Below are 55,870 nucleotides of genomic sequence, written 5' to 3'. Positions count from 1 at the left end.
GGTGGTTTTCTTTGGCGGGGTCTTCGGGCGCGGCAGCGCGGCACGCAGCCCGCCGACGATGAAGTTCACGAGCATTGGCGCGGCCGCCGGATCGCTGCGAACGTTCTCGCCGTGCGACAGCCGTTCGATGCGGCTGTCGTTCAGGTGATGCAACAAGGCGCCCAGCGCAAACTGGTAGGCCCACGCCACCTGCCCGCGCGTGGCGTGCGGCATGGCGAGGTGCAGTGCGTCGATGTACGCCTCGGCCAGGGGATCGAAGTAGCCGCGCAGCACGCGGTCGGCTTCTTCGGTGGCGTGGTAGAGCTCGCGCGCCACCAGCAGCGCGTAGTACTCGCCCTCGGCGCTGGCGCGCAGCGCAAGCACGGGGCCGGTAAAGGCCTCGATGATGCGCGGCAGCGTGCGCAGGTCGGCCGGGTCGATGTGCACCGCCTTGAGGCCCGCCAGCCGCTCATCGATGCTGTGGCTCCAGTGCTCGAAGATCGCGTGGAAGAGCTCGTGCTTCGGGCCGTAGTAGTAGCCCACCAGGGCCAGCGGCACGCCCGCCTCTTCGGCAATCTGGCGGATCGTGACCGCGTGGTAGCCGTGTTGCGCAAAAAGCTTTTCAGCCGCGAGCAGGATGGCCTGCCGCCGGTCGGGCCGGGTGGCTTCGGCCACAGGGGCCGCAGCCCGGTGGGCGCTTCGTTTGGCAGGCGGGGTCCGGGTGTTCATCGGGCGTATTGAACGTCTGTACAAAACTATTGAACACACGTACAAACCCTGAGGTCAACCCCGATTGAGCGGGGTGGATTGCAGCATTACGCTCAATGCCATGCTCGCTCCCAACATTCCCCAGATCCGCCTCTACCAGGACTGGCTGCGCGACCAGCGCGGCCTCTCGTTCGACACCTACGACGCGCTGTGGCGCTGGTCAGTGACTGACCTGGACGCCTTCTGGCAGAGCATCTGGGACTACATGGGCATGCGGTCGCCCACGCCGCACACCGCGGTGCTGGCTGAAGCGCGCATGCCCGGCGCCACGTGGTTCCCGGGCGCGCAGGTCAACTACGCGCGCGAGGTGCTGCGCCATGCCGATGCGGCGCACGCGGCCGGCATGCCCGCCATCGTGAGCGACAACGAGCTCGGCCAGGTGCGCGAGATGTCGTGGCCCGAGCTGCGCCGCCAGGTGGCTTCGGTTGCGCTCACGCTGCGCTCGCTTGGCGTGCGACGCGGAGACCGCGTGGCCGCCTACATGCCCAACGTGCCCGAAACCATGGTGGCATTTCTCGCGTGCTCGAGCATCGGTGCGGTGTGGAGCGTGTGCGCGCCCGACATGGGCACGGCCGCCGTGGTCGACCGCTTCCGGCAGATCGAACCCACGCTGCTGATTGCCGCCGACGGCGTGCACTACGGCGCCAAGCCCATCGATCGCAGCGCCGTGGTGCAAGAGCTGCGCGGCGCACTGCCCAGCGTGCAGAAGCTGCTGCTGCTCCGAACGCCGTATGCCGCGCAACAGCTTGATGTCGATGCCGGCTGGCAAGACGCCATTGCGCGCAACGACGCCGAGGTGGCCGCCTTCGAGCCCGAGTGGCTGCCCTTCGATCATCCGATATGGATCGTCTATTCGAGCGGCACCACCGGCCTGCCCAAGCCCATCGTGCACGGGCAGGGCGGCATCATCATGACCATGTATGCCTGCGGGCTGCACAACGACGTGGGCGCGAGCTACGGTGCCAACAACTTCGGCGAGCGCTTCCACTGGTACAGCTCCACCGGTTGGGTCATGTGGAACTGCCAGCTCGGCGGGCTGGCGTTCGGCTCGACCATCGTCATCTACGACGGCCACCCGGCCGGCAGCAAGGAGAAGCCCGACTGGGCCGTGCTGTGGCGCTTTGTCGCCAAGCACCGCATCAGCTTCTTCGGTGCCGGCGCGGCCTACTTCACCAATTGCATGAAGGCCGGCGTGGTGGCGGCCGAATGCGGAGACCTTACCCGCGTGCGCGCGCTCGGCAGCACCGGCTCGCCGCTGTCGGAAGAAGTGCAGCGCTGGGGCACGGAGCAGCTGCTGGCCGCGGGCGCCCACAGCGTGTGGTGGTGCAACATTTCGGGCGGCACCGACTTCTGCGGCGCGTTCGTCGGTGGCAACCGCGAACTGCCCGAAGTGCCCGGCCAGATGCAGTGCCGGCAGCTCGGCCACGCGGTCGAGGCTTGGAACGAAGATGGCCAGCCCGTCATCGGCGAAGTGGGCGAGCTGGTCTGCACCAAGGCGATTCCATCGATGCCGCTGTACTTCTGGGGCGACGAAGGCAATGCGCGCTACCTGTCGAGCTACTTCGACACCTACCCCGGCATCTGGCGCCACGGCGACTGGATCAAGATCGGCGAAGACGGCGGCTGCATCATCTACGGCCGCAGCGACGCCACCATCAACCGCCAGGGCCTGCGCATGGGCACCAGCGAGATCTACAGCGCCGTGGAAGGCCTGCCCGAAGTGCTCGATTCGATGGTGGTCGACCTCGAATACCTCGGCCGTGAAAGCTACATGCCGCTGTTCGTGGTACTGCGCCCCGGCGTACCGCTGGACAACGCCATGCGCGCGAAGATCAACGACGCCATCAAGACATCGCTCTCGCCGCGCTTTGCGCCCAACGACATCTTCCAGGTCGACGAAATCCCGCGCACGCTTTCGGGCAAGAAGCAGGAGCTGCCGATCAAGAAGCTGCTGCTCGGCCAGCCGATCGAGAAAGTGGTCAACCGCGAGGCCATGGCCAACCCTGGCAGCCTCGACTGGTTCGTGGCGTTTGCAGCGCGGCGCGCGGCTCAGGCCAGCAGTTCGTAGAGCACCATGCGCGTGCGGCGCCCGCGAATTTCCGCATCTTCCTCGATGCGGCGCGTGCGCAGCCGCCCGCGCAGCGCCTCATAGGTGGCCTCCGACACCAGCGTTTGCGTGCCCAGCTGCTTGTTGATGCCCTCGATGCGGCTCGCCACGTTGATCACGTCGCCAAAGGCGGTGTAGGCCAGGCGGTCGTTCGACCCGAGCACGCCGGCAATCACCACGCCCGTGTGAATGCCGATGCGCGTGCGGAATTCGGGCAGCCCTTCGGCGCGCCACTTGCGGTTGAGCTCGCCCATTTCGGCATGCAGCTGAAGCGCCGCCGTGCAGGCCTGGTACTCCGCGTCGCGCAGGTCCGCGGGTGCGCCCCACAGCACCATGATGCCGTCGCCGATGAACTTGTCGATCACGCCGCCGTGCTGCGCGAACACGCGCGCCGCAAGATTGAAGTACTCGGTCAGCATGCCCACCAGCACATCGGGTTCGAGCGATTCCGAGATGCGGGTAAAGCCCTCGACATCGGTGAACATCACGGCAATGCGGCGCGGCGATCCGCTGGGCGCCAGCGTGTGGCCTTCGGCAATGAGCCGGTTGATCACGTCGACCGGCACGAACTTGCTGAACGCCTTGAGGCTTCGCGCCGATTCGTCCAAGGCCTGGTCCAGGTGCTGGATTTCGAGCACCCGGCTCGGTTCGCGCGGCAGGTTGTCCAGCTCCAGCAAGCCGATGCGCCGCGCGATGCGCGACAGGTTCTCGACCGGCGCCGTGACCAGCTTGGAGAGCCGCAGCGACAGCAGGAGCGTCGCCGCCAGGAAAATCACGGCCAGCAGCAGCCCCCACAGCACGGCGCGCTGCAGGCCGCCCAGCAGCATGTCTTCGGGCACCCAGCTCACCAGCTGCCAGCCGGTGGACGGAATGCGCGAGTGCTGCACCAGATAGCGCTTGCCATCGAACGCGATCGAAAAGCTGGTGTCGTGCGGTCCGGCCGCAAGGCCGTCGGCAACCATGTGCTCGTGCAGCGCGCCGAGAATGCCGCCCTTGGCCGGTGCCAGTTCGCGGACCACGCCCGGCACGTCGCTGCGGGCGAGCACTTGATAGTCGGCGCTCAGCAATGCGCTGTTGCCTTGCCCGCTGCCGCTGCTGAAAAGGCGCACGAATTCGGACAACCGCCCCAGCGACACGTCGCCCGCCACGATCATGGCGCCGTCGCTGCCTTCGTCCGGGCCGCGCCTGCTTGGCAGCGCATAGGTCACGCCCAGCTCCTGCGCGGCGGCAAAAACGTAGGGCTGGGTCCAGATCGGGCCCTTGGCCTGGCGGGCCTGCAGGTACCAGCTGCGCTGCGTCGGGTCGTAGCTGCTGCGGTAAGCCTCGATGCGCGTCGTGCCGTAGCGTTGCCGCACGTCGCCCGGCGCATCGGAGGCGGGCTTGTACTGCCATGTTTCCGTGGTGAAAGCCGGCCCGCGCGAAATCTGCCGCACCGCCAGCGCCGGATAGCGCAACACCATCAGCATCTGCCCGTCGTTGTTGGCGACGTAGGTGCTGTCGAGCTCGGGCGATTGCTGCAGCAGCGTCCACAGCAGTTCGGCGGTCTGGCCGGAGTTGTCACCCGCGGGGCGCAGGTTGGGCGAGTCGCTGATTGCGCCCACCACCGATTCGGTCTTGGCCAGGAAGGCGAGCACCTTGTCTTCGGTGCGGTCGTGGTTTGCCTTGTGGGCCGATTGGCCGATGCTGGAGACCAAACGCTGCGAGCCCCAGTACCCCAGCGCCACCAGCAGCAGCGACTGGCTCAGGGCAACGGCGCTGACGACGGTGCCCACGTCCACTCTGAAGCGGCGCGGCTTGCGATAGGGGCCCGTGGCCCTTGGCGGTGTTGGTGTTGTCTCCACAGAAGCAAAAGACGGCTGCGGCGTCGAGGAATGCAGCGGTCATTTTGCGTTGAGTGCGCTAACAGGTGTCAGCGTAAGTGTGCAGTGCGCTACTAACGCACTTAAGTTTTCATTGGAGGTGTGCAGGATTTCGCGGCTGCCGCAACACTTCCGCGCCGCACGGGAACTATTTGGGTCAGCGCGCGTCGTGAAAAATAATTCCGAGTGTGTGGCGCCGCCCGGAGCGCACGCGGCTCACGCCGTGCCGCATCGTCACGCGGTAGGTGCCGCGCGTGCCCGCCACCGGCCGCTGGTTCACCGCGAAGATCACCGCCTCGCCCTGCGCGAGCGACACCACCTCGGCGCGCGACTGCATGCGTGGCCGCTGCTCGGTCAGCACGAATTCGCCGCCCGTGAAGTCTTCCCCCGGCCGGCTCAGCAGCACCGTGAGTTGCAGCGGAAACTGCAGGTCGCCATACAGGTCCTGGTGCAGGCAGTTGTAGTCGCCCTCCTCGTAGCGAAGCAGCAGCGGCGTGGGGCGCAACTGGCCCGCCGCATGGCAGCGCGCGAGGTAGGAGGCGTGGTCCGCCGGGTAGGCGGCCGGCTGGCCCATGGCCGCGGCCCACGCGTTGGCAAGAGGTGCCAGCCGCTCGTAGAGGGCGCTGCGCCACCCGGCGAGCAAGGGTGGCAGCGGGTTGGCGAAATACTGATACTCGCCCTGGCCGAAGCCGTGGCGCTGCATTACCACGCGGCTGCGGAAATGACCGGGCTCGTCGTAGAGCGCAGTAAGTGCGGCGCATTCCTTGGGGCTGAACAGCACACCCGTCGTGGCGCAGCCGCGCGTGGCGAGTTCGGTTTCGATGCGCGGCCAGTCGAGGGCCGCGACAGATTGTTCGGTAGAGATCGGCATGCGGCCAGTGTGCTGCCGGCGTGGCTGCGACGCTCGCTGTTTCCGGACATGGGTTCCGGCCGCAGTGGCGCACGCGAACGATGTCAGAACGAAAGGGCCACAGGCGCCAGTTCGCCGATTTCCACGCGCACGGCCGTGCCCGCCGAGGCGAACAGCATGCCGGTGCACGAGCCGCTGGTGACGATCTGCCCTGCCTTGAGCCCGCCGTCGCGCGCGGCGCAATGGTTGGCAAGCCACACCAGCAGCGCGCCCGCGTTGGGGCTCGGATGCCCGCCCACGGTGCGCGCGACGGTCTGCCCGTCGAAATGCACGGCGGCCTCTGCGCGCCGCAGGTCGAACCAGGCCGGTGCGAACGGCTGGCGGCGGCCCAGCACCAGCGCGCCATGGCTCAGCAGGTCGGCCAGCAGGGCGTTGGCATCGGCGCCGAACCAGTCGGCCAGCCGGGTCTCGACGATCTCGATCACCGGCAGCACCGATTCGACGGCGCCTGCCACATCGGCCAGCGTGTAGGGCGTGGGGCGCGGCGGCAGGTCGGTGCCGAGCTGGAAGCCGATCTCGGCCTCGATGCCGCGCAGCCGCCATGCCGGGCCCTGCAGTCGCACGCCATCGGGCAGCAGCCCCTCGGCCGGCAGCGGTGCGCAGGTGGGCTCGTGGCCGGGTGCCCGGGCGCCGACCTTCCAGCCGCCGGCCGGGCCGATTGCCGCCAGCGTGGCGTCCTGGATGGCATAGGCCTCGGCGCGGCTGGCCGGCTGCAGCAGCGTGGAGGGTACGCGCCGCCCCTCGCGCCGCGCGAGGCACAGGGCGTGCGCGGCGCTGGCCGGCGCAAGGCCGCCGGCCGTCGCGCTCACAGGGCGGGAAAGCGCTGCCACGGATGCGCGCGTTCGAATTCGCGGGACAGCGCCAGCAGCGCGTTGTCGCCGCCTTCGCGCGCGACCAGCTGCAGCCCCACCGGCAGGCCCTCGGCAAAGCCGCAGGGCAACGCGATCGCGGGCAGGCCCACGGCATTGACGAAGCCGGCGAACACCGCGTGGCCGCGCGGGCCGACCTCGCGGCCGTCGATGCGCGGCGGATGGGTGTCGGCCGCGGGCCAGGGCAGCGCCGCGGTTGCGGGGGTCAGCAGGAAGTCGTGCTGCTCGAACAGGCCGGCGAGTTCGCCGCGCAGGCGCTCGGCCTCGAACAGCAGCTCGAACAACTCGCGCGCCGAGGCGGCGCGGCCGGTTTCGGTGTTGGCCTGCATTGCGGGGCCGAACAGCGCGGGATCGAAGGGGCGGGCCGAGAGTTCGCGCGGATGGTCCACCAGCCAGGCCAGACCCACCTGCGCGAGTAGCGGCCAACGCTGGTTCACCGCCTCGGCCAACTCGAAGCGCGGCAGCGTCGTGACCTGGTGGCCGAGCGCGGCCAGGTTGTCGGCCGCGGCATCCACCAGCCGCGCGATGCGTGGGTCCACCGGGTGGTCCGCGAAGCGCGGCAGGTAGAGGATGCGTGCGGGCCTGGCTTCATGCGGTGCATCGGCCTCGGCGCGCGGCGCAATCGCCCGCATCACCGCGGCCACGTCGTCTACGCAGCGCGCCATCGGCCCCACCACCTCGAAGTCCAGAAAGATCGGCGGCAGGCCGTTGCCGCGCCGCACGCGACCGCGCGAGGGCTTGAGCCCGACCAGGTTGGTGTGCGAGGCGGGCCTGCGTATGGAACCGCCGCCATCGGTGCCCAGCGCGATCGGGCAGCCCCCCGCGGCCACCAGCGCCACCGCGCCGCCCGAGGAGCCGCCGGGCGTGAGCGCCGGGTTCCACGGATTGCCGGTGGGCCCGAACACCGGGTTGCCGGTGTAGCCCTGCATCGTGAACTCGGGCACGTTGGTCTTGCCGAAGATCACCGCGCCGGCCTCGCGCAGCCGCGCCACCGGGAGCTCGTCGCGCTCGGCGACGAAGCCCGCCAGCGCGCGGCTGCCCCAGTGCGTGGGCAGGCCGCGCACCTGCAGGTTGTCCTTGATGGTGGCCGGCACGCCGTCGAGCGCGCCGAGCGCACGGCCCGAGCGCCAGCGCGCGGTGCTTTGCGCGGCGGCCTCGGCCGCGCCTTCGGCGTCGAGCGCGACCAGCGCATTGAGCCGCGGGTTCACTTCGGCGCTGCGTGCCAGGCAAGCTGCGAGCGCCTGGTCCGGCGTGAAGGCGCCGGCGCCAAAACCTTCGGCGAGCTGGGCCGCCGTGAGTTGCCAGAGTGCTTTCATCGTGCGCTTACCGGAGGCCCACCACCGGCGCGACAACCTGCTTCCAGATGGCCGAGCACTTGTCGTAGGACTTGTCGCAAACCTCCGCCCACAGCGGCAGCGAAACTGCGCCGACCGCATCGCGCACCAGCTTCTGGTCGGCCGGCTTCACCGGCACTTCCTTCATGGCGTAGCGCTTGCCGAGCTTGCACGGCTCGCGCCCCACGTTGCAGCGCGAGGCGTCGTCCCACAGCTCGCGCGAATAAGCCCAGGTGTCGGCCTCCAACTGCTGGAAGGCGGCCGTCATCCTGGCTTGCTGCGCGGGCGGCAGCGCATTCCACTTCTTCAGGCTGATGGCATAGGCGACGAAGTGGATCTGGAAGCCGATCGGCATGACATGCGTGGTCACCTCGGGCCAGCCGGCCGAGTTGGCGGAGCTCGGCCCGGTGATGGCGCAGTCGACCACGCCACGCTCCAGCGCCTGCTGCGTCTCGGTGAAAGCCAGCGCCACCGGAATGCCGTCGAGCCGCTCGATGAAGCGCGCGAGCGACTGGTCGCTGACCCGCACCTTCTTGCCCTTGAGATCGGCAAGGCCCGCAATCGGGGTCTTGCAGAACATGATCTGCGGGCCGAACGGATAGGTGCCCAGCAGCTTGGCGTCATGGCGCTCCTGCAGCCGCGTGTCGAGGGGCGCGCGGTAAGCATCGACCACCTTGCGCGCGGTGTCGTAGTCGGTCGAGAGGCCGACGATGTCGGGGCCGAGCAGGAACGGATCGTCGCGCGAGACCTGCGCGAGCCGCAGCGCCACGATGTCGAACAGCCCCGACTTGAGCACGCGCAGGCTGTCGGCGTCTTTCATGCCGAGCACGTCGAGCGGCTTGTAGTCGGCATCGATCGGCAGGCCGGTGTTCTTCGCGAAGTTCTCGAAGAACGGCTGCTCCTTGTGCTGCTGGATCTGGCCGCCGGACACCAGGCTGCCGGCCACGCGCAGCCGTGCGTTCTGGGCCGGCGCGGGCAGCGCCAGGGCGAGGGCGGCCGCGGCAACGAGAACGGGCTTGAGTTTCTTCATCATCACATGCGTCCCGGCAGCCAGGTCACCAGCTGCGGCACGGCCAGGAGCAGCAGGGTGAACAGGATCATGATCAGCGCATAGGGCAGTGCGCCCCATATCGCGTCCTCGATGCCGCCCTTGTCGGGCCGGATGCCGTGCACCACGAAAAGGTTCATGCCCACCGGCGGTGTGATGAGCCCGAGCTCGCACATCAGCACGATGAAGATGCCGAACCAGATCGGGTCGACGCCCAGCGCGGTGGCGATCGGGTAGGTGATGGGAATGGTTGCCACCTGCATCGACAGCACGTCCATGAACATGCCGAGCACCAGGTAGAACACCATCAGCGCCAGGATCAGCCCCGTGGCCGACAGGCCCAGGCCCGAGACCCACTTGGTCATGGCCTCGGCCACGCCGGTGAGGCTCACCGTCAGGTTCAGCACGAAGGCCGCCACCACGATCAGCAGGATCATGCCGCTCACGCGCGCGGTCGAGACGAAGCAGTTGCGCATCAGCTCCCAGCTCAGCTTGCCCGAATGCAGCACGAAGCCCAGCGCCGCAATCACGCCCAGCGCGGCGCTCTCGGCCGCGGTGGCAATGCCGAAGTAGAGGCTGCCCATCACAATGCCGAACACCACCGCCGGCGGCACCAGGTGCACCAGCGCGCGGATGCGGTCATTCAGCGGCACCTTGGCCTCGCGCATCGCGTTGCCGCTCGCCAGGCTGGAGCCCGCGATCCACAGCATGAAGAGACCGGTCAGGAGCAGGCCCGGGATGATGCCCGCGATGAACAGCTTGCCGATCGAGTTGTTGGTGAGGGAGCCGTACACGATCATGTTCACGCTGGGCGGAATCAGAATGCCCAGCGTGCCGCCGGCGGCCAGGCTGCCGAGCGAGGCGCGCATCGAGTAGCCGCGCCGGTGCAGCGAAGGCAGCGCCACCGTGCCCACCGTGGCCGCGGTGGCCACCGACGAACCCGAGGTGGCCGCGAACAGCGCGCAGCTGCCGATGTTGGTGTGCAGCAGCCCGCCGGGCAGGCGGCCGAGCCAGGCCGACAGCGCGATGTACATGCGGTCGGCAATGCCCGAGCGCAGCAGCAGTTCGCCGAGCAGCACGAACAGCGGCACCGAGGTCAGCAGGTTCTCGTTCTGCACGCCCCAGACCACGGGCGCGATCGAGTCCATGAACGGCGCGCCGTAGGCCGCGATGCCGCCGACGATGCCCACCAGCGCCATCGACACGGCAATCGGCAGGCCGGCCAGCATCATGCCGAGCATCGCGAAGAACGCGAGTCCTATGACGAAGAGGTTCATGGCTGGCTTCCTCCGCCGGGCTGCGGTGCCTGGCGCACCGCGAGGTCGTCGAGCTCTTCCTTCAGCTCTTCCTTCGCGCTCTTGGGGTGGAAGTCGGCGTTCAGCGCCGCGATGTCGCCGCGAAGCAGCAGCCGGGTGGCGCGCAGCGCGAGCCCGCAGGCCACGAGCGCAAAAATCACGAGCCCGCCGTACCACACGCCCTGCGGAATGATCAGCGGCGTGGCCCATGGCGTCTGCGCGGTGCTGCGGTAGGCCATGGTGTCGCCGATCACCTTGAACGCCACCCAGCCGATGAACACCGCCAGAGCGGCCAGCGACACCGCCGAGATCCAGTTCAGCAGCGCCTGCACGCGGGCCGGAAATTTCTCGTGGAACACGTCGACGCGAATGTGGTTGCGGCCCATGAGCGCAAGGCTGAAGGCAATGGTCGAGCCCACCGCGAGCGCATAGCCGCCGAGCTCGTCCGCACCCTGCAGCGAGATGTTGAACAGCTTGCGCGCGGCGGTTTCGACGGTCACGATGAGCGACAGGCCGAGGAAGATCGCGCCGAAGATGGTGGCCAGCACGGTCTCCACGCGCGTCTTGAAGTCGATGCGCCGCGGCGCGGCCGGCGCTGCTTCAGGCAATGCGGCGGTGGGCTGCGGCCGCTCGCTCATGGCCGCGCTGCTCACTTGAGCCCCAGCACCGGTGCCACGGTGGCCTGCCAGCCCTTGGAACAGCCCGGGTTCGACTTGTCGCAGACCTCGGCCCACACCGGCAGCGACACCTTGCCGACCGCGCCGCGCACCAGCTCGAGGTCGGCCGGGGTGACCGGCACGTCGACCAGCTTGAACTTCTTGCCGGTGGTGCACGGGTCCTTGCCGGCGTTGCAGTTCAGCGCGTCGCGGAACAGCTCTTCGGAGTACTTCCACACCTCTTCGGTCAGGCCGTCGAAGGCCGCCTTGAGCTTGGCCTGCTGGTCGGGTTTGAGCGCGTTCCACGACTTCATCGTCATGCCGTAGCCGTTGAGCGCCATCTGGAAGCCGATGGCCAGCTGGTGGGTCGTGACCTCGGGCCAGCCGGCCGAGTTGGCCGAGCTCGGCCCGGTGATGGCGCAGTCGACCACGCCGAGCGACAGCGACTGGTGCGTGTCGGCAAACGACACCGGCACCGGCGTGCCGCCCACCATCTCGATGAACTTGGCCAGGTTCTGGTCGTACACGCGCACCTTCATGCCCTTGATGTCGGCCAGCGAGGCGATCGGCTTCTTGCAGAACAGGATCTGCGGGCCGAAGGGCCACACGCCGAGCAGCTTCACGTTGAACTGCTGCTGCAGCCGCGCATCGACCGTGTCGAAATAGGCCTTGGCCACCTTGCGGCCGGTGGCGTAGTCAGGCGCGGCGCCAACCAGGTCGAGGCCCAGGATCGTCGGCTCGTCGCGCGAGTTCTGCGACACGCGCAGCGAGACGATGTCGAACAGGCCCGCCTTCATCACCCGCAGCTGCTCGGTGTCCTTGATGCCCAGCGTGTCGATGGGCTTGTAGTCGACGTCGATCGGCAATCCGGTGCGTGCCGCAAAGTTCTCGAAGAAAGGCTGTTCCTTGTTCTTCTGGATCAGCCCGGTGGCCAGCGGCTGGCCGATGGCCTTGAGCTTGATCCGCTCCTGCGCCTGTGCGGCGGGCGGGGCGAGCAGCGCGGCCAGCGCGAGCACGAAGGCCGCGGCAAGCGGCTTAGAGAAGGAAGGCTTGGCAAGAGGACGCATCGGCATGATTTCTCCTGGGAAGGCAAAGGTGGGCGGATCGGCAAGGCGGCAATGAGGAGGCCATTGAACCGCGCTGCAAGGCACACGCGCGGAGTTTTCCGCGCACCGGGAACGGCAGAAAAAGTCTTTGCAGATCAAGCACTTGGCGCTGCGCGCCGGTGGAACGCGCGCCGCCGGCGGCTACTTCAGGCGCCCGCCGTAGGCCGCGGTGATCTCGTCGGCGGCGGCGCGCACCGTGGCGCCGAGTTGCGCGAAATCGGCCGCCTTGATCCGCTGCGTCGGCCCCACCAGCGAGATCGCGCCGAAGGGCTGCCCGTGCTCGTCGCGGATGGCGGCGGCAATGCAGCGCAGGCCCACGGCGTTCTGCTCGTCGTCCACCGCATAGCCCGCGCGGCGCACCTCGCCCAGCGTTTCGTGCAGCCGCGATGCGCGCGCAATGGTGTTGGCCGTGAGCTTGGGCAGGCCGTAGGTGCGCAGGTACTGCAGCACGTCGTCCTCCGCCATGGCGGCCAGGATGGCCTGCCCCATGGCGGTGCCGTGCAGCGGTGCGCGGAAACCCGGCTTGCCTATGGCGCGCATCAGCTCGCGGCTTTCCACCTGCGTGACGAACACGATGTCGCCCAGGTCGGCAATGCCCAGGTTGATGCTTTCGCCCGAGCTGTCGCGCAGCCGCCGCATCACCGGCAGCGCCAGGTGCGCAATGCGGCGCCGGCGCCCGAAGGCCGCCCCCACAGAGAAGCAGCGCACGCCCACATACCAGAGGCTGGTTTCGCGGTCGAACTGGACGAACTGGCGCTGCTCCAGCGTGGTGAGCAGGCGGTGCGCGGTGGACGAGGACAAGCCGCTGCGCGCCGCAATGTCGACCAGGCGGTAGCCCTCGTCGTCGTCGGCCAGCAGTTCGAGCAGCTGCATGGCCCGCGTGAGCGATTGCACGGTGCTGTCGCCGTCGCGGTCGATGCGTGTGACCTTGCCGGCGGCCTTGGAGGAGGAGCGGGGGGAGCTGCTGTCCGTCATGACGAAATCCTTGCAAGTTGCACGCCACCCCGCGGCCGGCCGGGTCGGAATCGGCCGCCTCCGGCACGCCCATCGCGCCCGCTCAGCCGCGCCGGCGGGGCTGCAGCGTGGGCGCGCCGCATGGCAGAAAGCGCCCGTGCCCGGCGCGCCCGGTAAACGCCGCGCCGTCCCACACCACCTCGCCGCGCGCCAGCGTCATGGCCGGCCAGGCCGACAGGCGCATGCCCTCATAGGGCGTGTAGTCGACGTCGTGGTGCAGCTGAGCATTGCCGAGCACGAACTCGCGCTCTTCCCAGATCACCAGGTCGGCGTCGCCGCCGACCGCGATGCTCCCCTTGCGCGGATGCAGTCCGTAGGCCCTGGCCGGGTTGGTGGCGGTGAGCTCGACAAACTTCTGCGGCGTGATGCGCCCGGCCATCACCCCTTCGGACCACAGCAGCGCCATGCGAGTTTCAAGGCCCGGAATGCCGTTGGGAATATGGCGAAACCCCACCTCCTGGCCGCCCGGCTTCTTGCCCTCGGGGTCGTCGAAGCGGAATGGAGCGTGGTCGGACGAGAACACGGTGAAGAGGCCGTCGTTGAGCCCGTCCCAGATCACCTGCTGGTTGGCCTTGTCGCGCGGCGGAGGGCTGCACACGCACTTGGCGCCCTGGTAGCTGTCGTCGATGCCCAGGTCTTCGGCCGTGAGGAAGAGGTATTGCGGGCAGGTCTCGGCGAACACGCTGAGCCCGTGCGCGCGGGCCCAGCGGATCTGTTCCACCGCCTCGCGGCCCGACACGTGAACGATCAGGATCGGCACGTCGACCAGCTCGGCCAGCGCAATCGCGCGGTGCGTGGCCTCGCGCTCCACCAGCATCGGCCGTGCATGCGCGTGGTAACGCGGCGCGGTGCGCCCCGCGGCCTCGAGGCGGCGAGTGAGCCACTCGATGCAGTCGGCGTTCTCGGCGTGGATCATGGCCATGGCGCCGTGCTCGCGCGCGACGTCGAGCACGTCCAGCACCTGGCCGTCGTCGAGCTTGAGGTCGTCGTAGGTCATGTAGATCTTGAACGAGCTGTAGCCCTCGCGGATCAGCGCCGGCAGTTCCTCGTTGAGCACCGTGGGCGTCGGGTCGCTCACGATCAGGTGGAAGGCGTAGTCGACGTGCGCCTGGCCTTCGGCGCGCCGGTGGTAGTCGTCCACGGCCGCGCGCAGCGACTGGCCCTTTTGCTGCGCCGCGAACGGAATCACCGTGGTGGTGCCGCCGCAGGCCGCGCTGCGCGTGCCGCTGGCAAAGCCGTCGGCCATGCGCATGGGGGCGGGCATCGGCTGGTCGAGGTGGCAGTGGGCATCGACGCCGCCGGGCGTTACCGTGCGGCCGGCCGCGTCTATCTCGCGCGCGCCGCCGGCCAGCGCCATGCCTAGCTGCACGATGCACCCTTCGCGCACTCCGATGTCGCATTGAAAGGTGTCGCTGGCCGTGACCGCCTGCGCATTGCGGATCACCAGGTCGAACGCCGAGTGGGAGCTCATGGAAGGACGTGCCTCATCTTGTCAACAAAAGGAATTGAATGTTGTCGACATAATCATCAACAATCAAGCGGCCCGGAAGCGGTGATTACGCCGATGCCGGCCATTCGCACATAAAAAAGGAAGCCCATGACGCGCCCCCTTCGCCTTGGCGTGCTCACGCCTTCGTCCAACACGGCGCTGGAGCCGCTGACCAGCACCCTGGCGGCCTGCGTGCCGGGCTGCAGCGCCCATTTCTCGCGCTTCAGGGTGACGGAGATCTCGCTCTCGGCTGCGGGCCTGGGCCAGTTCGACGACAGCAAGATCCTTGCCGCCGCCGAGCTGCTGGCCGATGCGCAGGTCGACGTGATCGGCTGGAGCGGCACCTCGTCGGGCTGGCTGGGCTTCGATGCCGACCGGCGCCTGGTCGAGCGCATCCGCGAGCGCACCGGCATTGCCGCCACCACCGCGGTGCTGGCGCTCAACGAACTGCTGGCGCTGCGCGGCGTGAAGCGGCTCGGGCTGGTGACGCCCTACACCGCCGACGTGCAGCAGCGCATCGTGGAGAACTACCGCGCGCTCGGCATCGAGGTGGTGGCCGAGCGCCACCTGGGCATCCGCGTGAACCACGACTTCGCGCTGGTCGAGCCCGCGCAACTGATGGCGTCGATGCGCGAAGTGGCTGCCGCGCGGCCCGAGGCCATCACCACCTTCTGCACCAACCTGCACGCGGCGCCCCTGGCCGGGGCGTTCGAGGCCGAAACCGGCATTGCGCTGCTCGACACCGTGAGCACCACCGTCTGGGGCCAGCTGCGCGCCGTGGGGGCCGACCCGGCGCAGGTGCGCGGGTGGGGTGCGCTGTTCGGCTGGCGGTGACGGGCCCGGCTCAGGCCCGGACCGCGGGGCTTGCGCCTATATCCACTTGCCGCTGCCCGCCGGCATCTGGATATCGGTGGCCGGGTCGCCGCTGCTCACCAGTGCGCCAATTGCAATGCTCAGCAGCGAGATGAAGATGCTCGCAAAGAACGCGGTCCAGAAGCCCGAGAGCTTGAACCCGCGCACCAGCGCGGCCACCAGCATGATCATCAGCGCATTGATCACCAGCAGGAAGAGGCCGAAGGTCAGCAGCGTCAGCGGCAGCGTGAGCACGATCAAAAGCGGCTTGACCACCGCGTTGGCCAGGCCCAGCAGAAGGGCAGAGATCACCAGCGCCGAAGTGCTCTCGAACTTGAGGCCGCGGAAGATCAGGCTTGCGACCCACAGCGACAGCGCCGTAATGGCCCAGTGCACGAGAAAGGGGGCGAGGTTGTTCAGCATGTTGTGAAAGGCGGAAGAGGCGGAAGACGGCCCGCCTGGTGGTCCAGGCCATCATATCGGCAGCGTCTCAGGATGAGTCGCGCCGTGCTTCGGCCAAGAGCCAGTCGCTGAAGAACTTCAGCAGCGGCCGCTGGTCGGCCCGTTCGGGCGTCACGAGGTAGTAGTTGCGCTCGCCCGAGAGCGGCCGCGCGCAGGCCACCACGAGTTCGCCGCGCGCAAGCTCGTCGGCTACCAGCATGGTGGGCATCAGCGCCACGCCCAGGCCGTGCGATGCCGCCGCGGCCAGTATGGAAAACAGCTCGTAGCGCGGCCCGCCGCGCGCGTTGGGAGCATCGATTTGCTGCGCGTCGAACCACTGGCGCCAGCCGTCGGGGCGCGTGCTCTGCTGCAGCAGCGGCATCTTCGCGATGGCCGCGGGCGCCACCGGTTTGCCGCGCGGCAGAAGCGAAGGGCTGCACACCGGCACCACGTCTTCGTGCATCAGCATGAGTGCGCGCGTGCCGGCCCAGTTCTCGATCTGCGCGGGCGTGCCGGCGTACAGCGCGGCATCGAATTCGGCATCGGCAAAAAGAAAGGGCCGAGTGCGCGTCTCGATGTGCACCACCACGTCGGGCTGCAGCGCAGCAAAGCCCTTCAGCCGCGGCATCAGCCAGCGGGTGGCAAAGGTGGGCACGGCCGCCAAAGAGAGCGAGCCGCCCTCGCCCTGGTGCGCCATGGCGTCGAGCGTGTCGCGCTCCATGGCTTCGAGCCGCTTGGTGATCTGCCGCGCATACGCAGCGCCGCTCGCGGTAAGCGCGACGCCGTGGCGGGTGCGGCGGAACAGCGCCACGCCCAGAAAAGCCTCCAGCGTGCCGATCTGGCGCGACACCGCGCTCTGCGTGAGCGCGAGTTCCTGCGCGGCGCGGGTGTAGCTCTCGTGGCGCGCGGCGGCGTCGAAGCACACGAGGGTTTGCAGGGGCGGGATCTTGCGGCGCATGTATGCCGCTAGTGTATGACTGGGGCGCTGCTACCAATGGAAACGACTCCGTGCACAGCCTCAAGATGTGCATAGGGCGCATATCTGGGTGAGGATTCATCGTTTGCGCCCGGCCCCTTGCATGGCTAGGATCGGTCCATTCCCCCTCGGTTTCTTTTTTTCCCCTATTCCGGAGACAGCCACATGGCCGCCAAAGCGCAATTCCACTGGGACGACCCCCTTCTTCTCGACCAGCAACTGACCGACGAAGAACGCATGATCCGCGACGCGGCCAATGCCTACTGCCAGGAGCGCCTGGCCCCCCGCGTCATCGAAGGCTTTCGCACCGGCGAAACCGATCCCGCCATCTTTCGTGAAATGGGAGCGCTCGGCCTGCTCGGCCCCACCATTCCCGAGCAGTACGGCGGCCCCGGCCTCAACTACGTGGCCTACGGCCTGATCGCCCGCGAAGTCGAGCGCGTCGATTCGGGCTACCGCTCGATGGCCAGCGTGCAGAGCTCGCTGGTGATGGTGCCGATCTTCGAATTCGGCACCGAGGCGCAAAAGCAGAAGTTCCTGCCCAAGCTCGCCACCGGTGAGTGGATCGGCTGCTTCGGCCTGACCGAACCCGACCACGGCTCCGACCCCGGCAGCATGGTCACGCGCGCCAAGAAGGTGCCGGGCGGCTATTCGCTCAGCGGCGCCAAGATGTGGATCAGCAACTCGCCCATCGCCGACGTGTTCGTGGTGTGGGCCAAGGAAGTCAGCGAAACCGGCACCGTCGGCCCGATCCGCGGCTTTGTGCTCGAAAAGGGCATGAAGGGCCTCAGCGCCCCGGCCATCCACGGCAAGGTCGGCCTGCGCGCCAGCATCACCGGCGAGATCGTGATGGACGGCGTGTTCTGCCCCGAAGAAAACGCGTTCCCTGAAGTGCAGGGCCTCAAGGGCCCCTTCACCTGCCTGAACAGCGCGCGCTACGGCATCTCGTGGGGCGCACTCGGCGCCGCTGAAGACTGCTGGCACCGCGCCCGCCAGTACACGCTGGACCGCAAGCAGTTCGGCCGCCCGCTCGCGGCCAACCAGCTCATTCAGAAGAAGCTGGCCGACATGCAGACCGAGATCACGCTGGGCCTGCAAGGCAGCCTGCGCCTGGGCCGCATGAAGGACGAAGGCACCGCCTCGGTCGAGATCACCTCGATCATGAAGCGCAACAACTGCGGCAAGGCGCTCGACATCGCCCGCCTGGCACGCGACATGATGGGCGGCAACGGCATCAGCGACGAATTCGGTGTGGCGCGCCACCTGGTGAACCTGGAAGTGGTGAACACCTACGAAGGCACGCACGACATCCACGCGCTCATCCTGGGCCGCGCGATCACGGGCATTGCGGCCTTCGCGAACTAAGCACGCATGGCCAAGCCCGCAGCCCTGGACGGCATCAAGGTCCTCGATCTGTCCCGCGTGCTCGCGGGCCCGTGGTGCACGCAGATCCTCGCGGACCTGGGCGCCGACGTCATCAAGATCGAGCGGCCCGGCGTGGGCGACGACACGCGCACCTGGGGCCCGCCTTTCATCAAGGACGCGAACGGCAACGACACCGACCAGGCCAGCTACTTCACGGCCTGCAACCGCAACAAGCGCTCGGTCACGGTCGACATGGCCACGCCCGACGGGCAGGCGCTGCTCAAGCAGATGGCGGCGCAGGCCGACATCGTGGTCGAGAACTTCAAGACCGGTGGCCTCGAGCAATACGGGCTCGACCACAAGAGCCTGCGCGCGGCCAACCCGCGCCTCATCTATTGCAGCGTGACCGGCTTCGGCCACGACGGCCCTTACGCCGAGCGCGCGGGCTACGACCTGATGATCCAGGCCATGACCGGCATGATGAGCATTACCGGCCGCCCCGACGGCGAGCCCGGCGGCGGCCCGCTGCGCGTGGGCGTGGCGCTCACCGACCTGTTCACCGGCGTCTATGCGAGCACCGCCATCCTCGCTGCGCTGCAGGTGCGCGACCGCACGGGTGAAGGCCAGCACATCGACATGGCGCTGCTCGACGTGGGCATGGCCATCCTCGCCAACCAGGCGAGCGCCTTTCTCAACACCGGCAAGGCGCCGCAGCGCCAGGGCAACACGCACCCGAGCCTCGCGCCTTATCAAGACTTTCCGACGCAGGACGGTTCGATGCTGCTGGCCATTGGCAACAACGGCCAGTTCGCGCGCTTCTGCGAGGCGGCCGGCCACCCGGAGTGGGCGGCCGATGCGCGCTTTGCCACCAACACGCTGCGCGTGAAGCACCGCGGCGTGCTCATTCCGATGATGGAGGAGCTCACGCGCACGCGCACCACCGCCGATTGGGTCGCGCTGCTCGAAGACAAGGCCGTGCCCTGCGGCCCGATCAACGACATTGCCCAAGCCTTCGACGATGCACAGGTCAAGGCCCGCGGCCTGGCCGTGACGCTGCCGCGCGATGCGGGCGACGGCATCGAGAGCATCACCGGCGTGGCGAGCCCGCTGCGCCTGACAGCCACGCCGCCCGTGCTGCGCCATGCGCCGCCGGCACTGGGCCAGCACACGCGCGAGGTGCTGGCCGAGTTCGGTATCGATGCCGCACGCTTCGACACCCTGCGCGCGGCGGGCGTGGTCTAAGAAAGCAAGCAAGCAAACAAGGAGAGCAAGCCATGACGGACCCGATACACAGCCCACCGTTTTCGGTGCTGCGCATCGACCACGTCGTGCTGCGTGTGAAGGACGCGGAGCGCGCCATTGCCTTCTACCGCGACGTGCTCGGCTGTGCGGTCGAGAGGCGCCGCGAACACCTGGGGCTCGTGCACCTGCGCGCCGGCACCAACCTCATCGACCTCGTCACGCTCGATGGCCCCCTCGGCAAGCAGGGCGGCGCGCTGCCCGGCAAGGAAGGCCGCAACGTCGATCACATCTGCCTGCGCATTGAGCCCTTCGACGAAGCGGCGATCCGCGCGCTGATGGCCCGGCACGGCGTGCAGGTGAATGGCGAGGTGCAGAACAACTTCGGTGCCGAAGGCGACGGGCCTTCGATCTACATCACCGATCCGGACGGCAACGGCATCGAACTCAAGGGTGCGGCGGGCTGATCTGTGCCTACTGTTTGCCGCGGTATTGTTTTCAGCGCTGTTGTTCGTTCAGGGCAGCGCCCCCGCCGACGGGGTACCTTTCTCCGCGAATGTCCCCCGGCCTGCGGCCTCCTCCTTTATTTCGCTGCGCAAGGCACCCCGCCAGCGGGTGCGTGATTTAGAGCAGTCGTTGATCAGCGGAACACCAGCGGCGTGCCCCAGTGCACAGGGCATCGGGTGCTCCGCGCAGCGAAATAAAGGAGGAGGGGCGCAGCCCCGGGGGACATTCGCGGAGGGGAGTACCCGGTGGCCTGTGCACACGCCCTGAAACAGCGGCGCCCCCCAAACGAGCAACCACCAAGGCTCTTAACCTGCGCGCCCGACGATCGCCACGCCGAACACCACCACACCCAGCGCGAGGTTCAGGCTCACCAGCTTGCGGATCATGTCGAGCCGCCCGGCCGCGATGGGCCACGCGCTTTCGTCGACCGCGCGCCGCAAGGCCTTGAATACCGACGCACGGATGTAGACATAGATACCCGCCATGACGATGGCGATGCTCATCATCGCCTCGACGCGCCAGTGCACGCCGCGGAAGCCGCCCATCAGCAGGATCATGGCCACGCCGGTCACGAACAGCAGCGTGACCGCCGCATCCACGCCGACGAAGAAGCGCCGGAGCGCCGTGGCCATCATGCGCAGGCGCAGCGGCGGCTCCAGCGTGGCGACAGCAGCGGGGCGCACCGCAAAGTGCAGGGTGGCCATGCCGCCGACCCAGAAGACGGCGGCCAGAAGATGGATGAATAGCAGGATGACGTGTTGCATGGGGACCGATCAGAACACCGAAAGGCGCGAGTGCGCAATGCCGGCGCTGTTGCGTTAAAACTCCGTCTTTCGCATGCAAGAAAGAAAGACGAGGTTTCGATGACCCGCACCATCGCGCAAAAACGCGCCGACTTCCGCGCCCTTCACGAGAAGGGCTGCTTCGTGATTCCCAACCCCTGGGACACGGGCAGCGCGCGCTACCTCGAAGGCCTGGGCTTCAAGGCGCTGGCCACCACCAGTTCGGGCTTTGCGTGGTCGCGCGGCAAGGCCGACGGCGCGCTGGATCGAGGGTTGATCCTCGACCATCTGCGAGAGCTGGTCGCGGCCACCGACCTGCCGGTGAACGCCGATTTCGAGAACGGCTTTGCCGCGGATGCGCAAGGCGTTGCCGAGAGCGTGCGGCTTGCGGTCGAGACCGGCGTGGCCGGCCTTTCGATCGAGGACTCGACCGGCGATGCCGCGAACCCGCTCTTCCCGATCGACGTGGCCGTAGAGCGGCTGCGCGCTGCGCGCCAGGCCATCGACGCGGCGGGCGGCGACACCTTGCTGGTCGGCCGCGCCGAAAATTTCTTCGCGGGCCGCCCGGACCTGGACGACACCATCGCGCGGCTCAAGGCCTATGCCGAGGCCGGCGCCGATTGCCTCTACGCACCCGGCATCAAGACGCGCGAGCAGATTGCCGCGGTGGTCGCGGCCGTGGCGCCGAAACCGGTCAACCTGCTCGTAGGGTCGACGAGCGAGCTCACCATGCAGGACATTGCCGAACTGGGCGTGCGGCGCGTGAGCGTGGGCGGCGCGCTCGCGCGTGCGGCCTGGGGCGGGTTCATGCGCGCCGCGCGCACGCTGGCGGAAGAAGGACGCTTCGACGATTTTGCGGGCGCCGCCATGGGCAGCGAGCTCGACGGCTTCTTTCGTCCGTTCGGAAAGAGGTAGGCGAAGAGGACCCTGTGCCCGTCATGGATGCGCTGCTTGCGGATATCCGCAGCTGCAATGCATGCGCCGCTCACCTGCCGATGGGTGCGCGGCCGGTGGTGCAGGCCAGCGCCAGTGCGCGGCTGCTGATCGTCGGCCAGGCCCCCAGCCTGACGGTGCACACCACCGGCGTGCCGTGGAACGACAAGAGCGGCGAGCAGTTGCGCCGCTGGCTCGGCATCGACCGCGATGTGTTCTACGACCCCGCGCGCGTGGCGATCATGCCGATGGGCTATTGCTACCCGGGCCGCGGCAGAAGCGGAGACCTGCCGCCGCGAAAGGAATGCGCCGGTCTCTGGCACGAACGCCTGCTTGCGCAGATGAAGCACATCGAACTGACACTGCTCATCGGCCAGTATGCGCACCGCCATTTCCTGGGCAGTGCCAGCAAGGGCGGCGTGACCGAAACCGTCGAAGCCTTTGCTGAATACGCGCCGCGCTTCATCCCGCTGCCGCACCCGTCGCCGCGCAACACGGGCTGGTTTAAGCACCATCCGTGGTTCGAGCGCGACGTGCTGCCGGTGCTGCGCGAGCGCGTGCGCCATGTGTTGGCAAATGCCGGCTAGCTGAGCTTGCCCGATTTTCGAACAGCCTTCTTCCGCACCGCGGGCCTGCGCGGCGGCTTTGTCTCCAGCACGAGTTCAGCCGGCAGCGTGTCGTTCCATGACTCCGTGAAATAAGCGCGGTCGCTCGGCACGAGCTGCGGCAATGCTTCGCGCAGCAGGCACAGCGACTGTTCGGCCGCTTGCAGGTCGCCCGCATGCGCCGCGTACCAGGCGTGCTCGAAGAGCAGGCTGCAATGCTGCAGGCCCGGATAGCGTCGGCGCCCGGCCAGGTGGTCGGCCAATCGCGCCTGTGCCACATCGACCCAGCGCGCAGGCCAGTGCGCTGCATCGAACGCATCCGCAAGCGGCCCGGCGAGCTTCGATATCGCGGCCGGGTCCAGCGGTTTCTGCGCGCGAAATTGCGCGAGCGTGGATTGCGGCTCTGCGCGGCAATGGCCGCGCGCGATGCGCATCAGGTAGATCGCGTTCCATGCCGAGCGGCCTTGCCCGTCGGTGTGGCCGCAGAGCCACTCGCTGAAGGCAATCCACTGCACGGCGCGGCGCGTGGTGTCGGCATTGCCGTCATGCGTCAGGGCCGGCAGGTCGGAGAGGCCGACGCGGTCGAACAGCCATGCGGCCATGCCCATGTTGGCGGCCACGTGCTGCGCCGCGTCGAAGGAGTGCGACTCGAAGGCCGCGGCCAGCGCCTCGCCGAAGCGGCGCAATGCCTCTTCGGCCAGTGCCGCGGCGGCGGGCTTGTCGTCGGCGGCAAGACCCAGTGCGCGCGAGCGGCACACCAGCGCCCAGAGGTTGCACCACTCGAAGCGCACGTCGGGGTGGTGGCGCAGCACCAGGCCGCGCGCCGCATCACCGGCCATGCCGCCCAGCAGCGATTCGGCCAGCGGCAGGTCGCGCGCGGTGTAGGCGCACCACGCCGAGACGATGCATTCCATCGCACCCAGGTAGTCGTTGCCCGCCACATGGTGCGCGAGGCGCTGCTTCTTGAGCGCCTGCAGCCGGCGGCGAGCCTGTTCGTTGTCGCCGAGCCGGCGCCACAGCATGGCCTCGTTGAGCGTGACCAGCGCGCGCTGGAAGTCGGTGGCGGCCAGCGTGCCGGCCAGGCGGATGGACTCGAGCGCGCTGGCCGGTTGACCCGGCGTGCCGCCACCCGCCACCGGCGCCATGAGCCGGCCTTGCCGCGCCGCCTGCTGAGAGGCGACCAGCTGCTTCCAGAACGCGGCGTCTTGCAGGTGCACGGCATCGGGCGGCATCGGCGAGCCTGGCTCCGCTGAGGCCAGCTTGCGCGAACGCAGCCCGAGAAAAGACGCCACCTCGGCCGCCGTGGCGGCGCGGCCGCCCACCAGCAGGCGTACACGCTTCGCCTCCGCCGCGGGCAACCAGAAGGGCCCTTGGCTGCGCCGCTCGTCGTTCAGGAAGCGCGGCTCACGCTGCGTGTCTTCGCCCCAGCCGACCTCGACATTCCACGCCTTGAAGTCGCGGAAGGCTCGGCTCACCACCATGCGCAGCGTGCTCGCGCCGGTGACTTCGCCGCGAAGGTCTGACAGCCGCACCAGGCCGCCTTCGGCATCGTGCGCGTGCTTCATGCGCGCAAGCAGCCAGAGCGACTGGAAGGCCGCGCGGCGGCCGTTCACCGATTGCGGCGAGGTGAGTTCGATGGAAAGCGGGGTGGGAGCAGCGGGTTTGGGCACGCCCCGGATTGAACCTCAAATTGCGCGTCGGCGTCTGAAGGTCGAGGCGGTTTTCTTTCAGTACTTGTCCCGCTCCGTCAACGCTTGGACCTGGCTGCGCCCGATGCCCAGGTCTCGCAGCTCGTGGTCGCTCATGCCGGCCAGATGCTGCGAGTCCGCGCGGTTGCGGCGGTGCTCCGCGGCGCGGCGGCGCAAGCTGCGCAGGGCACGCATCAGGCGTTGATGAAAGGGCGAGTGCGTTGGCGCTGTCACGATGGGCTCCTTGTTGGGGAGCACCGATCTTCCGGCGAGGCATGCTATTGTGGAAGTTGAGATTCCTGACACTTCCAATCAGCATTTCTGATGCGACACCTCAACCTCGACCAGCTTCGCACGCTCATTGCCATTGCGGACCTTGGCACTTTCTCGGCGGCGGCCAATGCACTGCACCTTGCGCAGCCCACGGTAAGCCTGCACATCAGCGAACTCGAATCGCGGCTGGGCACATCCCTGGTGGTGCGCGGCAACCGCCGTGTCACGCCCACCGCGGCTGGCGCGGCATTGGTCGAGCGCGGACGCAAGCTGCTGCGCGACACCGACGACGCCATCGAAGCCGTCAAGCGCCAAGCCGAGGGGCGCACCGGCCGCGTGCGGCTGGGCACGTCCACCGGCGTGGTGGTCGACCTGCTGCCGCAGGTGCTCGAGGCATTGGGCGTCGGGCATTCGGGCATCGACGTGGAGGTGAGCATCCTCGGCTCGAACGACGCGATGTCTCGGCTGGCGGCGGGCACGCTCGACATCGGCCTGGTGGCGGTGCCGCAGCCGCCGCTGCGCGATCTGGTCGTGACGCCTTGGCGCGACCAGCCCATGATGGCCTTTGTGCCGCAGCGCTGGAAGGCGCCCAAGCGCGTGACGCCCGCGTGGCTGGCGGCGCAGCCGCTGATCTTCAACGAGGCCACCACGCACATGTACCGGCTCACCATGGAGTGGTTTGCGGCGGCGGGTTTCGCGCCGCGCGCGCGCATCGAGCTGAACTACGACGCTGCCATCCGCAGCCTGGTGGCGGCCGGCTACGGCGCCGCGCTGCTGCCGCTGCAGCAGTCCACCGACGCGGCGCTGAACGAGCGCATGCAGATCTTGCCGGTCACGCCCAGGCTCACACGCCGCCTTGGCATTGCACACCGCCAGCGTGCCACGCTCGACGGCGCCACGCTCAGCGTGTTGAAGGTGCTGACGGAGTTTCGCCAGCTCTGATTTCAGCTGCTGCGCGTGGGCTCGTTCGGAAGGCCTTCGATTGGGCACTCGGCGGTGCCGATGGTGCTGCGTGTGAACGACTCCACCTGCTTGCGCGCGGCTTCGGGGTCTTCGATCCACTGCTTGTAGAAGTCGAACGGGCATTCGGCCACGCCCTTGTCGCCGTCGCCCGAATTGATGACGCCGGTGTAGCCGCGGTGCATGAGCTTGAACAGGTGGTTCTGCGACTGGCCGTTCTTGCGCGCATCGCGGATCAGTCCCATGGAAAGCTCGGCGTAGTTGATGCCCATTTCTTCCTCGCCGCATTCGCCGAGCGTGCGGCCGTCGAAGCCGATGATGGCCGAATGCCCGAAGTACGAGTACACGCCATCGAAGCCCGCCGCGTTGGCCACCGCCACGTAGGTGTTGTTCATGAAGGCCATGGCCTTGGAGACAAGAATCTGCTGCTCCTTGGCCGGGTACATGTAGCCCTGGCAGCGAATGACGAGTTCGGCGCCGCGCATGGTGCAGTCGCGCCAGATCTCGGGGTAGTTGCCGTCGTCGCAGACGATGAGGCTGATCTTCATGCCCTTGGGGCCGTCGCTCACGTAGGTGCGGTCGCCCGGGTACCAACCCTCGATGGGCACCCACGGCATGATCTTGCGGTACTTCTGGACGATTTCGCCCTGGTTGTTCATGAGGATCAGCGTGTTGTAGGGCGCCTTGTCCGGATGCGCCTCATGCCGCTCGCCGGTCAGCGAGAACACGCCCCACACGTTGGCGCGGCGGCAGGCGTCGGCAAAGATGGCAGTCTCCTCCCCGGGCACGGCGGCGGCGGTGTCGTACATCTCCTTCGCGTCGTACATGATCCCGTGCGTGGAGTATTCGGGAAAGATCACCAGGTCCATGCCCGGCAGTCCCTTCTTCATGCCGACCAGCATCTCGCCGATCTTGCGGGCGTTGTCCAGCACCTCGGCCTTGGTGTGCAGGCGGGGCATCTTGTAGTTGACGACCGCGACGCCCACGCAATCGCTGCTGCTCGAAATATCACCATGTCGCATGACGCTGCTCCTGAAGGATGGTTGAGAAACAAGAAAAAAAGCCCGGGCCGGGTGTTCATCCGGCTCGGGCTCGTCTGCGGTGCGGCGGTGGGTGTCGTCGAAGCCGATTGTTCTCAACTCAGCGGGGGCTGCCCATACGTCATTTCGCTGATTGCGGCGGCCTTCAGCGAGGGCGTGCGTAGTCGGACTCGATCCAGGCCGTGGCGCTGGACGTGGTGAGCCTGAAGGCCGGCGAGACGTTGACGCTGGCAAGCTCGGTGTCGTCCGCATCGTCGTGCGCGGTGAGCGTGGCGGAGGGGCTGTCCTCGTCGGGAACGATGGCGAGCGACACCCGCACGCGCTGGTCATTGCGCGCGGTGACGGTCACGCTCTTGTTGAGCGTGGCGTGCAGCTGCTGCTCATGGCGGCGAATGACTTCGGCGGCGGTCTTCACCAGCGTTGAAAACGCGGGCCCGTCGAGCGGCTTGGGGTTCTTCTTGTCGCGGCCCATGGTCCAGGGGCCGACCAGCGCAGGCTCCGGGTCTCCGTGGCGGGTCATCTCGACAGCCCAGCCGTCGTCTTCCTCGTTCTTGATGACGCGGGCGGTCCATTGGCCGTCGCGCCAGAGGCGGGCTTCCTGAAGGGGGAGGGTGTCGTCGGAGTCGGTGGTGGAATCTGTGGCTTCGGTCATTCGGATGCTTGTGAGGGCGTGGATTTGCGCGCGGCCATTTTCGCCTGCGCCAGCGGGCGCTCAGCGCTCAGAAGACCGACAGCCCGGTGCGCGCGACGAAGAGCTCCAGCGCCTTCATGCCGAGCAGCGAGTTGCCGGTGGCGTCCAGCGCGGGCGACCAGACGCACAGCGTGAGCCTGTCGGGCACCACGGCCACGATGCCGCCGCCCACGCCGCTTTTGCAGGGCAGGCCGATCGAAAACGCCACATCGCCCGCGGCATCGTAGGTTCCGCAGGTGAGCATCAGCGAGTTGATGCGCCGCGCCTGCCGCTCGCCGGTAACGTCGGCCTGGCCGTCGATCGGATGCGCACCGTCGCGGCACAGGAACGCGGCCGCCCGTGCGAGCTGGCGGCAGTTCATCCGCAGCGCGCACTGGTGAAAGTAGGTGCCGAGCACATCGGCCACGTCGTTGTCGATCTTGCCGAAGCTCTTCATGAAGTTGGCCAGCGCGACGTTGCGAAAGCCCGTGGCGGCTTCGGACTGCGCCACCTCGTCGTCGAACGCGATCGGCTCTCCGCACAGGCTGCCCATCAACGCAAGAATGTCGGCCTTTGCGCTGCCGCCGGCAGCAAGCGCCTGGCTCACCAGGCGGTCGGCCACCGCAATGGCGCCCGCATTGATGAACGGATTGCGCGGCTTGCCGTGCTCGTTCTCCAGTTGCACCAGCGAGTTGAAGGGGTTGCCCGAGGGCTCGCGTCCGATGCGCTCCCACAGCGCATCGCCCATGCGCTGCATGGCGAGCGTGAGCGTGAAGAGCTTGGACACGCTCTGGATCGAGAACGGCGTTTCGGCATCGCCCGCAAAAGCCTCTGCGCCCTGGCAGGTGCGCAGCGCAATGCCGAGCTGCCGCGGGTCGACGCTGGCCAGCGCGGGAATGTAGCTGGCCACCGTGCCGGCCTTGCCCAGCAGCGGCCGCAGCGTGGCGACGATGTCGTCGAGCACCGGCTGGAAGTCTGTGTCCTTCATGCCCGCGCCTTTCGCCGATTGACCATCACGATGCCCAAGGCGACACCCACCAGCGCGAGCATCAGTTGCAATGTGAGCGGTTCGCTGAGCAGCACCACGCCGAACACCAGCGCGAACAGCGGCGTCAGAAAGCTGAACGACGACATCTGCGTGGCGGGGTAGTGCCGCAGCAGCCACATCCACGTGAGATAGCTCGCGAACGCACCGATCACGGTTTGCAGGCCGATCGAGGTCCACGCCCAGGCCGAATACGAGAAACCCCACTTTTCGCCCAGCAGCAGCGAGATCACCGGGCACACCGCGGCGGTCACGCCCACCTGATAGAACAAGGCCTTCTCGGCGCTCGCGGTCGCAAGCCGCGTGGTGCGCAGTGCCAGCGTGGTCAGGCCCCAGAGCATGCCGCCGACGAGCCCCATGGCATCGCCCAGCAGCTGGTTGGAGCTCGAGTGCCCGAAGCCCTCGCTGAACGCGAACACCACGGCCGCGAACGCGATGACGAGGCCCGCCCATTGCAAGCCCCGCAGGCGTTCGGCCGGCACCCAGCGCGGCAGCAGCAGCGACACCCAGAAAGGCGCGGTGTACAGAAACACCGTGAGCCGCGAGGCCGAGGTGTGCTGCAGGCCCAGGTAGATGCAGGCGAATTCGCCCGCGAAAAGCAGCCCCACGAGCAGGCCGCCCGGCAGCGTGCCGTCGCGCTCGAAAAGCGGCACCCGGCGCGACACGCACCAGAGCCACAGCAGCGCCACCGCACCCGCCATGCGGATGGAGGCCTGCCAGAGCGGCGGCACTTCGGTGACGGTGGTCTTGATGAGAATCTGCTGCAGCCCCCAGAACGCGCAGCATGCGATGAGAAGGCCGATGGCGAGGGAGTCGAGGTGGGTCTTGCGCTGGATCATTCGTCGGGTCAGAGCGGATGCTCGGTGTAGAAGCGCCCGCCATGGAACAGCAGCGGAGAGGCGCCCGCGTTGTGCGTGCAGCGCTCCACCTCGCCCACGAAGATCACGTGGTCGCCTTCGTCGTAGCGGCTGCGGTTGAAGCATTCGAAGCTTGCCGCCGCACCCGCCAGCACCGGCGCACCGCCAAGCCCTTCGGTAAAGGCCACGTCCGCCCAGCGGTCGATGTTCTTGGTGGCGAAGCGTTCGGCCAATTCCTTCTGGTTGGCCGAAAGGATGTTGATGGCGTAGTGCGAGCCGGTGCTGAGCGCCGGCATCGAGCCCGCGGCGCGCGCCAGGCTCCACAGCACCAGCGGCGGCGCAAGCGACACGGAGTTGAACGAATTCGCCGTGAGGCCGACCAGCACGCCGTCGGCCGAACGCGCGGTGACGATGGTCACGCCCGTGGCAAACATGCCGAGCGCGCTGCGGAATTCTTCGGTCGAGAAGGAAGGCGGTTGCGCCTGGGCGGGAGCGTTCACGGAAAAGCCAGAGAGTGCGCAGGATGACGCCGCTCTATTCTGGCCGAAGGCCGGGCGGGCCGCCGGCCGGTGCCTCCGCGGTGCCTGCAATCTTTCTGATGATCAGATGAAGTCGCTGTGAGCCAGGCCCCACATGTACGAAAACACATAGGGAAATCTCTTATGTGTTCTTATTAACTTAACACTGATAAGATTAAATCGCGCCCTGCCACTGCCCGGGGGCGAGCCATAAAAAGGAGACGACATGCTCGGACGACAACTCTCTCGGCGCCTGCGGCAGTGGGTGCCGCTCGCCTTGCTCGCGCTCTTTGGCGCCGCGGCTTCGGCCGCCGGCGCGTACCCCGACCGGCCGATCCGGCTGGTTGTGCCCTACACGGCGGGGGGCATCAGCGACGTGCTGGCGCGAACGCTGGCCGAACGCATGCGCAAGGACCTGGGCCAGCCGGTCATCGTGGACAACAAGCCCGGCGCCAACACGGCACTGGGTGCGCGCCTGGTAGCCTCCGCCGAGCCCGACGGCTACACGGTGCTGTTTGCCACCGGCGCCACGGCGGTGCTGAATCCGCTGCTTTATCCCAAGCTGTCCTACAACCCCGAGAAGGAGCTGCAGCCCGTGGCCCGCATTGCGGTCACTCCGATCGTGATGCTGGTCGGCAACAGCTCGCCGCACCGCACGCTGCGCGACTTGATCGCTGAAGCCAAGGCGAACCCCGGCAAGCTCAACTACGCATCCACGGGCACCGGCAGTTCGTTGCACCTGGCCGTCGAACTGCTGCAAAGCGCCACCGGTGTCTCGCTGATGCATGTGCCCTACAACGGCAGCGCCCCGGCCCAGGCCGCATTGATGGCTGGCGACATCCAGTTCTTTGCAGACTCCACGGGCAGTGCCATGGGCCTGGTGCGCGGCGGCAAGCTGCGCCCGCTCGCGGTGACCACCCGCGAGCGGCTGCCGGCCCTGCCCGATGTGCCGACGGTCGCCGAGAGCGGCTACCCCGACTACGAGGTCACCACCTGGTTCGGCCTCATGCTGCCCCGCAACGCGCCGCCCGATGTGGTGAACCGGCTGAACGCCTCCGTGGCGCAGGCGGTGGCCGACCGCAGTTTCCGCGACCAGTTCGAGGCACTCGGCCTGGTGGTGCCGCCGGCGCTGACGGCCGCCGAGTTCAACACCTACATCGGCCGCGAGCGCGAGCGCTGGGCGCCGCTGATCCGCGCCAAGCAGATCGTCCTCGAGTAAGTCTCACTGAAAGTCATTGCATGTTCGAAGCCAATCTTTTGCGCGGCAAGCGCATCCTCGTGACCGGCGGTGGCTCGGGCCTCGGCCGCGAGATCGCCGAGCGCTACCTGCAACTGGGCGCCGAGGTCCACATCTGCGGCCGCCGCCAGCCGATGCTCGACGCCACCGCCGCCGAGCTCACCGAGCGCCACGGCGGCGTGGTGCGCGCGCATGCGGTGGACATCCGCCATGCCGATGCCGTCGATGCCATGGTCGAACGCATCTGGGCCGAGCACGGCCCGCTCGACGGGCTGGTCAACAACGCGGCCGGCAACTTCGTCAGCCGCACGCAGGACGTGTCGCCGCGCGGCTTCGATGCGGTCGCCAACATCGTGCTGCACGGCACCTACTACGTCACCCACCACGTCGGGCGGCGCTGGATCGCCACCGGCCACAAGGGCTCGGTGATTTCCATCGTCGTGACCTGGGTGCGCACCGGCGCGCCTTTCGTGGTGCCCTCGGCCATGAGCAAGGCCGGCGTGGACGTGATGACCAAGTCGCTCGCCATCGAGTGGGGCCGCTACGGCATCCGGCTGAACGCCATCGCGCCGGGCATCTTTCCGACCGAAGGCGCGAACAGCCGGCTCAGTCCCAAGGCGGCCTGGGAAGACGGCGCGGTGCGCAACCCGATGAACCGGCTGGGCCGCATGCCCGAGCTGCAGAACCTGGCGGTGTTCCTGATGGCCGACGGCGTCGAGTGGATCACCGGCGAAACCATCGCCATCGACGGCGCAGGGCATCGGCAGAACGGCGCCTCCTTCACCGAACTGGCCGACCTGGACGACGAGGCCTGGCGCGGCATGCGCGAGGCGATACGGGGGCAGGACGCACGCGACCGGGCACTGCGCGAAGCGGCTGGGCCGGATGCCGCGCCCCGGGGCGATTCATGAGGATCGACCGGATCGTCGACGAAGTGGCCGCGGCAGGCCGCGGTGGCCACCCCGCGCTGGTGCTGGAGGACGGGAGCGCGCTGTCGTACGGGCAATTGGCCGCGCGCATCGAGGAAGCGGCGGCTGCGCTTGTGGAGGCCGGCCTCGCGCCGGGCCAGCGCATGGTGCTGGTGGGCGAGAACAGCGAGGACATGGTGGTGTTGCTGCTCGGCGCCATCCGCGCTGGCGGCTGGGCAGTGCCGCTCAATGCCCGCATGTCGGGCGGCGAGATCGATGCGATCTGCGCGCACTGCGAACCCCGGCTCGTGTACTTCGCGGCGGGCGCATCGGGCGAGGCGCTGGCCCACGCCGAACGCCGTGGCGCCGCCGGCGTGCTCGCCTGCGCGCCGGGCGGGCGCCTGCAGCGCTGCGAAGGCCCGGGCACGGGGCCGGAAGAGGCGGCCGACGATGTCGCCCTGATGATCTACACCTCGGGCAGCACCGGCCTGCCCAAGGGCGTGATGCTGACCCACGCCAACCTCGATTTCGTCACCCGTGCCTCGATGGTGCAGCAGGTGCTGCTGCCGGACGACGTGATCTTCCACGCGCTGCCGATCTCGCATTCGTTCGGGCTGATTTCCGCGCTGCTGTGCGGGCTGCGCGCGGGCGCCACGCTGCGCCTGGTGGGCCGCTTCTCGGCCGGGCTGCTGGCCGAGGCGATCACCAGTGGACAGGTGACGGTGTTCCAGGGCGTGCCTGCGATGTACGCGCGGCTGCACGAATGGTCGCAGCAGCAGGGCCGCCCGCTTGCCCCCAACCGGTTGCGCATGGCCTACATCGGCGGTTCGCTGGTCGACGCCACGCGCAAGGCGCAGACCGAGGCGCTGCTCGGCCTGCCGCTGCACCACGGCTACGGCCTGACCGAGTCGGCACCCGCGGCAACCCGCACCTTCGGCCATCCGCCGCCCGCGGACGTGACCGCCGGCTGGCCGATTCCGGGCGTGGAGGTGGTGCTCGCAGACGCAGACGGACGGCCGGTTGCGCGCGGCGAACGCGGCGAAGTCCTGATCCGCGGGCCCAACGTGATGAAGGGCTACTTTCGCGATCCGGCGCAAACGCGCACGGCGGTCGATGCCGAGGGCTGGCTGCACACCGGCGACATAGGCGTCTTCGGGCCGGCCGGCGATCTTTCCATCGTGGGCCGCAGCAAGGAGATGATCATCCGCGGCGGCTTCAACGTGTACCCGGCCGAGGTCGAGAAGGCGATTGCCGCCTTTGCGGAAGTGGCGCAGTGCGCGGTGGTCGGGCGCAGCGTGGCGGGCGACGAGGAGATCGTCGCCTTCGTCGAGCCGCTGCAGGGCCGTAGCATCGACACCGCGCGGCTCTGCGCGTTTCTGCGCGAACGCCTGGCGCCGTACAAGGTGCCGGCCGAAGTGCATGTCATGGCGCAACTGCCTGCCAGCCCCACCGGCAAGCTGCTCAAGGCGCAGCTGAAGGCGCTGGCACAAGCCGTGCCGGCGCGGGTGCGGCCCTCGCTCGAGCGGCTGCTCGCGCCGCGCTCGGTGGCGGTGGTCGGCGCGTCCGACAACCCGCACAAGGTCGGCGGCCGGCCGATCCGCTACCTGCTGGAGCAAGGTTTCGGCGGCCGCATCTATCCGGTTCATCCGCGCGCCGGCGAGGTGCAGGGCCTGCAGGCCTATGCGGCGCTCGACCAGTTGCCCGAGGTGCCCGATGCGGTGGTGCTGTGCATCGGTGCCGATCAGGCGGAGCAGCAGCTTGCCGAATGCGCGCGGCTGGGCGTGGGGAATGCGCTGCTGTTTGCCTCCGGCTATGCGGAGGTCGGCGCCGAGGGCCGCGCCCGGCAGGAAGCCCTGGCCGGCATCGCCCGGGCCGGCGGTGTGCGCCTGGTGGGGCCCAACAGCATCGGTGTCGCCAGCTTCGACAGCGGTGCGGTGCTCTCCTTCGCATCGATCTACAGCGACCATGCGCCGCTCGACGGGCCGGTGGCCATCGTCTCGCAAAGCGGCGCCTTCGGGGTCTCCGCCTATGCGCTGCTGCGCGAAGCGGGCTGGGGCGTGCGCTGCGTGGCCGCCACCGGCAACGAGGCCGATGTGGACACGGCCGACCTGGTCGATGCACTGGCGCGTCAGCCCGGCGTGCGGCTGGTGCTGCTCTATGTCGAGCACGTGCCCGACCCGGTGCGCATGGCCGCGGCGCTCGAAACGGCGCGCCAGCGCGGCGTGGCGGTGCTCGCGGTGCGCTCCGGGCGGTCGGCGCACGGCAGGCGTTCGGCCGATCTGCATACGGGCTCGGCCGGTGCGGCCGGTGCCGGGCTCGATGCCATGTTCGAGTCGCACGGCTGCCGCACCGTGGGGGGCCTTGTCGAACTGGTCGGTGCCGTGCCGCTGTACCTCGGGCCGGCGCCCGGTGCCGGCGGCGCGGGCGGGCTGCCGCGGCTCGCGGTCGTCAGCAACTCCGGTGCATCGTGCGTGCTGGCAGCCGACGAGGCGCAGGCCCGCGGGCTGCCGCTGGCGCGGCTGTCGGCGGACGCGGAGCAGCGCCTGGCCGAACTGCTGCCCAATTTTTCGCTCAACCGCAATCCGGTCGACCTGACGGCGATGCTGCTGGCCGAACCGGCATTGCTCGGCGCGGTGATGCAGGTGGTGCTGCAGGACGCGGCCGTGGACGCCGCCGCCCTGGGCTTGCTGGCGGTGGGCGGGCCGAGCTACGACCTCGCGCGCTTCGTGCGCGAATGCCGGGCCGTGGTTCATGACGCGGCCAAGCCGCTGGCGGTCTACAGCCCGCATGCGCATGTACGGGCGGCCTTCGCCCAGGCCGGCTTCGCGGTGTTTGCCGGCGAGGCCGAAGCCATGCAGGCATTGCAGGCCTTCGCGCTGCACCGCGGCGCTTCGGCCACAAGCCGAGCGGCGCCCTCGGCACTCCCCTTCGATCTTCCGGAACCCCAGCATGCGTGATGCCGCCATCGTTTCCTATGCCCGCACGCCCATCGGCAAGGCCTTTCGCGGCACGCTCAACCTGACGCATGGCGCCACGCTCGGCGCGCACGTGGTGCGGCATGCGGTGGCGCGTGCCGGCGTTCCCGCCGACGAGGTGGAAGACGTGATCCTCGGCTGCGCCTTTCCCGAAGGCGCCAACGGCTTCAACGTCGGGCGCATCTCGGCCCTTGCCGCCGGCCTGCCCGAAAGCGTGCCGGGCATGACGGTCAACCGCTACTGTTCGTCGGGCCTGCAGAGCATCGCGATTGCCGCGCAGGCGGTGCGCGCGGGCAGCCTGCAGGTGGCGGTGGCCGGCGGCACCGAATCGGTCAGCTGCGTGCGCGAGCACACCAACCAGTTCATGCGCGAGGAGCCCTGGCTGGCCGCGCATGCGCCGCAGGTCTACATGCCGATGCTCGAAACCGCCGAGGTGGTGCAGCAGCGCTACGGCGTCTCGCGCGAGCGGCAGGACGCGTATGCGGCACTGAGCCAGCAGCGCCAGGCAGAGGCAGAAGCGGCGGGCCGCTTCGACGCCGAGATCGTGCCGATCCACACCACTGTGCGCCGCCACGAGCGCGACGGCACCACGCGCGACGAGGCCGCCACGCTGGCGCGCGACGAAGGCCCGCGCGCCGGCACCAGCGCCGCAACGCTGGCGGGGTTGAAGCCGGTGCTCGCGAACGGCACCGTAACCGCGGGCAACGCCAGCCAGCTGTCCGACGGCGCGGCCGCCTGCGTGGTGATGGACGCCGACCTGGCGGCGCGGCGCGGGCTTGCAGTGCTGGGCTGGTTCCGCGGCTTCGCGGTGGCCGGCTGCGCACCCGACGAAATGGGCATCGGCCCGGTCTTTGCCGTGCCCAGGCTGCTGCGGCAGGCGGGCCTTGCCGTGGACGACATCGGGCTCTGGGAACTCAACGAAGCCTTCGCGGTGCAGGTGCTCCATTGCGCCGACCGGCTCGGCATTCCGATCGACCGAATGAACGTGAACGGCGGCGCCATCGCCATCGGGCATCCCTTCGGCATGTCGGGCGCCCGCATGGCCGGCCATGCGCTGCACGAAGGGCGCCGCCGCGGCGTGAAGTACGTGGTGGTGACGATGTGCGTCGGGGGCGGCATGGGCGCCGCCGGCCTGTTCGAGGTGGCCCCGGGCTAGGCTGCCGCGGGCTGGTAGTCCAGCCCCGCAATGAAGATCGAGAACACGTCGTGGCCGATCTTCATCGGGTCCTTGCCGACGATGTCCCAGGCGTTCTGGCGGTCGACCATCACGGTGGCCAGGCCGTGGCAGGCGGTCCACGCGGCCAGCGCCGCCGGCCGCACGCGGGCGAGCGGCACGTTGCGGTGGCTCAGGTAGTCGCCCACGCAGGTTTCCAGGATGCCGTAGGAGCGCGTGGCGGCCTGTTCCAGGTCGGGGAACTGCAGCTTCTGCGGAATGGCCGGGCCGTACATCACCTGGAACAGCGCGGGCCGTTCGAGCGAGAACTGCAGGTGCGCGAGCATCACGCTGAGCAGCCGTTCACGCGGATCGTGCAGGCTGCGCAATGCGCGGATGCGCTGGTCGAACATCATGCGAAAACCCTGCGCGGCAATGGCCGCGAGGTAGCCCGACTTGCCCTCGAAGTGGTGAAGCGGCGCCGTCTGCGACACGCCGACGTCGCGCGCCGCCTGCCGCAGGCTCAGCGCGGCAAGGCCCTGCGCATCGAGGATCTCGATGCCGCGCATCACCAGTGCGTCGCGCAGGTTGCCGTGGTGGTAGGTCGAGCGCTTGGCCTCTGCGCCCTCTACCGGCGCACCGGCGCCGGATGCCGCCGGACCGGCGGGCGATTCGGCGTGCGACCTTGAGGCGGAGGTTTTCTTCATAGGCCTCTGAGCTTAAACCGGCGGCACCCGCGCGATGCGACTCAGCCGAAGAACCAGTAGCAGACCGCGATGGCCGCCACCACGCCCGCCAACTCGGCCACAAGCGCACAGGCCACGGCATGGCGCGCCCGCTGGATGCCGACGGCGCCGAAGTACACGGCCAACACGTAGAAGGTGGTCTCGGTGCTGCCCTGGATGGTGGCGGCCACCAGCGCGGGGAAGCTGTCCACGCCTTGTGTCTTCATGGTTTCGATCAGCATCGCGCGCGCTGCGCTGCCCGAGAAGGGCTTGACCAGCGCGGTGGGCATGGCGTCGACAAAGCGCGAATCCCACCCGCCCATGTCGACCAGCCAGCGCAGCCCGCCAAGCACGAAGTCGAGTGCGCCCGAGGCGCGCAGCACGCCCACGGCGCACAGCATTGCGACCAGGTAGGGCAACAGGTTCTTCGCAATGTCGAAGCCTTCTTTTGCGCCTTCGACAAAGCATTCGTAGACCTTGATGCGGCGGATGGCCCCGGCCAGCAAGAAGACGATGATCACGCCGAACAGCGCAAGGTTGCCCATGAGCGACGAGAGCGAAGAAATGGCCGCCGCCGACAGGGTGCCCAACAGCGCCATGAAGCCGCCGAGCAGCAGCGCGCCCGGCACCAGGTAGGCCAGCACCACCGGGTCCCACAGCCGCAGGCGCTGCGCCACGGCTACCGAGAGCAGGCCCACCAGCGTCGATGCACTGGTCGCCAGCAAGATGGGCAGGAACACCATCGTGGGATCGCCCGCGCCCTGCTGCGCGCGGTACATGAAGATGGTCACCGGCAGCAGTGTGAGCGACGACGCGTTGAGCACCAGGAACAGGATCTGCGCGTTGGTGGCCGTGACCGGGTCGGGATTCAGCCGCTGCAGCTCGCGCATGGCCTTCAGGCCGATGGGCGTGGCTGCGTTGTCCAGTCCGAGCGCATTGGCCGCAAAGTTCATGGTGATGAGCCCCAGCGCCGGATGGCCCGCGGGCACGCCCGGCATCAGCCGCCGGAACAGCGGCCCCAGCAGGCGCGCGAGCCAGCCCACCAGCCCCGCCGCCTCGGCAATGCGCAAGAAGCCGAGCCACAGCGTGAGCGTGCCGAACAGCAGCACCATCACCTCGACCGCGAGCCGCGCCATGGCGAACAGGCTCTCGACGATGGCCGCAAAGACGGCCGGGTCGCCGCCCACGAGCCAGCGCCCGAGCGCCGCCAGCATCGCCATTCCGAAGAAACCCAGCCACAAGCCGTTGAGCACGCGCGTTCTTTCCCTTTTTTGTGGCGTCGATCATAGGGCTCCGCTGGCGCCCGCCGCGGGCTACAGTGCAGGCCATGACAGCCACTTTGCTGATCCGCCGGCTCGCGGCCTTGGTGTGGGTTGCCATGGCCTCGGCGTGGCTGGCGGGTTGCGTGGGCCTGCCGCCGCCGCAGCCGCGCACGCCCACTGCGGCCATCACCGACGTGGCCGGCACCGCGCTCGGCCAGCTGGTGCGGGCGGCCGCGCCCGACGCGGCGGCATCGCAGTCGGGCTTTCGGCTGCTGCCGGAAGCGGCATTCGCCTTCGACGCCCGCATTTCGCTGGCACGGCACGCCGAGAAGTCGCTCGACGTGCAGTACTACCTGATCCAGAACGACGACGTCGGCCTGCTGCTGCTGCGCGAACTGCGCGACGCGGCGTCGCGCGGCGTCCGGGTGCGCCTCCTGGTGGACGACCTCTACACGTCGGGCGAGGACGAGGTGTTCGGCACGCTCTCGGCCTTTCCGAATGTCGAGGTGCGGCTGTTCAACCCGCTGCCTTCGCGGGCCGGCTCGCTCGCGCTGCGGCTCCTGCTCTCGATTGCGGATTTCGGCCGCATCAACCACCGCATGCACAACAAGCTCCTGGTGGCCGACAACAGCTTTGCCGTCTCGGGCGGGCGCAACATCGCCAACGAATACTTCATGCGCGGCACGGCGGCAAACTTCATCGACATGGACGTGCTCTCCAGCGGGCCGGTGGTGCGCCAGATGTCCGAGGGCTTCGACCGCTACTGGAACAGCGAGCATGCGTGGCCCATCGAGCGCATTGCGCCGCTTCGCATGACGGCGGACGAGGCGCAGAAGCGCTTCGACGCCATTGCCGGCACGGCGCAGCCCGATGTGCCGATTCGCCAGCGCGACGTGATGGACAGGTCGCCGGTGGGCGAGCAGCTCACCACCGGCAAGATCGACCTGCGCTGGGCGCCGTTCACGCTGTTTGTGGACGACCCCGCCAAGATCACGCGCGCGCCCGAGGCGGCCTATGCGGGCAGCGTGAACGAGGGGGCGCTGGGCGTCATCAATTCGGCCAGACATGAGGTCAAGATCGCCTCGCCGTACTTCATTCCCGGCACGCGCGGCATGGCCATGATGAAGGCGGCCATCGCACGGGGAGGGCGCATCACCGTGGTGACCAACTCGCTGGGCGCCACCGACGAGCCGCTGGCCTACGCGGGCTACGAACGCTATCGAGCCGACATGCTGAAGATCGGCGTCAGCATCTACGAGATTGCGCCAATGCTCTCCGGGCGCTCGGGGCATTTCGGCGACTTCGGCCAGTCGATCAGCCGGCTGCACGCCAAGATCGCGGTGATCGACGACCAGCGTTTCTTCGTCGGCTCGATGAACCTCGACCATCGCTCCGCGGCGGTCAATACCGAGATGGGGCTCGTGATCGACAGCCCGGAACTGGTGGCCGACTACGAAAAGCTCTTGAGCAAGGGCCGCGTGAGCCTGGGCTACCGGCTGCGGCTCGGGCCCAACGGCCGCCGCGTGCAATGGCTGGAATACGACGATGCCGGCGGCGACATCGTCCACGAGGACGAGCCGGGCGAGTTTCTCTGGCTGCGCTTCAAGAACTGGCTGCTGCTGCCGATCGTCGGCGAAGAGCTGCTGTAGCGCGTGCTCAGGCCACTTCGATCAGCAGGCCGGGCCGAAAGCCGTCTTGTTCGCCCTTGCCCTTGTAGCCGAGCGGATTGGCGACCACGCGGCAGCCGTCCTTCACGTAGTCGAACGGGCAGTGCAAATGGCCGTGCAGCCACAGCTGGGCGCGGGGAAGCAGCGCATCGAGCGAATTGCAGAAGCCCGCGGTACCCGGCGTGAGGCCGTAGCGCGGATCGGCGCTGGCAAGGCTCGGCGCGAAATGCGTGATGGCGACCGTGGTCCCGTCGAAAGGCTCGGTCAGCGCCTGCTCGAGCCACGCTTGGCACAGCAGGGCCTGCTCGCGCATTGCGCCGGCCATGAACGGCTGGCCGCCTCGCACCGTGGCGGCCTTTTCCAGGTAGAAGTCGGCGGCACGCATGGCCTTGCCGCGCTTCTTGAGCGCATCGGCCAAGCCGTCGGTGGGGGTCACCAGTGCGTCGAAGTCGGCCCAGAGCGTGGTGCCGATGAAGCGGATGCCGCCGATGACGGCCGTCTCGCGCTCCAGCCACAGGATGTCGAGCTCGCTGCAAAGCGAGCGCAGGCGCTCATGGGTCGCGTCGAAATCGGTGTTGTCGTACTCGTGGTTGCCCGGCACGTAGATCACGGGCACCGGCCAGCCGTTGCGGGGCGAAAAACGGCCAAGGCCGAAGTCTGGGTCCGTCAGGCGGGAGCCTTCCTGGTAGGAGCCGATGTCGCCCGCCAGCACCAGCATGTCGGCGCCGGGCACCGGCTCGGCCTGGAAGCGGGGATGGGACTCCAGGTGCAGGTCGGAGAGCAGTTGCAGCTTCATCGTGCGGCCAGTCTAGGGGAATGAGCCCATGCATAAAGCGCATGAAGTGGGGCTTTCAATATTAGGGATAACCCCTATTCTTGGTACATCAACCACTCCAGCGCAGCCAAGAGCAGCGCACTGTCATGTTCAGCCTCATTGCCCAAGTGGCCCGTTTCTTCCGTTCCTCCAATGCCAACGCCTCGGTCAGCCACGCCGCCGCGCTGATGGAAAGCGCCGACGCCCGTGCCGGCCTCGACGCCCACCAGGCGCAGGAACTGCGCGTTGCAGCCAGCGCCTGGCTCTCCGTCATTCGCTAAAAAACCCGCGGTGGGTCACCCGGGCACCTTCTGCCCGAGGATCGAATCCGCAAAAGCCGCCGCGGCGGAGCGCAACAGCGCGGTGCGCAGCCATTCGTGCGAATGCAGGTGCTGTGCGCGCCGGTGCCAGATGGCGTCGACGTGCACCATCGGCTGGTCGAAGGGCAGGTCGCGCAGCACCAACTGGTCGTCGATGCCGGTCACGGTTACAAAATGCCGCGGCAGCACCGTGAGCAGGTCTGAATTGGCGACCACGCGGCCGGCCGTGAAAAACTGGTTCACCGTCACCACGATGCGCCGCTCCCGGCCCATGGCGCCCAGCGTCTGGTCGATAAAGCCGTAGGGCCGGCCCGAAAAGCTCACCAGCAGGTGCCGGGCGGCACAGTAGTCGTCGAGGGTGAGCGGTGCATCCGCCAGCGGATGGCCGCGGCGCATCACGCACACATACTGGCCCAGGTAGAGCCGCTGGGTCTCGAAGGCCACCCCCACGCCCGATTGCCCGCGTGCCGCCAAGCTGGCGATCACGGCCGGAAAGTAGCCGATCGCCATGTCGACTTCTTCCTGCTCGAGCATTCGCCGCGGATCGCGGGTTGTAAGCGGCAGAACGCGCAGCGAGATAGCGGGCGCTTCCTTCTCCACGATTTGCACCAACCCCGGAATGAGTTCGGCGGCGGTGGCGTCGGCCATGGCCAGGAGGAAGGTGGTGTCCGCGGTGGCGGCATCGAACTCGCCCGGCGCCAGCGTGTGCTGCAGCTGCCGCAGGGCGTCTCGCACGGTGGGCCAGAGCGCCAGCGCGCGCGGCGTCGGCTCCACGCCCGCGCCCGATCGGCTCACCAGTTCGTCGCCGAGCACGTCGCGCAGGCGGCGCAGCGCATTGCTCACCGCCGGCTGGGTGATCGACAGGTTGCGCGCCGCGCGCGTGAGGTTGCGCTCCGCCATCACCTCGTCGAAGACGCGGAGCAGGTTGAGGTCGAGCGTGCGAAAGTTGACGTCCATCAGCGTTGTGAATGATAAACATCAGAAAGATAAAGTGGCGGAACACTAGGGTAACCCCTAATATTCCCCCATCGGCATCAAGCCACTCATCCCACGGAGGGATCACCATGACCAGCTTTGTCCACGTTGACCAACCTACTTCCCATCCCGGCGTCCAGCGCGCCGAGATCCTGTTCGGCCAGATCAAGGCCGCCCGTGCCGGCGCCAGCGGTTCGCGTCCGCTGATCGCGCTGCTCGTCGTCGCCGTGATCGCGGCGGTTCTGGTGGTGGGCGACAAGCTCGTTTCCACCTGGGACGAAGGCGCGCTGCTCGCCGCCTGGGCCGTGCTCTGCGGCGCCGTCTTCGCGGGCATCGCGCTGTTTGCCAGCTCGCTGCGCAGCCCGGCCTCCAAGATTGCAAGCCTGTGGAACGCAGCAGCCAAGCGCCGTGCCGCCGATCGCGCCGACGCCCGGTTTCTTGCCACCGCGCACAGCGACCCCCGCGTGATGCAAGAACTGCAAGCCGCCGTCTGGCGCCAGCAGTCGGAAGGCAAGGCTTCCACCGCAACCGTCGCCAAGGTCGACGCCGTGGCCCGCAAGGCCGCACGTGTCAACAACGACGCCCGCATGCCTACGCTCTACGAAGCCATGCGCCGCATGAACAGCTCGCGCTACTACTGATCCATCGATCGCTTCCTGTTAGCCGAGTCATGAAAAAGCCGCCCTTGGGCGGCTTTTTTTCGTTAGTGCGGCTTGCGCCGCACGGTGGGGAGCGTCAGGCCGCCAGGCGCTGCTCGATGGCTGCCTTCGTTTCAGGCAGTTCCTTCGGCAGGTGGTGCGCCAGCTGTTCGAACAGTTCGGTGTGCAGCTTCAGTTCGGCCTGCCACGCGGCCTTGTCGATGTTGGTGACGGTGGCGTACTGCTCGGCGCTGAAATCCAGGCCGGTCCAGTTCAGGTCTTCGTAGCGCGGGCTCACGCCGAAGACATGGTCCACGCCCTCGGCCTTGCCTTCGATGCGGTCGATGATCCACTTGAGCACGCGCATGTTCTCGCCGTAGCCCGGCCACACGAACTTGCCGTCCGGACCCTTGCGGAACCAGTTGGTGGTGTAGATCTTCGGCTGCTTGGCGCCCGACGCTTCCAGCTTCTTGCCCAGGTCGAGCCAATGCTGGAAGTAGTCGCTCATGTTGTAGCCCATGAAGGCCAGCATGGCGAACGGATCGCGGCGCACCACGCCCACCTGGCCGACGATGGCGGCGGTGGTTTCCGAGCCCATGGTGGCGGCCATGTAGACGCCTTCGGTCCAGTTGCGGCCTTCGGTCACCAGCGGCACCGTGGTCGAGCGGCGGCCGCCGAAGATGAAAGCGTCGATCGGCACGCCGGCCGGATCGTCCCAGGCCGGGTCGAGCGCCGGGTTGTTGGTGGCGGCCACGGTAAAGCGCGAGTTCGGGTGCGCGGCCTTGGCGCCGGTTTCCTTGGCGATCTGCGGCGTCCAGTCCTTGCCCTGCCAGTCGATCAGGTGCTCGGGCAGCTTCTTGCCGGGCACGTCGTCTTCCAGGCCTTCCCACCACACGTCGCCGTCATCGGTGAGCGCCACGTTGGTGAAGATCACGTCGCGGTCCAGGCTCTTCAGGCAGTTGGGGTTGGTCTTGAGGTTGGTGCCGGGGGCCACGCCGAAGTAGCCCGCCTCGGGGTTGATGGCGTACATGCGGCCATCCTTGCCGGGCTTGATCCAGGCGATGTCGTCGCCGATGGTGGTCACTTGCCAGCCGTCGAAGCCGGCCGGCGGCACCAGCATCGAGAAGTTGGTCTTGCCGCAGGCCGACGGGAACGCGGCAGCCACGTGGTACTTCTTGCCCTGGGGCGAGGTCACGCCCAGGATGAGCATGTGTTCGGCCAGCCAGCCCTCGTCGCGGCCCATGGTGGAGGCGATGCGCAGCGCAAAGCACTTCTTGCCCAGCAGCGCATTGCCGCCGTAGCCCGAGCCGTAGCTCCAGATCTCGCGCGTTTCGGGGTAGTGAACGATGTACTTCGTCTTGTTGCAGGGCCAGGTCACGTCCTTCTGGCCGGGCTCCAGGGGCGCGCCCACCGTGTGCACGCAGGGCACGAACTCGCCGTCGGCGCCGAGCACTTCGTACACGGCCTTGCCCATGCGGGTCATGATCTTCATGTTGACCGCCACGTAGGGCGAGTCGGAAAGCTCGATGCCGATGTGCGCAATGGGCGAGCCGAGCGGGCCCATGCTGAAAGGCACCACGTACATCGTGCGGCCCTTCATGCAGCCGTCGAACAGCGGCTGCAGCGTGGCGCGCATCTCGGCCGGGGCCATCCAGTTGTTGGTGGGGCCGGCGTCTTCCTTCTTTTCGGAGCAGATGAACGTGCGGTCTTCGACGCGTGCGACGTCGCTCGGGTCGGAAGCCGCGAGAAAGGAGTTGGGGCGCTTGGCCGGGTTGAGCTTCTTGAAGGTACCCGCGTCGACCAGTTTCTGGCACAGGCGGTCGTACTCTTCCTTGCTGCCGTCGCACCAGTAGATGGCCTCGGGTTTGCAAAGCGCGGCCATATCGGCCACCCAGGCAATCAGTTTTGCGTTCTTGACGTATGAGGGTGCCTGAATGGCAAGGCCCTGCATCGTGGGTGCGTTCATCGGAAATCTCCTAAGTTGAAAAATCGTCTTTCCGAACGGGACGCCGCGCCATCGAGGCACGGAGGTCCGTTTGAGAAAACGTTTCGCGTTGGGAGACTGCGTCAACGCGGGCCGCAAAGCCCGCGGACGAAGACGCTAATGCCTGTCAGGCCAAATAGACAGCGATGGATGCAAGCAAAAGCATCAGCACGCCGCCGGCCAGCGGCAGGACGAGCGGCATCAGGTGCACGACCGATTCGACGGCGTCTTTTTCAACGGCGGCCGCGTGGTGCGGCTCGACGGGCGTAGGGTTGGACATTGAAAGTACCTCGAATACACAAATACAAAACTGCGGGCATTTTACCGATGGGCCCGGGCCCGGCGGTCTAGGGGCTTGCCAGGGCCCCTTCAGTGCTGCTCTTCGGCCTCGAAGCCCGCGTCGTGCAGCGCGCCCAGCACGCTGGCCAGATGCGCCCGTCCGCGGGTCTGCAGCACCAGTTCGATATCGACATTCTGCGCTGCCAGCATGGTAAACGCCCGTTGATGATGAACCTCATCGACGTTAGCGCCCGCTTCCGCCACAGTGGCCGTAATCTGGGCCAATGAGCCCGGCACATCGCGGGCGCTCACCCGCACGCGCGCCAGCCGGCCGGCCCTCACCATGCCGCGTTCGATGATGGCCGCGAGCAGCAGCGGATCGATGTTTCCGCCCGAAAGCACCAGCCCCACGCGCTTGCCCCTGAAGCGCTCAGGGTGCCGGATCAGCGCCGCAAGGCCCGCCGCGCCGGCGCCTTCGACCAGCGTTTTTTCGATTTCGAGCAGCATCAGCACGCCTTGCTCGATGTCGCCTTCGTCGACCAGCAGCAGGTCGTCCACATGTTTGGCGATGATTTCGCGCGTGAGCACGCCCGGCGTTCCGACCGCAATGCCTTCGGCGATGGTGCTCTTGCCCTGCAGATGCTGCGTGCCCTTCACGGCATTCACCATGCCCGGAAAGCGCGTGGTCTGCACGCCGACGATCTCGATGCCGGGCCGGCGGTCGCGCGCCGCAACGGCCATGCCGGCAATCAGCCCGCCGCCGCCGACCGACACCACCAGTGCGTCGAGATCGGGCACCGCGTCGAGCATTTCGAGCGCCACCGTTCCCTGGCCCGCGATGATGGCCTCGTCGTCATAGGGATGTACGAAGGTCAGGCCTTCGCGCTCGGCCAGTTCCAGCGCATGCGCCCGCGCCGCATCCAGCGTGTCGCCGTGCAGCACCACTTCGGCACCAAAGCCGCGCGTGCGCTCTATCTTTACGCCGGGCGTGAAGCGCGGCATCACGATGAGCGCGCGCAGGCCGAGCCGCTGCGCGTGATAGGCCACACCCTGGGCATGGTTGCCGGCCGACATGGCAATGACACAGCGCGCGGTTTCCTTGCCGTCGCCCGCGGGTCCGTTCTCCGAAAGATCGACCAGCTTGTTGCACGCCCCGCGTTCCTTGAACGAGGATGTGAACTGCAGGTTCTCGAACTTCAGGTAGACCTGCGCGCCCACGATCTCCGAGAGCGTGCGCGACTCGACGCAGGGCGTATTGAGCACCTGACCCTGCAGACGCGCCGCGGCGCGCCGGATTTCTTCGATTCCGACCATGCCGGGCATTGTGGCTGGAATCGCACCATCAGGGTTTTTACCGTTCCGGCGTCTTCCCCAAGCTAAAAGTCTGCGTTATGGTCGCTCCAAGAAATTCCTCGTCTGGAGGTTGTCCGATGGTCAAGCGTGCGGGTGTCGATGTCGTGGCTGCTGCGGTACGCGGGCAGGCATTGCCGTCGCCCGGGCTCAAGGGCGCGCCGGTGCTCGAGCTCATGTGCTCGCACTTCGTGCTCACGCTCGCCGCCAAGCAGGGGCCGCGCTTCAACGTGCGCCGCGACATCAACGGCCTGCTGTCGCTCACCGGCCGCCATCTGGTGTGGCCCGTTGCGGTGCTGCAGCGGCTGCGCGAATTTCTCGGCCGGCGCTGCGCCGGCAACGAGGCCTGGAAAGGCGTGGAAGATTTCGACGGCCGCACGCTGCTCGAGCGGCATGGCGTGTGGCGCGGCCCCTATGAAGAAGGCACGCTGTTCTTCTATCTCGACGAATACGCCAAGGACCATCCCAAGGACTTGCTCTCGGTGCTGGCCGTCACGCGCGACTGGCTCACGCACGCGCTGCGCAAGCAATCGACGCTGGTCGAAAAGAACATCGATGCGCTCGCGGGCCTGCTGCAGTTGAACAAGGCCGAGCGCGCGCTGCTGCTCTACGGCACGCTCGCGCGCTACCAGCGCGACCTGCGTTCGCTGCTGGTCGAGTTCAAGGTCAACAATGCGCCCGAAGCCTATGCGGCCATTGCCGACATTGCGGGCGTCAATGCGAGCGAAGTGGGCGAGGCGTTGCGCGCGGGCTCGCGGCTCGAGCGCATCGGCCTGGTCGAAAACCTGATTTCCGAACACAACATCACCGACCTGGCCGACCTCATGAAGGTCAGTGAAAAGCTGCCGCCGGTGCTGATGCGCGAGTACCGCGACCACAACGAGCTCATGGCCGTGTTCACGCGGCCCTCGGCCAAGAGCACGCTCACCACGCACGACTTTTCCTTCGTGCAGGAAGACGCGCAAATGCTCGTCACGCTGCTGCGCGCCGCTGTTGCACGCAAGGAGCCCGGCGTCAACGTGCTGCTCTACGGGCCGCCCGGCACGGGCAAGACCGAGCTCGCCAAGGTGGTGGCCCAAGCGGCGGGGCTCGAGTTGTTCGAGGTCGAATACGCCGACCGCGACGGCAATTCGCTGAGCGGCCGTGACCGCTACCGTTCGCTGCAGATTGCGCAGGTGTTCCTCAAGGGCAGTGCGCAGGCCGCGCTGCTGTTCGACGAAGTGGAAGACGTGTTTCCGCCCATCAGCACCGAAGCCGCGCAGTTCATGGCGCGTGCCGAGCAGATTCCGGCGCCCACCAGCGGCAGCGTGAGCGGCAAGGCCTGGGTCAACCAGATCCTCGAAGCCAACCCGGTGCCCACGCTGTGGGTCACCAACCGCATCGAGCAGATCGACCCGGCGTTCCGCCGCCGCTTTGCGTATCACCTCGAGCTCAAGTCGCCGCCGCCCGGTGCGCGCGAGCAGCTCATCAAGAAAACGCTTGAAGGCATCGTGGTGTCGGAAGCCTTTACCGCCAAGCTCGCTGAACGCAAGGGCCTCACGCCCGCGCAGATCCGCACCGCAGTGCGCTTTGCGGGGCTCGCCCAAACGGAGGGCGCATCGATGGAAGCGCTCATCGAGCGGCAGCTCAAGAATGCCGACCTCGCGCTTGGCACGCTCGACACCGGCCTGGGCGAGCGGCGCAGCGTGACCACCTACGACCTCGACATGCTCAATGTCGAAACCCGTTTCGAGATTCCGCGCATCGTGGCCGCCATCAAAGCGCGCGGGCACGGCACGCTGTGCTTCTACGGCGCACCCGGCACCGGCAAGACTGCGCTGGCCGAGCACATTGCCAAGGCCATCGGCCGCCCGCTCATCATCAAGCAGGCCAGCGACCTCATGAGCAAGTACGTCGGCGAAACCGAGCAGAACATGGCCGCCATGTTCAGGGAGGCGGAGGCCGAAAAGGCCGTGCTGCTGCTCGACGAGGCCGACAGCTTTCTGCAGGACCGGCGCGGCGCGCAGCGCACCTATGAAGTGACCGAAGTCAACGAGATGCTGCAGGGCATGGAGCGCTTCAATGGCGTCTTCATCTGCACGACCAACCTGCTCGACCGGCTCGACCAGGCGGCGCTCAGGCGCTTCACGTTCAAGATCAAGTTCATGCCGCTGACAGCCGCGCAGCGCGAGCGCATGTTCATTACCGAGGCACTGGCCGGCGACGCGGCATTGCTCACCGGAGAAATCAAGACGCGCCTGGCGCAAATGAGGCAGCTGTGCCCGGGCGATTTTGCCGCCGTGAAACGGCAGACGGATATCTTGGCGGTCGACTTTTCGGCCGCCGAATTCCTGGACCAGCTCGAGGCCGAGCACCGCATCAAGCCAGAAGTGCGCGAATCGCGCGGCATCGGTTTTGTGCAGTAGACCGTTGCAGAACACCGCCGCAGAACACAACCATTAAAAAGCGGCAAACAAGAAAACCGCCCGCGGCAGCGGACACGAGGAGGGGCTCGATGAATTCACTCGAAGCGAACGCGCGGGAGAAGCCGCGCGCCACTGCCCGCGCGCAAGCCGCATTTGCGCTGGCCTTTGCCGCCTTCGTTCTGGCCGCTTGCGGCGGTGGGGGCGGAGGAGGAGGGGGCGGCGGCGGGCTGCCCGTCTTCCTGCCGCCCACCACCACGCCCCCCGCCAGCGGCGGCAATGACGACACCATCGTTGCCTCGTCCACCGTGGCCGGCCTGTGCGCCGCGCCGCGCACGGGCACCAACCCCGAGACCGGCACCGCCTACCCCGACAAGGCCGGCACGCTCACCGACGAAAAGCGCTGGGTGCGCGGCTGGATCGACGAAACCTATCTTTGGTACGGCGAGGTGCCGACCACCCTGAAGGCCGCCGACTACGCCACGCCGGTGGCCTACTTCAGCGTGCTCAAGAGCCCGGCCCTCACCGCATCGGGCCGTGCGAAGGACCGCTTTCACTACGTGTACGACACCGAGCGGTACCGGCAGCTCTCGGAGGCCGGCGTGGCGCCGGGCTACGGCATGGAGTTCGCCTTCGTGCGCAACTCGCGGCCGCGCGACCTGCGCATTGCATTCACTGAACCTGGCTCGCCCGCCGCATCGGCCGGCATTGCACGCGGCGCAAAGGTGCTCGAAGTCGATGGCGTCGACGTCATCGAAGGTACCAACACCGCCGTCATCAACCGCGGCATCTCACCCACCACCGTCGGCGAATCGCACACCTTCAAGCTGCAGGAAGGCGGCACCACGCGCACCGTGACGCTGTCGGCCGCGAGCATCACGCGCACGCCGGTGCAGAACGTGAAGACCATCGACACCGGCAGCGGCCGCGTGGGCTACCTGCTCTTCAACGACCACATCACGACCTCCGAAGCGCAGCTCATCGATGCGGTCAACCAACTGAAGGCCGGCAGCGGCATCCAGGACCTGGTGCTCGACATGCGCTACAACGGCGGCGGCCAGCTCAACATCGCGAGCCGGCTGGCCGCCATGGTGTCTTCGCCGACTGCAACTTCGGGCAAGACCTTCGAGCGCCTTGTCTTCAACGACAAGAACCCTTTTCACCTGACCCCGGCGCAAACCATCATTCCGTTCCACGCCAGGAGCCGTTCAGGCGCCGAGCTCCCCAGGCTCGGCCTTTCGCAGGTGACGGTGCTGGTCGGCCCCGACACCTGCTCGGCGAGCGAATCGGTCATCAACAGCCTGCGCGGGGTCGACGTGCAGGTCAACCTCGTCGGCGGCGCCACCTGCGGCAAGCCCTACGGCTTTTCTCCGCAAGACAACTGCGGCACGAGCTACTTCGCCATCCAGTTCCAGGGCGTCAACGCCAAGAACTTCGGCGACTATGGCGACGGCTTGGCGCCCAGCTGCACCGTGGCCGACGATTTCGACCATGCGCTCGGCGATCCGGCCGAGGCTCGGCTGGCCGCCGCGCTGGCAATGCGCAATGGCGGCGCGTGCCCCGCATCGGCTTCGACCAAGACCCTGCCGGGGCTCCAGAAGTCCGAAGCGGCCGCCGAGCAGCCCTACCTGCTCCATCGCACGCCATTGCGCGAAATCCGCCTGCTCGATGCCGAGCCCGCCCCGGGCTGAGCGGCCTCGCGCCATCGCGGTTACTGCTTGAAACCATCCCTTTTGCCGCTCTTTCGGCTCGCCTATTAGAGTTCAAGCAAACGTTTGCGCAATCGTTTGGCGTTTAGTTCTACAAGGCAATACCAACTCAAAGGAGCCGGGATGAAGATTCGGATTCAGCGACGCAAATGGATGGCCGCGGCCCTGCTTGCCACGGTGCTGTCGGCCTGCGGCGGCGGCGGTGACAACAACGGCGGCATCGGGCTCGCCCCGGGGTACGGTGCAGCCCCGCCTCCCGCGCAGAAGATCATCATCGACAGCGACTACAACACCATGAGCGACGACGGCCAGCTCGGCGTCATGGCCGCGCAGCTGCAGGCCTCGGGCAAGGTGCAGGTCATGGGCATCAGCGTGGTTTCGGGCAACCAGTGGCTCAAGCAGGGCGTGGCCGACGCGCTGATGTCCGTCGAGCGCCTTGGCGTGGGAAACCGCATCGGCATTTATGCCGGTGCGAACTACGCGTTCAACCACGACTACGCAACCATCGAGGCCGAAATGGCCGCTGGAGCCGGAGGCGACGGCTACTTGGGCGCATGGAGCGGGCCCGAGCCCAAGACCGATGCCGACCTGAAGCCCTCGCCCGACGGATTCGCGACCCGCACCGTGCTGCAGCGCAAGAGCGCGGTCGACTTCATCGTCGATACGGTGAAGGCCAACCCCAACGAGATCACCATCCTTGCCATTGGCCCGCTCACCAACATTGCGCTTGCGGTCAAGCAGAACCCCGAGATCGTGCCGCTCATCAAGAAGATCATCTACATGGGCGGCGCTATCGACGTGGCGGGCAACACCACCAAGTTCGCCGAGTTCAACTGGTGGTTCGACCCCGAGGCCGCGCAGTTCGTGGTGCGCCTGCCAATTCCGCAGGTGGTGGTGCCGCTCGACGTGACCGACACCGTGTTTCTCACCAAGCCCATCTACGACCGCATTGCCCACACCGCCAGGCCCACGCCCGTGACCGAGGTGTTCAGGCAGCTCAACGGCTACGGCTTCAGCGGCACCAACGGCTTCGAGAACAACCCCAGCTACACGCAGAACATCTGGGACACGCTCACGCTCGCCTACCTCATCGATCCGAGCTACGCCACGCAAACGGTGGAGCAGTACGTCGACGTGGTCGCCCAGCCCGGCGCCGCACAAAACGGCCGCTCCATCGGCTACAGCGCACAGCCCGCGGGGCCCACGCTGCAGAAGATGACCGTGGTGAAGAAGTTCGACAACGCGCGCTTCTTCGAGCTGTATGTCGATCTGCTCACGCGGCCGGTGCCGATCACGCTGCCGCCGGCCAGCTGACCGATACGCGCGAGGCGGACGAGCCTAGAAAGCCGAGGCGACGCGCAGCACCTCGCTGCCGTAGGCTTCGAGCTTCTTGGTGCCGATGCCGCTGATGCCCTGCAGGTCTTCGAGCGTGGCGGGTGCGCGCTCGGCAATGGCCGCGAGCGTGGCGTCATGAAAGATCACGTAGGCCGGCAGGTTGTGCTCGCGCGCCACTTCCGCGCGCCAGGCCTTGAGCGCCTCGAAGCGCTTCTTGCCGGTGTCGTCGAGCTTGGCGGCCGCCGGTGACGGCGCGCCCTTGGCCACCTTCTCGCGGCGCGGCTTGCGCTCCGCGGGCGACGAGATCGACTCGCGCAGCGTCACGTTCGCTTCACCCTTGAGTACCGGGCGCGATCCTTCGGTGAGCTTCAGCGTGTTGAACGCTTCTGCATCGACGGCCAGCGCGCCCGTGGCAATGAGCTGCCGCAGCACGCCGCGCAACTGCACTTCGCTGAACTCCGCGCCCAGCCCGAAGGTGCTGATGCGCTCATGCCCGAACTGCTTGACCTTCTCGGTCTCCTTGCCGCGCAGGATGTCCATGATGTGACCCGCGCCGAAGCTGATGCCGCTCAATTGCTGCACGCGGTAGATGGTGCTCAGCAGCTTGCGCGCCGCATCAGTGCCGTCCCACACCTGCGGCGGGTTCAGGCAGTTGTCGCAGTTGCCGCAGGGCGTGCTCTTCTCGCCGAAGTAGCCCAGGAGCCGCACGCGACGGCAGTCGCTTGCCTCGGCCAGCGACAGCAGCGCATCGAGCTTGCCGCGCATCACCTGCTTGAACTCTTCGCCCGCGGGGCTCTCGTCAATCATGCGGCGCTGGTTCACCACGTCTTGCAGGCCATAGGCCATCCACGCGTCGGCCGGCGCGCCGTCGCGGCCCGCGCGGCCGGTTTCCTGGTAATAGCCTTCGATGTTCTTGGGCATGTCCAAGTGGCCGACAAAGCGCACGTCGGGCTTGTCGATGCCCATGCCGAAGGCGATGGTCGCCACCATCACGATGCCTTCCTCGCGCAGGAACCGGTCCTGGTGTTTCTGGCGCACCGCGGCGTCCAGCCCCGCGTGATAGGGCAGCGCGTTGATGCCGGCGCCCTGCAGCGTCACGGCCACGTCTTCCACGCGCTTGCGCGACTGGCAATAGACCACGCCCGCATCGCCTTCGTGCTCGCGCTCGATGAAGCGCAGCAGCTGCGTGGTCGCGTCTTTCTTCTCGACGATGGTGTAGCGGATGTTCGGCCGGTCGAAGCTGGAGACAAACTGCCGCGCTTCCTCCAGCTGCAGCCGCTCGACGATGTCGGCGCGCGTGAGCGCATCGGCCGTGGCGGTGAGCGCAATGCGCGGCACGCCCGGGTAGCGCTCGTGCAGCACCGTGAGCGCGCGGTATTCGGGCCGGAAGTCGTGGCCCCACTGGCTCACGCAATGCGCCTCGTCGATCGCGAACAGCGAGAGTTTGCCGCGCTCCTTCAGCGAATCGAGCTGCGAGAGAAAGCGCGGCGTGTTCACGCGCTCGGGTGCCGCATACAGCAGCGTGATCTCGCCGCGCAGCATGCGGCGCTCCACGTCCTGTGTCTGTTCCCAGTCGAGCGTCGAATTGAGAAAGGCCGCGTTCACGCCGGCCTCGTGCAGCGCGCCGACCTGGTCGTGCATCAGCGCGATCAGCGGCGACACCACCACCGAGACGCCGCGCCCCGCGCGCTGCCGCGCAATGGCCGGTATCTGGTAGCAGAGCGACTTGCCGCCGCCCGTGGGCATCAGCACCAGCGCATCGCCGCCGCCCACCACGTGTTCCACGATGTCCTGCTGCGGCCCGCGGAACTGCGAGTAGCCGAAAACTTCGTGAAGGATGTCGGCGGGTGCGCTGCTGCTGCCGGGAGCGTCGAGGGGGAGGGGAGCGAGCGAGGACACGAGGGCAGTGGCGAAGGGGCGGGAACCGGGAAAAAGGGAGCGACCCCGGATTGTCCCCCAGTGGCATCGACATGACCGTGGCACGAGGTTTGCAATCGCAAAACCCGTCCCGCCGCTCTCCTGTATAGACAGCAATCTGGTGCATTTTCCTTAAGAAATGCACCGAAACGGCTCTCCCGGGTTATCCTGTATATACAAGTTGGGGCGCTTGGCAACAATGCGAGGCGCGCGTATCCCGCTATCAGGGGCGCATCGCCGAGCCTTTTCAGAGAACAGAACCAGGAGTACCCATGGTCAAGACGGTAATTGTGAAAGTCGCTTCCCTGCTGGCAGCAGGCGCATGTGCAGCAGGCATGGCCGGAACGGCCGCCGCGCAGGAAACCAAGATCGTGCTCGGCATGTCGGGTTGGACCGGCTTTGCACCGCTCACGCTGGCCGACAAGGCCGGCATCTTCAAGAAGAACGGGCTCGACGTCGAGCTCAAGATGATCCCGCAGAAAGACCGCCACCTGGCGCTGGCCTCGGGCTCCATCCAGTGCGCGGCCACCACGGTCGAAACCCATGTGGCGTGGAACGCCAACGGCGTGCCCATCGTGCAGATCTTCCAGATGGACAAGTCCTACGGCGCCGACGGCCTGGCCGTGCGCAACGACGTCAAGGGCTTTGCCGACCTCAAGGGCAAGGCCATCGGCGTGAGCGCACCCGGCACCGCGCCGTACTTCGGCCTGGCCTGGATGCTCAACAAGAACGGCATGACCATGAAGGACGTGAAGCTTGTCTCGCTCGAGCCGCAGCCCGCTGCGCAGGCCTTCGTGGCAGGCCAGAACGATGCCGCCATGACCTACGAGCCGTATCTCTCCACCGTGCGCGCCAACCCCGCCGCGGGCAAGATCCTGGCAACCACGCTCGACTATCCGATGGTGATGGACACCGTCGGCTGCGCGCCCACGTGGCTCAAGGCCAACGCCAAGGCCGCTCAGGCGCTCACCAATTCGTACTTCGAAGCCATCGACATGATCAAGGCCGATCCGGCCAAGTCGAACGAAATCATGGGCGCGGCCGTCAAGCAGACCGGCGAGCAGTTCGCCAAGTCGTCGGCCTACCTGCGCTGGTCGGACAAGGCAGCCAACCAGAAGTTCTTTGCGAGCGAGATCACGCCCTTCATGAAGGACGCACAGGCCATCCTGCTGGAGTCCGGCGTCATCCGCAAGGCGCCCGACGACCTGGCCGCCACCTTCGACACCAGCTTCATCAAGTAAGAGCGAGCCAGCAGCATGGAAGCGACGCCTGTCATGAATTCATCCGAGCCGGCGGCGGTTCCCGCCCGGCTGGCGGCGGCGCCTGCGGCACCCCGCCGCAGGCGCTCGCTGGCGCCGCTCGAACCCGTGGGCGCGCGTGCACGCTGGCTGCTGGGGCTCGGCTTCTTCGTGCTGTTCGTGGCGGTGTGGGCCTTCTTCACGCTCGGCGGCTTCGTGTCGCCGACCTTCCTGGCGAGCCCCGTCACCATGGTGAAAGAGGGCGTGCTGCTCTTCACCGAATACAACTTCATCCACGACATCGGCATGACGGTGTGGCGCGTGTTCGGCGGCTTTGTGCTGGCGACCATCGTCGCGGTGCCGCTGGGCGTTGCCATGGGCACGTGGAAAGGCGTCGAGGCCTTCTTCGAGCCCTTCGTCTCGTTTTGCCGCTACCTGCCGGCCTCGGCCTTCATTCCGCTCTTGATTCTTTGGGCGGGCATCGGCGAGGCGCAGAAGCTGCTGGTCATTTTCATCGGCTCGGTGTTCCAGATCACGCTGATGGTCGCAGTCACCGTCGGCGGTGCGCGGCGCGACCTGGTCGAGGCCGCCTACACGCTGGGCGCCAAGAGCCGCGGCATCGTCGCGCGGGTGCTCATTCCCGGCGCCGCACCCGGCATTGCCGAAACCCTGCGCCTGGTGCTGGGCTGGGCGTGGACCTACGTGATCGTGGCCGAACTCATCGGCTCTTCGTCCGGCATCGGCCACATGATCACCGACAGCCAGGCGTTGCTGAACACCGGGCAGATCATCTTCGGGATCATCGTGATCGGCGTCATCGGGCTGGTGTCCGACTTCGCTTTCAAGGCGCTCAACCGCCGCATGTTCGCTTGGGCAGCACTGTGATGATGACGAACAACAACAGCAACCAACTCTCCATCCAGGGCGTCTCGCGCGTCTTCACGGGCACCAAGGGCCAGAGCACGCAGGCGCTGCTGCCGATCGACTTCGAGGTGAAGGAGAACGACTTCGTCACCATCCTCGGCCCCTCGGGCTGCGGCAAGTCGACGCTGCTGCGCATCGTGGCGGGGCTCGACTTTCCGACCACCGGCCAGGTGCTGCTCGACGGCGAGCGCATCGAAGGCCCCGGCGCCGACCGCGGCGTGGTGTTCCAGAGCTACACGCTCTTTCCGTGGCTCACGGTGGCGCAGAACATCCGCTTCGGCCTGCGCGAGCGCGGCATGAGCGAGGCCGATCAAAAGGAGCGCAGCGAGTTCTTCATCGCCAAGGTGGGCCTGCGTGGGTTCGAGAACCACTTTCCCAAGCAACTCTCGGGCGGCATGCAGCAGCGCACCGCCATTGCACGCGCACTCGCCAACGACCCCAAGATGCTGCTGCTCGACGAGCCCTTCGGCGCGCTCGACAACCAGACGCGTGTGCTGATGCAGGAGCTGTTGCTGGGCATCTGGGAGTCGGCGCAGAAGACGGTGCTGTTCGTCACGCACGACATCGACGAAGCGATCTTCATGGCCAACCGCGTGGCAGTCTTCAGCGCGCGGCCGGGCCGCATCAAGACGGAGATCGCGGTCGACTTTCCGCATCCGCGCCACTACACGATCAAGACCTCGCCCGAGTTCATGGAAATCAAGGCACGGTTGACGGAAGAGATTCGCGCGGAGTCGATGGCTGCTGCGGAGCACTAGGATGAAGCGGTGCGCTCTTGTTCGTCGTGCTGAGGATCGTTCGGGGCGCGCACCCGCCGACGGGGTACCTTTCTCCGCGAATGTCCCCCGGCCTGCGGCCTCCTCCTTTATTTCG

At 67.7% G+C, this 55,870-nt stretch carries 50 protein-coding genes (1 of these 50 cut by a window edge); 21 read left to right on the top strand and 29 right to left on the bottom strand.

The window, feature by feature from the left end; translation table 11 throughout:
• Positions 1 to 708 carry the 5' portion of a TetR/AcrR family transcriptional regulator gene (locus tag V9L21_RS21125; protein WP_337314873.1) on the bottom strand. The gene continues 24 nt to the left of window position 1, outside the view, so 708 of the gene's 732 nt are visible here — the first part of the coding sequence; it begins with the start codon at positions 706 to 708; its stop codon lies off the left edge, out of view.
• Between the two features lie 100 nt (positions 709 to 808).
• On the opposite strand from V9L21_RS21125, the gene V9L21_RS21120 reads away from it, so the two are divergent.
• A complete protein-coding gene (locus V9L21_RS21120) occupies positions 809 to 2,815 on the top strand; it encodes an acetoacetate--CoA ligase (RefSeq protein WP_337314872.1) in 2,007 nt (668 codons plus the stop codon).
• Here V9L21_RS21120 and V9L21_RS21115 read toward each other — a convergent pair.
• From V9L21_RS21115 to hydA, 10 genes are all read right to left on the bottom strand, one after another.
• Positions 2,797 to 4,626, bottom strand: coding sequence for an adenylate/guanylate cyclase domain-containing protein (locus tag V9L21_RS21115; protein WP_443305324.1), 1,830 nt, complete (start codon positions 4,624 to 4,626; stop codon positions 2,797 to 2,799). The two genes, V9L21_RS21120 and V9L21_RS21115, sit on opposite strands and share 19 nt — an antisense overlap.
• A gap of 244 nt (positions 4,627 to 4,870) precedes the next feature.
• Positions 4,871 to 5,584 carry a 2OG-Fe(II) oxygenase gene (locus V9L21_RS21110; protein ID WP_337314870.1) on the bottom strand — a complete coding sequence of 238 codons (714 nt, stop codon included), beginning with the start codon at positions 5,582 to 5,584 and terminating at the stop codon, positions 4,871 to 4,873.
• Between the two features lie 83 nt (positions 5,585 to 5,667).
• Entirely contained in the window at positions 5,668 to 6,432 is a 765-nt protein-coding gene (locus V9L21_RS21105) for a 2-keto-4-pentenoate hydratase (RefSeq protein ID WP_337314869.1), read from the bottom strand.
• Entirely contained in the window at positions 6,429 to 7,808 is a 1,380-nt protein-coding gene (locus tag V9L21_RS21100; protein ID WP_337314868.1) for an amidase, read from the bottom strand. Before V9L21_RS21100 ends, V9L21_RS21105 begins: the two co-directional genes overlap by 4 nt.
• A 7-nt stretch (positions 7,809 to 7,815) precedes the next feature.
• Entirely contained in the window at positions 7,816 to 8,856 is a 1,041-nt protein-coding gene (locus tag V9L21_RS21095) for a TRAP transporter substrate-binding protein (protein ID WP_337314867.1), read from the bottom strand.
• Positions 8,857 to 8,858: 2 nt separating this feature from the next.
• On the bottom strand, positions 8,859 to 10,151 hold the full coding sequence (locus tag V9L21_RS21090) for a TRAP transporter large permease (RefSeq protein ID WP_337314866.1): 1,293 nt from the start codon (positions 10,149 to 10,151) through the stop codon (positions 8,859 to 8,861).
• Positions 10,148 to 10,807, bottom strand: coding sequence for a TRAP transporter small permease subunit (locus V9L21_RS21085; RefSeq protein ID WP_337314865.1), 660 nt, complete (start codon positions 10,805 to 10,807; stop codon positions 10,148 to 10,150). The genes V9L21_RS21090 and V9L21_RS21085 overlap by 4 nt, the downstream gene beginning before the upstream one ends.
• An 11-nt stretch (positions 10,808 to 10,818) precedes the next feature.
• Entirely contained in the window at positions 10,819 to 11,898 is a 1,080-nt protein-coding gene (locus V9L21_RS21080; RefSeq protein WP_337314864.1) for a TRAP transporter substrate-binding protein, read from the bottom strand.
• A 174-nt stretch (positions 11,899 to 12,072) separates the two neighbouring features.
• On the bottom strand, positions 12,073 to 12,906 hold the full coding sequence (locus V9L21_RS21075; RefSeq protein WP_337314863.1) for an IclR family transcriptional regulator: 834 nt from the start codon (positions 12,904 to 12,906) through the stop codon (positions 12,073 to 12,075).
• A gap of 82 nt (positions 12,907 to 12,988) precedes the next feature.
• Entirely contained in the window at positions 12,989 to 14,416 is a 1,428-nt protein-coding gene (hydA, locus tag V9L21_RS21070) for a dihydropyrimidinase (RefSeq protein WP_337314862.1), read from the bottom strand.
• A 126-nt stretch (positions 14,417 to 14,542) separates the two neighbouring features.
• Between hydA and V9L21_RS21065 the strand changes: the two genes are divergently transcribed.
• A complete protein-coding gene (locus tag V9L21_RS21065) occupies positions 14,543 to 15,268 on the top strand; it encodes a maleate cis-trans isomerase family protein (RefSeq protein WP_337314861.1) in 726 nt (241 codons plus the stop codon).
• A 36-nt stretch (positions 15,269 to 15,304) separates the two neighbouring features.
• Here V9L21_RS21065 and V9L21_RS21060 read toward each other — a convergent pair whose 3' ends face one another.
• Positions 15,305 to 15,709, bottom strand: coding sequence for a phage holin family protein (locus V9L21_RS21060; protein WP_337314860.1), 405 nt, complete (start codon positions 15,707 to 15,709; stop codon positions 15,305 to 15,307).
• A gap of 67 nt (positions 15,710 to 15,776) precedes the next feature.
• Positions 15,777 to 16,685 (bottom strand): LysR substrate-binding domain-containing protein, encoded by a 909-nt coding sequence (locus tag V9L21_RS21055; RefSeq protein ID WP_337314859.1) that lies wholly within the window; start codon positions 16,683 to 16,685, stop codon positions 15,777 to 15,779.
• A gap of 183 nt (positions 16,686 to 16,868) precedes the next feature.
• On the opposite strand from V9L21_RS21055, the gene V9L21_RS21050 reads away from it, so the two are divergent.
• From V9L21_RS21050 to V9L21_RS21040, 3 genes are read left to right on the top strand one after another with little or no spacing between them, the layout of a single operon-like run.
• Positions 16,869 to 18,068 carry an acyl-CoA dehydrogenase gene (locus V9L21_RS21050; protein ID WP_337314858.1) on the top strand — a complete coding sequence of 400 codons (1,200 nt, stop codon included), beginning with the start codon at positions 16,869 to 16,871 and terminating at the stop codon, positions 18,066 to 18,068.
• Between the two features lie 6 nt (positions 18,069 to 18,074).
• Positions 18,075 to 19,310: a CaiB/BaiF CoA transferase family protein gene (locus V9L21_RS21045; RefSeq protein ID WP_337314857.1), complete on the top strand. Its 1,236-nt coding sequence runs from the start codon at positions 18,075 to 18,077 to the stop codon at positions 19,308 to 19,310.
• 32 nt (positions 19,311 to 19,342) lie between these two features.
• Positions 19,343 to 19,774: a VOC family protein gene (locus V9L21_RS21040; RefSeq protein ID WP_337314856.1), complete on the top strand. Its 432-nt coding sequence runs from the start codon at positions 19,343 to 19,345 to the stop codon at positions 19,772 to 19,774.
• Between the two features lie 345 nt (positions 19,775 to 20,119).
• Here V9L21_RS21040 and V9L21_RS21035 read toward each other — a convergent pair whose 3' ends face one another.
• Positions 20,120 to 20,578, bottom strand: a complete 459-nt coding sequence (locus tag V9L21_RS21035) for a CopD family protein (RefSeq protein WP_337314855.1) — start codon at positions 20,576 to 20,578, stop codon at positions 20,120 to 20,122.
• 99 nt (positions 20,579 to 20,677) lie between these two features.
• On the opposite strand from V9L21_RS21035, the gene V9L21_RS21030 reads away from it, so the two are divergent.
• Together V9L21_RS21030 and V9L21_RS21025 are read left to right on the top strand one after the other, a co-directional pair.
• A complete protein-coding gene (locus V9L21_RS21030) occupies positions 20,678 to 21,511 on the top strand; it encodes an isocitrate lyase/PEP mutase family protein (RefSeq protein ID WP_337314854.1) in 834 nt (277 codons plus the stop codon).
• A 23-nt stretch (positions 21,512 to 21,534) separates the two neighbouring features.
• A complete protein-coding gene (locus V9L21_RS21025; protein WP_337314853.1) occupies positions 21,535 to 22,116 on the top strand; it encodes a uracil-DNA glycosylase family protein in 582 nt (193 codons plus the stop codon).
• Here V9L21_RS21025 and V9L21_RS21020 read toward each other — a convergent pair.
• Together V9L21_RS21020 and V9L21_RS21015 are read right to left on the bottom strand one after the other, a co-directional pair.
• Entirely contained in the window at positions 22,113 to 23,804 is a 1,692-nt protein-coding gene (locus V9L21_RS21020) for a hypothetical protein (RefSeq protein ID WP_337314852.1), read from the bottom strand. The two genes, V9L21_RS21025 and V9L21_RS21020, sit on opposite strands and share 4 nt — an antisense overlap.
• Positions 23,805 to 23,861: 57 nt before the next feature.
• The gene (locus V9L21_RS21015) at positions 23,862 to 24,056 is read right to left on the bottom strand and encodes a DUF1127 domain-containing protein (RefSeq protein ID WP_337314851.1); all 195 of its coding nucleotides are present in this window, start codon (positions 24,054 to 24,056) and stop codon (positions 23,862 to 23,864) included.
• 90 nt (positions 24,057 to 24,146) lie between these two features.
• Here V9L21_RS21015 and V9L21_RS21010 point away from each other — a divergent pair, with 90 nt between their 5' ends.
• Positions 24,147 to 25,037, top strand: coding sequence for a LysR family transcriptional regulator (locus V9L21_RS21010; protein ID WP_337314850.1), 891 nt, complete (start codon positions 24,147 to 24,149; stop codon positions 25,035 to 25,037).
• A gap of 2 nt (positions 25,038 to 25,039) precedes the next feature.
• Here the strand turns inward: V9L21_RS21010 and V9L21_RS21005 are convergent, their stop codons facing one another.
• From V9L21_RS21005 to V9L21_RS20985, 5 genes are all read right to left on the bottom strand, one after another.
• Positions 25,040 to 26,077, bottom strand: a complete 1,038-nt coding sequence (locus V9L21_RS21005; protein WP_337314849.1) for an aliphatic amidase — start codon at positions 26,075 to 26,077, stop codon at positions 25,040 to 25,042.
• A 163-nt stretch (positions 26,078 to 26,240) separates the two neighbouring features.
• The gene (locus tag V9L21_RS21000) at positions 26,241 to 26,747 is read right to left on the bottom strand and encodes a hypothetical protein (protein ID WP_337314848.1); all 507 of its coding nucleotides are present in this window, start codon (positions 26,745 to 26,747) and stop codon (positions 26,241 to 26,243) included.
• Positions 26,748 to 26,814: 67 nt separating this feature from the next.
• A complete protein-coding gene (locus tag V9L21_RS20995) occupies positions 26,815 to 27,753 on the bottom strand; it encodes a glutaminase (protein WP_337314847.1) in 939 nt (312 codons plus the stop codon).
• On the bottom strand, positions 27,750 to 28,649 hold the full coding sequence (locus V9L21_RS20990; RefSeq protein ID WP_337314846.1) for a DMT family transporter: 900 nt from the start codon (positions 28,647 to 28,649) through the stop codon (positions 27,750 to 27,752). The genes V9L21_RS20995 and V9L21_RS20990 overlap by 4 nt, the downstream gene beginning before the upstream one ends.
• Before the next feature lie 8 nt (positions 28,650 to 28,657).
• Positions 28,658 to 29,101: a flavin reductase family protein gene (locus V9L21_RS20985; protein WP_443305341.1), complete on the bottom strand. Its 444-nt coding sequence runs from the start codon at positions 29,099 to 29,101 to the stop codon at positions 28,658 to 28,660.
• A 310-nt stretch (positions 29,102 to 29,411) separates the two neighbouring features.
• Between V9L21_RS20985 and V9L21_RS20980 the strand changes: the two genes are divergently transcribed.
• From V9L21_RS20980 to V9L21_RS20965, 4 genes are read left to right on the top strand one after another with little or no spacing between them, the layout of a single operon-like run.
• Positions 29,412 to 30,404 (top strand): Bug family tripartite tricarboxylate transporter substrate binding protein, encoded by a 993-nt coding sequence (locus V9L21_RS20980; RefSeq protein WP_337314844.1) that lies wholly within the window; start codon positions 29,412 to 29,414, stop codon positions 30,402 to 30,404.
• Positions 30,405 to 30,424: 20 nt separating this feature from the next.
• Positions 30,425 to 31,333: an SDR family oxidoreductase gene (locus tag V9L21_RS20975; protein WP_337314843.1), complete on the top strand. Its 909-nt coding sequence runs from the start codon at positions 30,425 to 30,427 to the stop codon at positions 31,331 to 31,333.
• Positions 31,330 to 34,287 carry an AMP-binding protein gene (locus V9L21_RS20970; RefSeq protein ID WP_337314842.1) on the top strand — a complete coding sequence of 986 codons (2,958 nt, stop codon included), beginning with the start codon at positions 31,330 to 31,332 and terminating at the stop codon, positions 34,285 to 34,287. The genes V9L21_RS20975 and V9L21_RS20970 overlap by 4 nt, the downstream gene beginning before the upstream one ends.
• Positions 34,280 to 35,461 (top strand): acetyl-CoA C-acyltransferase, encoded by a 1,182-nt coding sequence (locus V9L21_RS20965; RefSeq protein WP_337314841.1) that lies wholly within the window; start codon positions 34,280 to 34,282, stop codon positions 35,459 to 35,461. The genes V9L21_RS20970 and V9L21_RS20965 overlap by 8 nt, the downstream gene beginning before the upstream one ends.
• Here the strand turns inward: V9L21_RS20965 and V9L21_RS20960 are convergent.
• Both V9L21_RS20960 and V9L21_RS20955 read right to left on the bottom strand, forming a co-directional pair.
• Entirely contained in the window at positions 35,458 to 36,165 is a 708-nt protein-coding gene (locus tag V9L21_RS20960) for a TetR/AcrR family transcriptional regulator (protein WP_337314840.1), read from the bottom strand. The genes V9L21_RS20965 and V9L21_RS20960 overlap by 4 nt on opposite strands.
• A gap of 41 nt (positions 36,166 to 36,206) precedes the next feature.
• Entirely contained in the window at positions 36,207 to 37,436 is a 1,230-nt protein-coding gene (locus V9L21_RS20955) for a nucleoside recognition domain-containing protein (RefSeq protein WP_337314839.1), read from the bottom strand.
• Between the two features lie 74 nt (positions 37,437 to 37,510).
• On the opposite strand from V9L21_RS20955, the gene V9L21_RS20950 reads away from it, so the two are divergent.
• Positions 37,511 to 39,094 (top strand): phospholipase D family protein, encoded by a 1,584-nt coding sequence (locus tag V9L21_RS20950; protein WP_337314838.1) that lies wholly within the window; start codon positions 37,511 to 37,513, stop codon positions 39,092 to 39,094.
• A 7-nt stretch (positions 39,095 to 39,101) separates the two neighbouring features.
• Here the strand turns inward: V9L21_RS20950 and V9L21_RS20945 are convergent, their stop codons facing one another.
• A complete protein-coding gene (locus tag V9L21_RS20945; RefSeq protein WP_337314837.1) occupies positions 39,102 to 39,908 on the bottom strand; it encodes a metallophosphoesterase in 807 nt (268 codons plus the stop codon).
• 125 nt (positions 39,909 to 40,033) lie between these two features.
• Between V9L21_RS20945 and V9L21_RS20940 the strand changes: the two genes are divergently transcribed.
• Positions 40,034 to 40,207, top strand: a complete 174-nt coding sequence (locus V9L21_RS20940) for a hypothetical protein (RefSeq protein WP_185868077.1) — start codon at positions 40,034 to 40,036, stop codon at positions 40,205 to 40,207.
• A gap of 15 nt (positions 40,208 to 40,222) precedes the next feature.
• Here V9L21_RS20940 and V9L21_RS20935 read toward each other — a convergent pair whose 3' ends face one another.
• Complete coding sequence (locus V9L21_RS20935) at positions 40,223 to 41,203, bottom strand: LysR family transcriptional regulator (protein ID WP_337314836.1); 981 nt, start codon at positions 41,201 to 41,203, stop codon at positions 40,223 to 40,225.
• A 107-nt stretch (positions 41,204 to 41,310) separates the two neighbouring features.
• Between V9L21_RS20935 and V9L21_RS20930 the strand changes: the two genes are divergently transcribed.
• Positions 41,311 to 41,862, top strand: coding sequence for a hypothetical protein (locus V9L21_RS20930; protein ID WP_337314835.1), 552 nt, complete (start codon positions 41,311 to 41,313; stop codon positions 41,860 to 41,862).
• A gap of 94 nt (positions 41,863 to 41,956) precedes the next feature.
• On the opposite strand, the gene V9L21_RS20925 is transcribed toward V9L21_RS20930, so the two are convergent.
• From V9L21_RS20925 to V9L21_RS20915, 3 genes are all read right to left on the bottom strand, one after another.
• Entirely contained in the window at positions 41,957 to 43,825 is a 1,869-nt protein-coding gene (locus tag V9L21_RS20925) for a phosphoenolpyruvate carboxykinase (GTP) (protein WP_258503296.1), read from the bottom strand.
• Positions 43,826 to 43,970: 145 nt separating this feature from the next.
• Positions 43,971 to 44,123 carry a hypothetical protein gene (locus tag V9L21_RS20920; protein ID WP_165442056.1) on the bottom strand — a complete coding sequence of 51 codons (153 nt, stop codon included), beginning with the start codon at positions 44,121 to 44,123 and terminating at the stop codon, positions 43,971 to 43,973.
• A gap of 89 nt (positions 44,124 to 44,212) precedes the next feature.
• Positions 44,213 to 45,436, bottom strand: a complete 1,224-nt coding sequence (locus tag V9L21_RS20915) for a threonine ammonia-lyase (RefSeq protein WP_337314834.1) — start codon at positions 45,434 to 45,436, stop codon at positions 44,213 to 44,215.
• A gap of 116 nt (positions 45,437 to 45,552) precedes the next feature.
• Here V9L21_RS20915 and V9L21_RS20910 point away from each other — a divergent pair, with 116 nt between their 5' ends.
• The 3 genes from V9L21_RS20910 to V9L21_RS20900 all read left to right on the top strand — a co-directional run bounded on the left by V9L21_RS20910 (position 45,553) and on the right by V9L21_RS20900 (position 50,897).
• Positions 45,553 to 47,877 carry an ATP-binding protein gene (locus tag V9L21_RS20910; RefSeq protein ID WP_337314833.1) on the top strand — a complete coding sequence of 775 codons (2,325 nt, stop codon included), beginning with the start codon at positions 45,553 to 45,555 and terminating at the stop codon, positions 47,875 to 47,877.
• An 89-nt stretch (positions 47,878 to 47,966) separates the two neighbouring features.
• Positions 47,967 to 49,565 carry a S41 family peptidase gene (locus V9L21_RS20905; RefSeq protein WP_337314832.1) on the top strand — a complete coding sequence of 533 codons (1,599 nt, stop codon included), beginning with the start codon at positions 47,967 to 47,969 and terminating at the stop codon, positions 49,563 to 49,565.
• 141 nt (positions 49,566 to 49,706) lie between these two features.
• Positions 49,707 to 50,897: a nucleoside hydrolase gene (locus tag V9L21_RS20900; RefSeq protein ID WP_337314831.1), complete on the top strand. Its 1,191-nt coding sequence runs from the start codon at positions 49,707 to 49,709 to the stop codon at positions 50,895 to 50,897.
• A 24-nt stretch (positions 50,898 to 50,921) separates the two neighbouring features.
• On the opposite strand, the gene recQ is transcribed toward V9L21_RS20900, so the two are convergent.
• Positions 50,922 to 52,817, bottom strand: a complete 1,896-nt coding sequence (gene recQ, locus V9L21_RS20895; RefSeq protein ID WP_258503302.1) for a DNA helicase RecQ — start codon at positions 52,815 to 52,817, stop codon at positions 50,922 to 50,924.
• A 290-nt stretch (positions 52,818 to 53,107) separates the two neighbouring features.
• Here recQ and V9L21_RS20890 point away from each other — a divergent pair, with 290 nt between their 5' ends.
• The 3 genes from V9L21_RS20890 to V9L21_RS20880 are packed head-to-tail and all read left to right on the top strand — an operon-like array spanning position 53,108 to position 55,755.
• On the top strand, positions 53,108 to 54,076 hold the full coding sequence (locus V9L21_RS20890; protein ID WP_258503303.1) for an ABC transporter substrate-binding protein: 969 nt from the start codon (positions 53,108 to 53,110) through the stop codon (positions 54,074 to 54,076).
• Positions 54,077 to 54,109: 33 nt separating this feature from the next.
• Complete coding sequence (locus V9L21_RS20885) at positions 54,110 to 54,958, top strand: ABC transporter permease (protein ID WP_337314830.1); 849 nt, start codon at positions 54,110 to 54,112, stop codon at positions 54,956 to 54,958.
• A gap of 2 nt (positions 54,959 to 54,960) precedes the next feature.
• Positions 54,961 to 55,755 carry an ABC transporter ATP-binding protein gene (locus tag V9L21_RS20880; protein ID WP_337298411.1) on the top strand — a complete coding sequence of 265 codons (795 nt, stop codon included), beginning with the start codon at positions 54,961 to 54,963 and terminating at the stop codon, positions 55,753 to 55,755.
• Positions 55,756 to 55,870: the final 115 nt, after the last annotated feature.

The organism is Variovorax sp. CCNWLW235 (assembly GCF_037204085.1).
GTDB lineage: Bacteria > Pseudomonadota > Gammaproteobacteria > Burkholderiales > Burkholderiaceae_C > Variovorax.
The sequence above is the reverse complement of the archived record's forward strand: the minus strand, read 5'-3'. Positions and strand labels throughout refer to the sequence as shown.

Excerpts from the sequence above, each read along its gene's own strand:
- V9L21_RS21120 (WP_337314872.1), top strand. The coding sequence starts at position 809 with ATGCTCGCTCCCAACATTCCCCAGATCCGCCTCTACCAGGACTGGCTG.
- V9L21_RS21110 (WP_337314870.1), bottom strand. The coding sequence starts at position 5,584 with ATGCCGATCTCTACCGAACAATCTGTCGCGGCCCTCGACTGGCCGCGC.
- V9L21_RS21100 (WP_337314868.1), bottom strand. The coding sequence starts at position 7,808 with ATGAAAGCACTCTGGCAACTCACGGCGGCCCAGCTCGCCGAAGGTTTT.
- V9L21_RS21095 (WP_337314867.1), bottom strand. The coding sequence starts at position 8,856 with ATGAAGAAACTCAAGCCCGTTCTCGTTGCCGCGGCCGCCCTCGCCCTG.
- V9L21_RS21090 (WP_337314866.1), bottom strand. The coding sequence starts at position 10,151 with ATGAACCTCTTCGTCATAGGACTCGCGTTCTTCGCGATGCTCGGCATG.
- V9L21_RS21085 (WP_337314865.1), bottom strand. The coding sequence starts at position 10,807 with ATGAGCGAGCGGCCGCAGCCCACCGCCGCATTGCCTGAAGCAGCGCCG.
- V9L21_RS21080 (WP_337314864.1), bottom strand. The coding sequence starts at position 11,898 with ATGCCGATGCGTCCTCTTGCCAAGCCTTCCTTCTCTAAGCCGCTTGCC.
- V9L21_RS21075 (WP_337314863.1), bottom strand. The coding sequence starts at position 12,906 with ATGACGGACAGCAGCTCCCCCCGCTCCTCCTCCAAGGCCGCCGGCAAG.
- hydA (WP_337314862.1), bottom strand. The coding sequence starts at position 14,416 with ATGAGCTCCCACTCGGCGTTCGACCTGGTGATCCGCAATGCGCAGGCG.
- V9L21_RS21065 (WP_337314861.1), top strand. The coding sequence starts at position 14,543 with ATGACGCGCCCCCTTCGCCTTGGCGTGCTCACGCCTTCGTCCAACACG.
- V9L21_RS21060 (WP_337314860.1), bottom strand. The coding sequence starts at position 15,709 with ATGCTGAACAACCTCGCCCCCTTTCTCGTGCACTGGGCCATTACGGCG.
- V9L21_RS21055 (WP_337314859.1), bottom strand. The coding sequence starts at position 16,685 with ATGCGCCGCAAGATCCCGCCCCTGCAAACCCTCGTGTGCTTCGACGCC.
- V9L21_RS21050 (WP_337314858.1), top strand. The coding sequence starts at position 16,869 with ATGGCCGCCAAAGCGCAATTCCACTGGGACGACCCCCTTCTTCTCGAC.
- V9L21_RS21045 (WP_337314857.1), top strand. The coding sequence starts at position 18,075 with ATGGCCAAGCCCGCAGCCCTGGACGGCATCAAGGTCCTCGATCTGTCC.
- V9L21_RS21040 (WP_337314856.1), top strand. The coding sequence starts at position 19,343 with ATGACGGACCCGATACACAGCCCACCGTTTTCGGTGCTGCGCATCGAC.
- V9L21_RS21035 (WP_337314855.1), bottom strand. The coding sequence starts at position 20,578 with ATGCAACACGTCATCCTGCTATTCATCCATCTTCTGGCCGCCGTCTTC.
- V9L21_RS21030 (WP_337314854.1), top strand. The coding sequence starts at position 20,678 with ATGACCCGCACCATCGCGCAAAAACGCGCCGACTTCCGCGCCCTTCAC.
- V9L21_RS21025 (WP_337314853.1), top strand. The coding sequence starts at position 21,535 with ATGGATGCGCTGCTTGCGGATATCCGCAGCTGCAATGCATGCGCCGCT.
- V9L21_RS21010 (WP_337314850.1), top strand. The coding sequence starts at position 24,147 with ATGCGACACCTCAACCTCGACCAGCTTCGCACGCTCATTGCCATTGCG.
- V9L21_RS21005 (WP_337314849.1), bottom strand. The coding sequence starts at position 26,077 with ATGCGACATGGTGATATTTCGAGCAGCAGCGATTGCGTGGGCGTCGCG.
- V9L21_RS21000 (WP_337314848.1), bottom strand. The coding sequence starts at position 26,747 with ATGACCGAAGCCACAGATTCCACCACCGACTCCGACGACACCCTCCCC.
- V9L21_RS20995 (WP_337314847.1), bottom strand. The coding sequence starts at position 27,753 with ATGAAGGACACAGACTTCCAGCCGGTGCTCGACGACATCGTCGCCACG.
- V9L21_RS20990 (WP_337314846.1), bottom strand. The coding sequence starts at position 28,649 with ATGATCCAGCGCAAGACCCACCTCGACTCCCTCGCCATCGGCCTTCTC.
- V9L21_RS20985 (WP_443305341.1), bottom strand. The coding sequence starts at position 29,101 with ATGTTTGCCACGGGCGTGACCATCGTCACCGCGCGTTCGGCCGACGGC.
- V9L21_RS20980 (WP_337314844.1), top strand. The coding sequence starts at position 29,412 with ATGCTCGGACGACAACTCTCTCGGCGCCTGCGGCAGTGGGTGCCGCTC.
- V9L21_RS20975 (WP_337314843.1), top strand. The coding sequence starts at position 30,425 with ATGTTCGAAGCCAATCTTTTGCGCGGCAAGCGCATCCTCGTGACCGGC.
- V9L21_RS20970 (WP_337314842.1), top strand. The coding sequence starts at position 31,330 with ATGAGGATCGACCGGATCGTCGACGAAGTGGCCGCGGCAGGCCGCGGT.
- V9L21_RS20965 (WP_337314841.1), top strand. The coding sequence starts at position 34,280 with ATGCGTGATGCCGCCATCGTTTCCTATGCCCGCACGCCCATCGGCAAG.
- V9L21_RS20960 (WP_337314840.1), bottom strand. The coding sequence starts at position 36,165 with ATGAAGAAAACCTCCGCCTCAAGGTCGCACGCCGAATCGCCCGCCGGT.
- V9L21_RS20950 (WP_337314838.1), top strand. The coding sequence starts at position 37,511 with ATGACAGCCACTTTGCTGATCCGCCGGCTCGCGGCCTTGGTGTGGGTT.
- V9L21_RS20945 (WP_337314837.1), bottom strand. The coding sequence starts at position 39,908 with ATGAAGCTGCAACTGCTCTCCGACCTGCACCTGGAGTCCCATCCCCGC.
- V9L21_RS20940 (WP_185868077.1), top strand. The coding sequence starts at position 40,034 with ATGTTCAGCCTCATTGCCCAAGTGGCCCGTTTCTTCCGTTCCTCCAAT.
- V9L21_RS20935 (WP_337314836.1), bottom strand. The coding sequence starts at position 41,203 with ATGGACGTCAACTTTCGCACGCTCGACCTCAACCTGCTCCGCGTCTTC.
- V9L21_RS20930 (WP_337314835.1), top strand. The coding sequence starts at position 41,311 with ATGACCAGCTTTGTCCACGTTGACCAACCTACTTCCCATCCCGGCGTC.
- V9L21_RS20925 (WP_258503296.1), bottom strand. The coding sequence starts at position 43,825 with ATGAACGCACCCACGATGCAGGGCCTTGCCATTCAGGCACCCTCATAC.
- V9L21_RS20920 (WP_165442056.1), bottom strand. The coding sequence starts at position 44,123 with ATGTCCAACCCTACGCCCGTCGAGCCGCACCACGCGGCCGCCGTTGAA.
- V9L21_RS20915 (WP_337314834.1), bottom strand. The coding sequence starts at position 45,436 with ATGGTCGGAATCGAAGAAATCCGGCGCGCCGCGGCGCGTCTGCAGGGT.
- V9L21_RS20910 (WP_337314833.1), top strand. The coding sequence starts at position 45,553 with ATGGTCAAGCGTGCGGGTGTCGATGTCGTGGCTGCTGCGGTACGCGGG.
- V9L21_RS20905 (WP_337314832.1), top strand. The coding sequence starts at position 47,967 with ATGAATTCACTCGAAGCGAACGCGCGGGAGAAGCCGCGCGCCACTGCC.
- V9L21_RS20900 (WP_337314831.1), top strand. The coding sequence starts at position 49,707 with ATGAAGATTCGGATTCAGCGACGCAAATGGATGGCCGCGGCCCTGCTT.
- V9L21_RS20890 (WP_258503303.1), top strand. The coding sequence starts at position 53,108 with ATGGTCAAGACGGTAATTGTGAAAGTCGCTTCCCTGCTGGCAGCAGGC.
- V9L21_RS20885 (WP_337314830.1), top strand. The coding sequence starts at position 54,110 with ATGAATTCATCCGAGCCGGCGGCGGTTCCCGCCCGGCTGGCGGCGGCG.
- V9L21_RS20880 (WP_337298411.1), top strand. The coding sequence starts at position 54,961 with ATGACGAACAACAACAGCAACCAACTCTCCATCCAGGGCGTCTCGCGC.